Origin of the sequence: Dietzia sp. KRD202 (assembly GCF_017168155.1) — a bacterium.
Classification (GTDB): Bacteria; Actinomycetota; Actinomycetes; order Mycobacteriales; family Mycobacteriaceae; genus Dietzia; species Dietzia kunjamensis.
This window is the reverse complement of record NZ_JABFAN010000017.1, coordinates 217,096-271,801: the sequence shown is the minus strand read 5'-3', so window position 1 is coordinate 271,801 and position 54,706 is coordinate 217,096. Positions and strand designations below refer to the sequence as shown.

General features: G+C 71.6%; 55 protein-coding genes and 1 tRNA gene (1 of these 56 cut by a window edge). 37 read left to right on the top strand and 19 right to left on the bottom strand.

Annotated features, from left to right (window positions below; genetic code table 11):
• The coding region (locus J1M64_RS13865) for a LysE family transporter (protein ID WP_206474483.1) at nt 1-391 on the top strand (391 nt) is incomplete at its 5' end.
• 26 nt (nt 392-417) lie between these two features.
• The gene (locus tag J1M64_RS13860; protein ID WP_067715443.1) at nt 418-1,599 is read left to right on the top strand and encodes an MFS transporter; all 1,182 of its coding nucleotides are present in this window, start codon (nt 418-420) and stop codon (nt 1,597-1,599) included.
• A 15-nt stretch (nt 1,600-1,614) separates the two neighbouring features.
• On the opposite strand, the gene ppc is transcribed toward J1M64_RS13860, so the two are convergent.
• Nucleotides 1,615-4,476, bottom strand: a complete 2,862-nt coding sequence (gene ppc / locus J1M64_RS13855) for a phosphoenolpyruvate carboxylase (RefSeq protein ID WP_241261521.1) — start codon at nt 4,474-4,476, stop codon at nt 1,615-1,617.
• A gap of 95 nt (nt 4,477-4,571) precedes the next feature.
• Here ppc and J1M64_RS13850 point away from each other — a divergent pair, with 95 nt between their 5' ends.
• Entirely contained in the window at nt 4,572-5,021 is a 450-nt protein-coding gene (locus tag J1M64_RS13850) for a DUF4870 domain-containing protein (RefSeq protein ID WP_096906314.1), read from the top strand.
• A 12-nt stretch (nt 5,022-5,033) separates the two neighbouring features.
• Here the strand turns inward: J1M64_RS13850 and J1M64_RS13845 are convergent, their stop codons facing one another.
• Nucleotides 5,034-6,761 carry an AMP-binding protein gene (locus tag J1M64_RS13845; RefSeq protein ID WP_241261520.1) on the bottom strand — a complete coding sequence of 576 codons (1,728 nt, stop codon included), beginning with the start codon at nt 6,759-6,761 and terminating at the stop codon, nt 5,034-5,036.
• 174 nt (nt 6,762-6,935) lie between these two features.
• Here J1M64_RS13845 and J1M64_RS13840 point away from each other — a divergent pair, with 174 nt between their 5' ends.
• On the top strand, nt 6,936-7,790 hold the full coding sequence (locus tag J1M64_RS13840) for a tyrosine-protein phosphatase (protein ID WP_206474482.1): 855 nt from the start codon (nt 6,936-6,938) through the stop codon (nt 7,788-7,790).
• 61 nt (nt 7,791-7,851) lie between these two features.
• Here the strand turns inward: J1M64_RS13840 and J1M64_RS13835 are convergent, their stop codons facing one another.
• On the bottom strand, nt 7,852-8,205 hold the full coding sequence (locus tag J1M64_RS13835; RefSeq protein WP_206474481.1) for a hypothetical protein: 354 nt from the start codon (nt 8,203-8,205) through the stop codon (nt 7,852-7,854).
• 252 nt (nt 8,206-8,457) lie between these two features.
• On the opposite strand from J1M64_RS13835, the gene J1M64_RS13830 reads away from it, so the two are divergent.
• On the top strand, nt 8,458-9,600 hold the full coding sequence (locus tag J1M64_RS13830) for a DNA gyrase subunit A (RefSeq protein WP_206474480.1): 1,143 nt from the start codon (nt 8,458-8,460) through the stop codon (nt 9,598-9,600).
• Between the two features lie 50 nt (nt 9,601-9,650).
• Here J1M64_RS13830 and J1M64_RS13825 read toward each other — a convergent pair whose 3' ends face one another.
• Both J1M64_RS13825 and J1M64_RS20430 read right to left on the bottom strand, forming a co-directional pair.
• The gene (locus tag J1M64_RS13825; protein ID WP_206474479.1) at nt 9,651-13,091 is read right to left on the bottom strand and encodes an exodeoxyribonuclease V subunit beta; all 3,441 of its coding nucleotides are present in this window, start codon (nt 13,089-13,091) and stop codon (nt 9,651-9,653) included.
• Nucleotides 13,088-16,012 (bottom strand): PD-(D/E)XK nuclease family protein, encoded by a 2,925-nt coding sequence (locus J1M64_RS20430; RefSeq protein WP_307872448.1) that lies wholly within the window; start codon nt 16,010-16,012, stop codon nt 13,088-13,090. The genes J1M64_RS13825 and J1M64_RS20430 overlap by 4 nt, the downstream gene beginning before the upstream one ends.
• 235 nt (nt 16,013-16,247) lie before the next feature.
• Here J1M64_RS20430 and J1M64_RS13815 point away from each other — a divergent pair, with 235 nt between their 5' ends.
• Nucleotides 16,248-16,820, top strand: coding sequence for a hypothetical protein (locus tag J1M64_RS13815; RefSeq protein ID WP_240341205.1), 573 nt, complete (start codon nt 16,248-16,250; stop codon nt 16,818-16,820).
• A 60-nt stretch (nt 16,821-16,880) separates the two neighbouring features.
• Nucleotides 16,881-16,954: transfer RNA gene (locus J1M64_RS13810), tRNA-Asp, on the top strand.
• 57 nt (nt 16,955-17,011) lie between these two features.
• Here the strand turns inward: J1M64_RS13810 and J1M64_RS13805 are convergent.
• Together J1M64_RS13805 and J1M64_RS13800 are read right to left on the bottom strand one after the other, a co-directional pair.
• On the bottom strand, nt 17,012-17,869 hold the full coding sequence (locus J1M64_RS13805; RefSeq protein ID WP_206474477.1) for a hypothetical protein: 858 nt from the start codon (nt 17,867-17,869) through the stop codon (nt 17,012-17,014).
• Nucleotides 17,870-17,873: 4 nt separating this feature from the next.
• Entirely contained in the window at nt 17,874-18,551 is a 678-nt protein-coding gene (locus J1M64_RS13800; protein WP_307872447.1) for an HD domain-containing protein, read from the bottom strand.
• Nucleotides 18,552-18,675: 124 nt separating this feature from the next.
• Between J1M64_RS13800 and J1M64_RS13795 the strand changes: the two genes are divergently transcribed.
• Genes J1M64_RS13795 through J1M64_RS13785 form a run of 3 tightly spaced genes read left to right on the top strand, consistent with a single transcriptional unit; the run spans nt 18,676 to nt 20,193 of the window.
• Entirely contained in the window at nt 18,676-18,984 is a 309-nt protein-coding gene (locus J1M64_RS13795) for a hypothetical protein (protein ID WP_206474476.1), read from the top strand.
• A complete protein-coding gene (locus tag J1M64_RS13790) occupies nt 18,981-19,958 on the top strand; it encodes a WXG100 family type VII secretion target (RefSeq protein WP_256821402.1) in 978 nt (325 codons plus the stop codon). Before J1M64_RS13795 ends, J1M64_RS13790 begins: the two co-directional genes overlap by 4 nt.
• Before the next feature lie 7 nt (nt 19,959-19,965).
• Nucleotides 19,966-20,193, top strand: a complete 228-nt coding sequence (locus J1M64_RS13785; RefSeq protein WP_007626596.1) for a hypothetical protein — start codon at nt 19,966-19,968, stop codon at nt 20,191-20,193.
• A gap of 9 nt (nt 20,194-20,202) precedes the next feature.
• Here J1M64_RS13785 and J1M64_RS13780 read toward each other — a convergent pair whose 3' ends face one another.
• Nucleotides 20,203-21,261: an NAD(P)-dependent alcohol dehydrogenase gene (locus J1M64_RS13780; RefSeq protein WP_206474475.1), complete on the bottom strand. Its 1,059-nt coding sequence runs from the start codon at nt 21,259-21,261 to the stop codon at nt 20,203-20,205.
• Between the two features lie 192 nt (nt 21,262-21,453).
• On the opposite strand from J1M64_RS13780, the gene J1M64_RS13775 reads away from it, so the two are divergent.
• From J1M64_RS13775 to J1M64_RS13765, 3 genes are read left to right on the top strand one after another with little or no spacing between them, the layout of a single operon-like run.
• Nucleotides 21,454-23,112 (top strand): AMP-binding protein, encoded by a 1,659-nt coding sequence (locus tag J1M64_RS13775; RefSeq protein WP_206474474.1) that lies wholly within the window; start codon nt 21,454-21,456, stop codon nt 23,110-23,112.
• A 13-nt stretch (nt 23,113-23,125) separates the two neighbouring features.
• A complete protein-coding gene (locus tag J1M64_RS13770; protein WP_206474473.1) occupies nt 23,126-24,136 on the top strand; it encodes an LLM class flavin-dependent oxidoreductase in 1,011 nt (336 codons plus the stop codon).
• A gap of 30 nt (nt 24,137-24,166) precedes the next feature.
• Complete coding sequence (locus J1M64_RS13765; RefSeq protein ID WP_206474472.1) at nt 24,167-24,550, top strand: hypothetical protein; 384 nt, start codon at nt 24,167-24,169, stop codon at nt 24,548-24,550.
• Nucleotides 24,551-24,593: 43 nt separating this feature from the next.
• On the opposite strand, the gene add is transcribed toward J1M64_RS13765, so the two are convergent.
• Together add and J1M64_RS13755 are read right to left on the bottom strand one after the other, a co-directional pair.
• The gene (add, locus tag J1M64_RS13760) at nt 24,594-25,586 is read right to left on the bottom strand and encodes an adenosine deaminase (protein ID WP_206474471.1); all 993 of its coding nucleotides are present in this window, start codon (nt 25,584-25,586) and stop codon (nt 24,594-24,596) included.
• Nucleotides 25,583-27,052, bottom strand: coding sequence for an alanine/glycine:cation symporter family protein (locus tag J1M64_RS13755; protein WP_206474470.1), 1,470 nt, complete (start codon nt 27,050-27,052; stop codon nt 25,583-25,585). Before J1M64_RS13755 ends, add begins: the two co-directional genes overlap by 4 nt.
• A gap of 55 nt (nt 27,053-27,107) precedes the next feature.
• Here J1M64_RS13755 and J1M64_RS13750 point away from each other — a divergent pair, with 55 nt between their 5' ends.
• Nucleotides 27,108-27,998 carry a patatin family protein gene (locus J1M64_RS13750; RefSeq protein ID WP_244294182.1) on the top strand — a complete coding sequence of 297 codons (891 nt, stop codon included), beginning with the start codon at nt 27,108-27,110 and terminating at the stop codon, nt 27,996-27,998.
• 57 nt (nt 27,999-28,055) lie between these two features.
• Here the strand turns inward: J1M64_RS13750 and J1M64_RS13745 are convergent, their stop codons facing one another.
• The gene (locus J1M64_RS13745) at nt 28,056-28,205 is read right to left on the bottom strand and encodes a hypothetical protein (protein WP_172812132.1); all 150 of its coding nucleotides are present in this window, start codon (nt 28,203-28,205) and stop codon (nt 28,056-28,058) included.
• Nucleotides 28,206-28,442: 237 nt separating this feature from the next.
• On the opposite strand from J1M64_RS13745, the gene J1M64_RS13740 reads away from it, so the two are divergent.
• The 4 genes from J1M64_RS13740 to J1M64_RS13725 all read left to right on the top strand — a co-directional run bounded on the left by J1M64_RS13740 (nt 28,443) and on the right by J1M64_RS13725 (nt 32,051).
• On the top strand, nt 28,443-28,622 hold the full coding sequence (locus J1M64_RS13740; RefSeq protein ID WP_206474469.1) for a hypothetical protein: 180 nt from the start codon (nt 28,443-28,445) through the stop codon (nt 28,620-28,622).
• 92 nt (nt 28,623-28,714) lie between these two features.
• A complete protein-coding gene (locus J1M64_RS13735; protein WP_067715396.1) occupies nt 28,715-30,409 on the top strand; it encodes a nitrite/sulfite reductase in 1,695 nt (564 codons plus the stop codon).
• Nucleotides 30,406-31,188 (top strand): phosphoadenylyl-sulfate reductase, encoded by a 783-nt coding sequence (locus J1M64_RS13730; RefSeq protein WP_206474468.1) that lies wholly within the window; start codon nt 30,406-30,408, stop codon nt 31,186-31,188. Before J1M64_RS13735 ends, J1M64_RS13730 begins: the two co-directional genes overlap by 4 nt.
• Nucleotides 31,185-32,051 (top strand): NAD(P)-dependent oxidoreductase, encoded by an 867-nt coding sequence (locus tag J1M64_RS13725; RefSeq protein ID WP_206474467.1) that lies wholly within the window; start codon nt 31,185-31,187, stop codon nt 32,049-32,051. The genes J1M64_RS13730 and J1M64_RS13725 overlap by 4 nt, the downstream gene beginning before the upstream one ends.
• Nucleotides 32,052-32,078: 27 nt before the next feature.
• Here the strand turns inward: J1M64_RS13725 and J1M64_RS13720 are convergent, their stop codons facing one another.
• Nucleotides 32,079-32,864: a 1-acyl-sn-glycerol-3-phosphate acyltransferase gene (locus J1M64_RS13720; RefSeq protein ID WP_206474466.1), complete on the bottom strand. Its 786-nt coding sequence runs from the start codon at nt 32,862-32,864 to the stop codon at nt 32,079-32,081.
• Between the two features lie 81 nt (nt 32,865-32,945).
• Between J1M64_RS13720 and J1M64_RS13715 the strand changes: the two genes are divergently transcribed.
• Nucleotides 32,946-33,638, top strand: coding sequence for a sirohydrochlorin chelatase (locus J1M64_RS13715; protein WP_067715385.1), 693 nt, complete (start codon nt 32,946-32,948; stop codon nt 33,636-33,638).
• 142 nt (nt 33,639-33,780) lie between these two features.
• The gene (locus J1M64_RS13710) at nt 33,781-34,125 is read left to right on the top strand and encodes an Lsr2 family protein (protein ID WP_067715382.1); all 345 of its coding nucleotides are present in this window, start codon (nt 33,781-33,783) and stop codon (nt 34,123-34,125) included.
• Nucleotides 34,126-34,427: 302 nt separating this feature from the next.
• Here the strand turns inward: J1M64_RS13710 and J1M64_RS13705 are convergent, their stop codons facing one another.
• Nucleotides 34,428-34,619: a hypothetical protein gene (locus J1M64_RS13705; protein WP_206474506.1), complete on the bottom strand. Its 192-nt coding sequence runs from the start codon at nt 34,617-34,619 to the stop codon at nt 34,428-34,430.
• Here J1M64_RS13705 and J1M64_RS13700 point away from each other — a divergent pair.
• Genes J1M64_RS13700 through thpR form a run of 6 tightly spaced genes read left to right on the top strand, consistent with a single transcriptional unit; the run spans nt 34,591 to nt 38,501 of the window.
• Nucleotides 34,591-35,328 (top strand): TetR/AcrR family transcriptional regulator, encoded by a 738-nt coding sequence (locus J1M64_RS13700; protein WP_253701978.1) that lies wholly within the window; start codon nt 34,591-34,593, stop codon nt 35,326-35,328. The genes J1M64_RS13705 and J1M64_RS13700 overlap by 29 nt on opposite strands.
• Nucleotides 35,325-36,182 carry a thioesterase family protein gene (locus J1M64_RS13695; protein ID WP_067715376.1) on the top strand — a complete coding sequence of 286 codons (858 nt, stop codon included), beginning with the start codon at nt 35,325-35,327 and terminating at the stop codon, nt 36,180-36,182. Before J1M64_RS13700 ends, J1M64_RS13695 begins: the two co-directional genes overlap by 4 nt.
• Nucleotides 36,179-37,030, top strand: a complete 852-nt coding sequence (locus tag J1M64_RS13690; protein ID WP_206474465.1) for a maleylpyruvate isomerase family mycothiol-dependent enzyme — start codon at nt 36,179-36,181, stop codon at nt 37,028-37,030. Before J1M64_RS13695 ends, J1M64_RS13690 begins: the two co-directional genes overlap by 4 nt.
• A 13-nt stretch (nt 37,031-37,043) precedes the next feature.
• On the top strand, nt 37,044-37,469 hold the full coding sequence (locus J1M64_RS13685) for a CrcB family protein (protein WP_206474464.1): 426 nt from the start codon (nt 37,044-37,046) through the stop codon (nt 37,467-37,469).
• Nucleotides 37,466-37,891, top strand: coding sequence for a fluoride efflux transporter CrcB (gene crcB / locus J1M64_RS13680; RefSeq protein WP_253701975.1), 426 nt, complete (start codon nt 37,466-37,468; stop codon nt 37,889-37,891). The genes J1M64_RS13685 and crcB overlap by 4 nt, the downstream gene beginning before the upstream one ends.
• Before the next feature lie 19 nt (nt 37,892-37,910).
• Nucleotides 37,911-38,501 carry an RNA 2',3'-cyclic phosphodiesterase gene (thpR, locus tag J1M64_RS13675; protein WP_067715367.1) on the top strand — a complete coding sequence of 197 codons (591 nt, stop codon included), beginning with the start codon at nt 37,911-37,913 and terminating at the stop codon, nt 38,499-38,501.
• A gap of 13 nt (nt 38,502-38,514) precedes the next feature.
• On the opposite strand, the gene J1M64_RS13670 is transcribed toward thpR, so the two are convergent.
• Nucleotides 38,515-39,180: a hypothetical protein gene (locus J1M64_RS13670; RefSeq protein WP_067715364.1), complete on the bottom strand. Its 666-nt coding sequence runs from the start codon at nt 39,178-39,180 to the stop codon at nt 38,515-38,517.
• A gap of 91 nt (nt 39,181-39,271) precedes the next feature.
• Between J1M64_RS13670 and J1M64_RS13665 the strand changes: the two genes are divergently transcribed.
• Entirely contained in the window at nt 39,272-39,898 is a 627-nt protein-coding gene (locus J1M64_RS13665) for a nucleosidase (RefSeq protein ID WP_067715362.1), read from the top strand.
• An 88-nt stretch (nt 39,899-39,986) separates the two neighbouring features.
• Nucleotides 39,987-41,543, top strand: a complete 1,557-nt coding sequence (locus J1M64_RS13660) for an HNH endonuclease signature motif containing protein (protein WP_206474463.1) — start codon at nt 39,987-39,989, stop codon at nt 41,541-41,543.
• A gap of 5 nt (nt 41,544-41,548) precedes the next feature.
• Here J1M64_RS13660 and J1M64_RS13655 read toward each other — a convergent pair whose 3' ends face one another.
• Entirely contained in the window at nt 41,549-42,001 is a 453-nt protein-coding gene (locus J1M64_RS13655; protein ID WP_206474462.1) for a molybdenum cofactor biosynthesis protein MoaE, read from the bottom strand.
• Nucleotides 41,998-43,053, bottom strand: coding sequence for a bifunctional molybdenum cofactor biosynthesis protein MoaC/MoaB (gene moaCB / locus J1M64_RS13650; protein ID WP_241261519.1), 1,056 nt, complete (start codon nt 43,051-43,053; stop codon nt 41,998-42,000). Before moaCB ends, J1M64_RS13655 begins: the two co-directional genes overlap by 4 nt.
• An 85-nt stretch (nt 43,054-43,138) precedes the next feature.
• On the opposite strand from moaCB, the gene J1M64_RS13645 reads away from it, so the two are divergent.
• Nucleotides 43,139-44,224, top strand: a complete 1,086-nt coding sequence (locus tag J1M64_RS13645; protein WP_069388761.1) for an NADH:flavin oxidoreductase/NADH oxidase — start codon at nt 43,139-43,141, stop codon at nt 44,222-44,224.
• A 7-nt stretch (nt 44,225-44,231) separates the two neighbouring features.
• Here J1M64_RS13645 and J1M64_RS13640 read toward each other — a convergent pair whose 3' ends face one another.
• Nucleotides 44,232-46,550 (bottom strand): fatty acid desaturase, encoded by a 2,319-nt coding sequence (locus J1M64_RS13640; RefSeq protein ID WP_206474460.1) that lies wholly within the window; start codon nt 46,548-46,550, stop codon nt 44,232-44,234.
• Between the two features lie 102 nt (nt 46,551-46,652).
• Here J1M64_RS13640 and J1M64_RS13635 point away from each other — a divergent pair, with 102 nt between their 5' ends.
• The 4 genes from J1M64_RS13635 to J1M64_RS13620 all read left to right on the top strand — a co-directional run bounded on the left by J1M64_RS13635 (nt 46,653) and on the right by J1M64_RS13620 (nt 49,207).
• Nucleotides 46,653-47,681: an AraC family transcriptional regulator gene (locus J1M64_RS13635; RefSeq protein ID WP_067715039.1), complete on the top strand. Its 1,029-nt coding sequence runs from the start codon at nt 46,653-46,655 to the stop codon at nt 47,679-47,681.
• Nucleotides 47,678-48,298: a class I SAM-dependent methyltransferase gene (locus J1M64_RS13630; protein ID WP_067715036.1), complete on the top strand. Its 621-nt coding sequence runs from the start codon at nt 47,678-47,680 to the stop codon at nt 48,296-48,298. The genes J1M64_RS13635 and J1M64_RS13630 overlap by 4 nt, the downstream gene beginning before the upstream one ends.
• A complete protein-coding gene (locus tag J1M64_RS13625; RefSeq protein ID WP_067715033.1) occupies nt 48,295-48,957 on the top strand; it encodes a TenA family protein in 663 nt (220 codons plus the stop codon). The genes J1M64_RS13630 and J1M64_RS13625 overlap by 4 nt, the downstream gene beginning before the upstream one ends.
• Before the next feature lie 94 nt (nt 48,958-49,051).
• The gene (locus J1M64_RS13620) at nt 49,052-49,207 is read left to right on the top strand and encodes a DUF6131 family protein (protein ID WP_096906278.1); all 156 of its coding nucleotides are present in this window, start codon (nt 49,052-49,054) and stop codon (nt 49,205-49,207) included.
• A gap of 105 nt (nt 49,208-49,312) precedes the next feature.
• Here J1M64_RS13620 and J1M64_RS13615 read toward each other — a convergent pair whose 3' ends face one another.
• Entirely contained in the window at nt 49,313-49,789 is a 477-nt protein-coding gene (locus tag J1M64_RS13615; protein ID WP_067715030.1) for a BLUF domain-containing protein, read from the bottom strand.
• Nucleotides 49,790-49,872: 83 nt separating this feature from the next.
• Nucleotides 49,873-51,123 (bottom strand): gephyrin-like molybdotransferase Glp, encoded by a 1,251-nt coding sequence (glp, locus tag J1M64_RS13610; RefSeq protein ID WP_206474459.1) that lies wholly within the window; start codon nt 51,121-51,123, stop codon nt 49,873-49,875.
• Nucleotides 51,124-51,199: 76 nt separating this feature from the next.
• On the opposite strand from glp, the gene J1M64_RS13605 reads away from it, so the two are divergent.
• The 4 genes from J1M64_RS13605 to J1M64_RS13590 all read left to right on the top strand — a co-directional run.
• Nucleotides 51,200-52,627, top strand: a complete 1,428-nt coding sequence (locus J1M64_RS13605; RefSeq protein ID WP_256821310.1) for a uracil-xanthine permease family protein — start codon at nt 51,200-51,202, stop codon at nt 52,625-52,627.
• 71 nt (nt 52,628-52,698) lie between these two features.
• Complete coding sequence (gene moaA, locus J1M64_RS13600) at nt 52,699-53,754, top strand: GTP 3',8-cyclase MoaA (RefSeq protein WP_374220856.1); 1,056 nt, start codon at nt 52,699-52,701, stop codon at nt 53,752-53,754.
• Nucleotides 53,755-53,785: 31 nt separating this feature from the next.
• Nucleotides 53,786-54,049, top strand: a complete 264-nt coding sequence (locus J1M64_RS13595; RefSeq protein WP_227022118.1) for a MoaD/ThiS family protein — start codon at nt 53,786-53,788, stop codon at nt 54,047-54,049.
• Nucleotides 54,050-54,076: 27 nt separating this feature from the next.
• Nucleotides 54,077-54,706, top strand: partial view of a substrate-binding domain-containing protein gene (locus tag J1M64_RS13590; protein WP_307872446.1) — the 5' portion only. It continues 156 nt past the right edge of the window; the window shows 630 of its 786 coding nt (coding positions 1-630); its start codon is at nt 54,077-54,079; its stop codon lies off the right edge, out of view.

The following is a 54,706-nucleotide window of genomic DNA, read 5'->3' as shown; positions in this document are numbered from 1 at the left end:
CGCCACCGCCCCGCCCTCGGATCCGCTACTCGAAATCGGGATCCGCTACCCGGATTCGGATAGCGGATCCCGATTTCGAGTAGCGGATCTGGTGCCGCGGGGGGATTTCACCCGCGGTCTGGTCACCAACCTCGCCAACCCCAAGGCCCTGGTGTTCTTCGGCGCGGTGCTCACCCCGTTCCTGCGCGAGGAGGTCTCGCCGGCGTGGTCGGTGGCCCTGGTCGCGGGGATGATCGCGGTCGCGCTCGCCTGGTTCGGCGGGCTCGCGCTGGTGGCCTCGCACCGGGTGGTCAACGAGCGGGTCGGACGGCTGTTGCCGTGGGTCGACGTCGTGGCCAGCACACTGTTCGTGGTGGTGGGGGTGGCGTTCGTGGTCACCGCGCTCGCGTAGGACGCGCGCGGGCTAGGTTCTGCTCCATGGATTCTCAGGTCGACCGTCGCAGCTGGGTGCGCGTGGCCCTCGCGGTGTTCGCGGTGGGCTGGGGCGCCAACCAGTTCGCCCCGTTGCTGCATCTGTACCGCGCCGAGCTGGGGCTGTCGCAGTCCAGTGTCACCGCGATCTTCAGCGTCTACATCGTCGGCCTCCTGCCCACCCTGCTGGTGGCCGGCCGGTGGTCCGACCGCAACGGCCGCCGTGTGCTCATGCGGCCCGTCCTGGTCCTGTCGCTGCTGGCGACGCTGTTCATGCTGCTGGGGCCGCAGGATTCACTGTGGCTGTACCTGGGACGGTTCCTCGCCGGGCTGGCGTCCGGGGCGGCGTTCGGGGCCGGCAGCGCCTGGGTCCGCGAGCTCTCCGCCGGCGGGCCGCCCGGCACCGGTGCGCGGCGCGCGGCCATCGCGCTGACCGGCGGGTTCGGGCTCAGCGGCCTGGCGGCGGGCATGGTCGGGGAGTTCGCCCCCGCCCCACTGTTCTCGGCGTACCTTCCGCATCTGATCCTCGGCACGATCGCGCTGGTCGCGGCGTGGGGCGCCGCGGACCCGTACGAGCCGCACGGCGGGCCGGAGGTCGCCCCGCTCATCCCCGCCACGGCCGGCACCCGTCGGTTCCTCCTCGGGGTCGCGCCGTGGGCCCCGCTGGTGTTCGGCTGCGCCAGCATGTCGTTCGCGGTGCTCGCCGACCTGCTGGGCGGGGACGCCTTCGGCCGGCCCACCCTGTACGCCGGCGTCATGGTGGGGGTCACGCTGGGCGCCGGGGTGCTGGTCCAACCCGCCGTCCGCAGGATCGCGGCCGCGTCACCGCCGTCCCGGCCGCCGGTCATGGGACTCGCCGCCGCCTCGCTCGGGATGGCCGCCGGAGCGCTGCTGGCCGCCTCGCCCGCACTCCCCGGCCGCGCCCTGTGGCTGCTGCCCGTCGCGGTCCTGCTCGGCGTGGGATACGCCACGCTTCTGGTGGCGGGGCTGGTCGAGGTCGAGCTGCAGTCCGGACCGCGGGACCACGCCGGGCTCGTGGCCGTGTTCTACGTCCTGGCCTACCTCGGGATGGCCACGCCGTACGTGCTCGCCGAGCTCTCGCGCGCCGGCGGTCCGGTCCCGTGGATCGCCGGGCTGGCGGTGGTGTGCGCGCTGCTCATCCCGCTCACCCAGCGACAGCTACGCTAGCCGGCACGTCGAGGATCACCCCGAGTTGCGCAGGGCCGTGGCCAGGCCGTTCATGGTCAGCTGGATGCCGGTTCGCACCGCCGGGTCGGAGTCCCCGGCGCGGTAGCGGCGCAGCAACTCGACCTGCAGCACGTTGAGCGGTTCGAGGTAGGGGAAGCGGTTGCGCACCGAGCGGGCCAGCGCCGGGTTGTCGTCCAACAGCGTCTCCTGCCCCGTGATCTCCAGCAGCATCTCGCGGGTCAGCTCGAACTCGTCGGTGAGCACCCCGTGGATCCGCCGACCCACCTCGGCGTCCGGGACGAGTTCGGCGTAGCGGCCGGCCAGCCCCATGTCCGCCTTGGCCATCACCTGCGCCATGTTGGACAGGGTCGTGCGCAGGAACGGCCAGTCGTCGTTCAGCCGCCGGAGCGTGGCCAGTCTCTCCCCGGCCGCCGCCTCGCCCTCGGCGTCGACCCACTGCCGCAGTGCGGTGCCCACGCCGAACCAGCCGGGCAGCATCACCCGCGACTGCGACCACGACAGCACCCACGGGATCGCCCGCAGATCCTCGACGCTCGACGTCTGCTTGCGGGAGGACGGCCTGGACCCGATGTTGAGTTCCCCGATCTCGGCGACCGGGGTGGAGGTGGTGAAGTACTCGATGAACCCCGGGTCGTCGTGCACCAGGGACGCGTACGCCGCCCGCCCGAGCCGCGCGAGCTCGGCCATCACCCCGTACGCCTCCCCGGCCCGGTCGCCCAGACCCTCGACGTCGAGCAGCGAGGCCTCGAGCGTCGCCGCCACGAGCGCCTCGAGGTTGCGGCGCGCCCGCCGCGGCTCGGAGTACTTGGCCGAGATGACCTCGCCCTGCTCGGTGATCCGCAGCGCGCCCCGCACCGCGCCCGGTGGCTGCGCGAGGATCGCCTCGTAGGAGTTGCCGCCGCCCCGTCCGACGGCCCCGCCGCGCCCGTGGAAGTAGCGCAGGTGCACGCCCGCCCGCGTCGCGGCCTCGGCGAGATCGCGTTCGGCCTGGTAGAGCGCCCAGTTGGCGGCCAGGTACCCGCCGTCCTTGTTGGAGTCCGAGTAGCCGAGCATCACCTCCAGCACGTCGCCCTGCGCCCGGATGAGCGCCCGGAACTGCGGGATCGCGAGCGCCGTGTCGAGGATGTCCGGCCCCGCCGCCAGGTCGTCGATCGTCTCCAGCAGCGGGATGAGCCGAACGCTCGAGCGCGGCTCGGCGGGGTCGCCCGAGAACAATCCGACCTCGCGCAGCAGCACCGCCGGCTCGAGCAGGTCGGAGACCGTCCCGCACATGGACACGATGTAGTGCGGCACCACCTCCGGGCCGAGCAGGTCCACGGCCGCGGCGGCCGCCCGCATCACCCCGAGTTCCTTGGCCGCCAGCTCCGACAGCTCCGCGCGCGGCCCGAGCAGCGGCCGGTCGTGCGAGAGTTCGCGCAGCAGCAGCTCCACACGGGCGTCCTCGTCCAGCGCCGAGTAGTCCTCGCTCACCCCGGCCAGGGCGAACAGCTCGGTGAGCACCTCCTCGTGCGACTCCGAGTTCTGCCGCATGTCGAGTGCCTGCAGGTGGAACCCGAACGTCCGTACCGCCCACCGCAGGTCCCGCAGACGCGGCGACCGAGCCAGCTCGCCACCGCAGGCCCCGAGCGCGGCGTCGATGACATCCAGATCGGTCAGCATCTCCGCCGGGGAGGTGTAGGCCTCGTCGTCGTCGTGACCGATCGCGTCCGGCGACGATCCGGGTGACGACGACGAGGACCTCACCCGCGCGGCGAGCCGACGGCGGACCACCCGCACGGCGCGGCGGAACGGCACGTCCTCGCGCGCGGCGGCGAGCTCCCCGTCCGTCTCCACCAGCGAGTCCGCGAGGTCGCTGAGCCCGGGGGGCACGTCCACGACCCGCCGCGAGAGGGGCAGCTCCCGCTCGAGCAGCCGCAGTTCCTCCGTGTAGTGGCGGTGCAGTAGCGCGGCGGCCTGCTCGGTGGCGAAGCGCACCACGTCGCCGGTGACGTACGGGTTGCCGTCGCGGTCCCCGCCGATCCACGAGCCGGGGCGGACGACGGGGCGGTCGCCGGAGCCGAGACGGTCGGCGATCTCCGCGTTGAGCGGCGGGATCACGTCGATGAGCGTGGCCTCGTGGTACTGCAGGCCGCCCAGGACCTCGTCTTCGATCCGGGGGCGCTGGCTGCGGATGATCGCCGTCTGCCACAGCGTGAGCACCTGCCGGCGGATGTCCTGCTCCACCTGCTCGAGCTCGGCATCGGTGACGCGGTCCCGGTGCCCCGCCTCGTCCGACCCCGTGCGCAGGGCGTCGCGGCGGCGCATGAGGTCCAGCACCCGTCGGGTGATCTCGAAGACCGAGCGCCGGCGGGTCTCGGTGGGGTGCGCCGTGAGTACGGGCGCCACCCGGGCCGTCGCGCGCACCGCCTCCAGCCTCGCGGGCTCGGGTTCGTTCTCGGCCAGTCGCGCCCAGGTCGCCTCGAGATCCCCGTCCGGCGGCGGCTCGCCCGCAGCGGTGTGGATGCGGCGACGGCGCTCCTGGTGGAGGTCCTCGGCGACGTTGGCCAGCAGCGCGAACAGGGAGAACGCCCGGATGACGGGGATCATCTCGGTGGCGGGCACATCGGTGAACAGGGCCGCCACCTCGTCGCGGTCGGCCTCCGAGCGGCGGACGGCGAACGCGGTGCGCCGGGCGGTCTCCACCAGGTCGAAGATCTTCCCGCCCGCCTGGTCGCGCACCGTGTCGCCGAGGACGGCGCCGAGGAAACGCACGTCGTCGCGCAGGGGCCGCACGGCGTCGTCGAGCCGCTCGGAATCGTCCGGCTCGGTCACGCCCGAGGCGGTGGCGGGCACGTCGGATCTGATGGGATCGGCCATGGCTGCCACAGTAGGCGCGCCGTGTGACATCCGCGTGACCGAAGACCCGGGACATCCCCGATGCGCGGATCCCTTCCGGCGAGGACACTGGAGGCATGACCCAGCAGCCCGGCTACCACCAGTACGGCGACCACCAGTTCGGACAGGGCGGGTACGGCGACCCCCGGTACGGGAACCAGCCCCCGGCCGTCGGCCCGGACGACCGCACCCCCGCGGCACTGGCGCACGCGTCCAGCCTCATCGCGATGGCGCTCTCGGCCGGGTGGCTGTCGTTCGTCGGCCCGCTCGTGATGTGGCTGATCTACAAGGACCGCAGCCCGTTCGTCCGCCAGGCCGCCGCCGGGTCGTTCAACTTCAATCTCGGCCTGTGGATCATGAGCATCGTGGGCTGGATCTTCATCCTCACGGTGATCGGCCTGCCCATCGGCCTCATCCTGCTCGCGGTGTCCTTCCTCGCGCAGATCATCGGCCACGTCATCGGCACCGTTCGTGCGACCCAGGGGCGGACGATCAACTACCCGTTCCAGCTGCGCGTCCTGCGCTGAGCGCGCTCCTCGTCACACCCCCACGGGCCGGCGCCCGTGGAGCTCGTACTCGGTGAGCAGGGCCTCGCGGTCGGCGTCGGTGAGCGGCCGGTAGACGTCGTCGTCGCCCGCCGCGCCGCCACGCAGGTAGACCTCGCCGGGCTCGATCCAGGACTCGCGTCGCAGGCTGGGCTTGGAGATCTTCCGCGTGGCGGTGACCGGCATCTCGGTCATGACGCGCACGAACCGCGGCGCCCACTTGGTGCCCATGTCGGGCTGGGTGCGGCAGAACTCGGAGAACGCGTCGGCGTCGAACTCCACGCCGGGTTCGAGCTGGATGGCGGCCATGACCTGGTCGCCGGTGCGCGGGTCCGGGACCGGGTAGACGGCCACGACGAGCACGCCGGGGAACCGGTCGAGGATGCGCTCGACGGGCCCGGCGGAGAAGTTCTCGCTGTCCACGCGGATCCTGTCACCGGAGCGGCCGGCGAAGTAGAAGTACCCGTCCGCGTCGCGGTAGCCCAGGTCACCGGTGTGGAAGACCTCGCCGACGTTGCGTTCGGCGGTGGCCTCGGGGTTGCGGTAGTAGCCCTCGAACAGCTTTGCGCCGGTGACGTTGCAGATCTCGCCGATCGCCTCGCCGGCGTTGACCAGGCCGCCGTTGGCATCGAACTCGGCCCGGGGGCATTCGTTCTCATCCGCGTCGAGGATCGCGACGTCCATGTAGGCGCCGGCCACGCCGAGCGCGCCGGGCGGGGTGTCCTCGGTGTGGCTGATCACCACGCCGCCCTCGCTGCTGCCGTACGACTCGAGCGGGGTCACGCCGAAGCGACGCTCGAACTCGGTCCGGTCGTGGACGGAGGCCTCGGTGCCGAAGACGACCCGCAGGCGCGTCTGCTTCTCCTCGGGCACCTCGGGCTGGGCGAGGATGTACGACAGTGACCGGCCGACGTAGTTGAAGTAGCTGGCGTTGTACCGCAGCACGTCGGGCAGGAACCCCGAGGCGGAGAACTTGCGGCGCATCGCGAAGGTGCAGCCGACGTACGCGGACGGGGCGAACGCGGCGAAGAGGGCGTTGCCGTGGAACAGGGGCATCGCGCTGTAGGCCACGTCGTCGCGGACGAGGCCCCGGTAGTTGATGGTGCCCATCATGGCCATGCGGCCGGTCGAGCACATGACGGCCTTGGGGGCGCCGGTCGAGCCGGAGGTGAACAGCAGGGCCAGCAGGGTGTGGGGGTCGCGGGCGCTCTCCGGGTGCAGTCGGGGCTCGGCGCCGGCGTGATCGGCGAGCAGGCCGCGCCACTGCTCGGAGTCGATGTCGAACTGCGCGGCGACGCCGGTGTCGAGGTCCTCGAGCAGGGCGGTGCCGTCGGCGTCGGTGACGATCACGTCGCAGTCCACGCCCCGGATGTCGGAGGCGAGTTCGGCGCCGCGCCGGGTGGGGTTGATGCCGACGATGGTGACGCCCGCGAGCGCCGCCCCGCACAGGGTGAACAGGTACTCGGGCACGTTCTCCAGCAGGATGCCCACGTGGAGGTGCTTGTAGGGGTCGGGTCGGTCCGCGTACGAGTCGGAGTGCTCCTCCGCCCAGCCGCGCAGGATCTCCGCGCGGACGGCGGCCTCGGCCACGAACTCGCGCCAGGTCCACGCGGAGTCCTCGAACAGCAGTCCCGGGTGGTCGTCCGTGGAACGCTCCAGAAGGATGTCGCCGAACGTCTCGTGCTGCATGGCGTGGCCGGGATTGAAATCTGTTCTGCTCATGAGGTGTGAGATTAAGCCACCGCACGGCCTCGCACCAGAGAAACGCCCGGCAACTTTGACAGGTGTCAGCATCGGGGCCCTGGGACCACCCGTCGGTCGTGTTCGCAGCGCATCGGGTAGGAACGAGGTGACGGCGCGCCACATGGGCGCGCGGGGATCGAACAGGGGCGTGGGATGGTCGGCGAACACGGCGGGAACGTCGACGTGGACGAGGGTGTCGTCCGGGGATCCGACGACGACGAGGTCGGCCTCGACCGGGACGGGTTCGTCGTCAGCGATGTCCGACTCACCAGCGTCCACAATTTCCGGGACGTGGCCGGCCCGGGCTACGCACTCCGTCCGTCCGGGTCGATGGCCCGCGGTCTCGTCTACCGGTCCACGACCCTCGCGGTGGGCGACGACGACCTCGCGGTGCTCGAGAAACTCGGCGTCTCGACCGTCGTCGACCTGCGCACCGGCGCCGAGATCGACAAGCAGCCCGACGTCGTCCCCGCCGGGGCCGAGTACCTGCCGATCGACGTGTTGGGCGGGCACACCTCGGCGGCGACCCTCAGTGCGTCCGGCCTGGCCGGGGCCGAGGAGGCGCGGCGCGAGATGGCCGCGACCTACGAGCGGTTCGTGGTGGGTGATCACGAGCGGCGGGCGTTCGGTCGGGCCGTCCACGCCCTGGCCGTGTCGTCGGGCCCGGCGATCGTGCACTGCACGGCGGGCAAGGACCGCACCGGGTGGGTCTCGGCGCTGGTGCAGTTGGTCGCCGGTGTCCGGGAGGAGGATGTGATCGCGGACTACCTGCTCACGCGGGAGATGTCCGCGGACTTCGTCTCCTCCATCCGTACCTACGTGCAGGCGGAGATGCCCGACAAGCTCGAGGCGATAGAGGTGCTCATCGGCGTCGAGGAGTCCAACCTCCGCCGCTCCCTGGATGTGTTGGCCCGTGAGTTCGGTGACGCGCGGCGATACCTCGTGGAGGGCGCCGGGGTGGAGGAGGCGGCTGTCGACGAGTTGTCCGCGCGGTTCAGGCGGGGCTGACCAGGACGGCGATGGTTCAGGCGGGGCTGACCAGGACAGGGATGGCTCAGTCGGCGATGGTTCAGGCGGCGATGACCAGCGCGCCGACGACGCCGCCGAACCCGATCGCCTGGAGCGTGACCGCGATCGTCCGCCCGAGTTCGGTGCGGGCCGCCGCGTGGACCCGGGGGCCGGCCAGCGTGACCGCGAAGACCATGACGATGGCCGCGACCGCGGTGAGCGAGCCGGCCAGTCTGGACGCCACCCCGTAGACCGCAGCGATGCCGATCAGTCCGCCCGCCACCGCGGCGATGATCGTCGTCAGCGGCGCCGGGAGGACGGTGGCGTGGGTGACGTCGGGCATGGTGTCGACGTCCGAGTGCGCCGTGCCGGTGTCGTCCGGCTGACGTTCCTCGAGCATCAGGGTTTTGCGCATGCCTCGGACCCTACGCACTGATCCCGTCGTGGATTTCGGTCAATCCTGAGGGTTCGATTGTCCCGCCATCGGCACTGGTCAGAGCGCCGCCCGCGTGCGGAGAGATGGGTCACATGCGGCCTGCCGCAGGCGCTTCCGGAGGTCTCCGCATAGTGCTGGTCCTGGAACCGCCACGGGAGCGCGGGCGGGCGTAGGATTCCCGCGGATCTGAGGGGGCGAATGTGTGGTTCGTCGACGAGAAGGGGGGTTGTCGTGGGCGCTGCGCGTACCGTCGGAGGATGGTTCGAACCCGGTGACGACATCGGGAGGTCCTGGGACGAGGCGGAGGCGATCCTCCGGGCCTGCGAGGACCTCGACGGGGTGATGGCGGCCATCCGCGACGCGGAGTCGCCGGTCGAGGCGCGCCGGGCGCTCAAGCTGGGCTTCGGTTTCACCGGCCGTCAGGCCGCGCTGCTCCTCACCCTGCCGGTCATGGCGTTCACCCGCTCGGAGCGCTCGCGGATGGACGAGGGCCGACGCGCCCGGATGGACCTGTTGGCCGACGTCACCGGCTTCCTGCCCGCCATCCCCGACGAGCCGTCCCCGCCCCCACCGGCCCCGCTGCGGACCGTGCCTCCGGTCGCCGAGGAGGACTGGGTCGCCGGTGGCGAGTGGAGCGAGGAGTTCGACGGCGCTCTCGCGCGCATCAGTTCCGCGATGGGGGAGTCCCGGACCGCCCCCGATTCCGAGCCTCACCCGGACCCGCCGACGTCGGGTACCGGCGGCCGGTCGGCTGGTGGTCGCCGGTCGATGGCGGGGCAGGACGACGCCTCGGTGGTGCTCGACGAGCAGATCGGCGAACTGGCCGACGCCCTCGCGGAGCTCCTCCGGGTGGCCTCGGTCGTCGCCTGCGACGGCGCGCGCCCGGCCGACGATCCCCGGCAGTCCGAGAGTCCGTCGGGCGCTCTACTGGACAGGTGCGGCGTCGACGACACCACCGGTGTCCGCACCATGTTGTGGCACCTGCGCAGGACGGGCCTCGATTCGGTGGAGGGGTTGTTCCCGTTCGCGGAGCCGCTCACCGCGGCCCAGGGGTTCGAGGTGCAGGCGGCGAGGTTCGAGCAGGCGATGGGGGCCGGCACCCTCGGGTCTGAGCCGGGTGGTGACGCGACGTGGGCGGGTCGGTTGTGGCCGTTCGCCGAGCGCAGCGGGTTCGGCTACGCGGTGTCGTACCGCGCCGGTCGCGACGCCGGCTCGGTGTGGGCGTACGGCGGGGGCCAGCCCCTTCACCGGATGTGGGATTCGGTCGTGGATCTGCTGGTCGAGCTCTACCAGGCCTTCACGGTGGGCGCCCCGTGCGACTCGGCACTCGCCGCGGTCGCGGACGGCCGCGTGGTGTGGAGCAACCTGGGCTGACCTTGTCTGGGCTCCGCCCCCGCGGGGCCCCGCCCCGCAGGGCCGTGTCGTCAGCCCAGGTCGCGGGCCACCACCGTCGGGCGGGCCCCGCGGCAGAAGACCAGCTCGATCCTCCCCACCGTCTTTCCGGTGGTGCCACCGAGCAGCTCGGCGTAGGCGCACAACTGGAGCAGGTACTCGTCAACGGTGTCCACCGTGACGGCGACGTCGGTCTTGTAGTCGACGATCGTCAACGAGCCGTCGGCTTCCTCCATCACGAGATCGACGACCCCGTCCACCGCGACCGTCGTCCCATCCGCGGTGCTCAGCGGCCCCGCCACGGGTAGCTCGGCCCAGTGGGTGCGAGTCGCCGCCCGCCGGACGGGCTCGGAGGTCAGTGCGGTTCGCGCGACGGAAACCATCTCCGCGACGGCCTCCGGGTTCCGGCTCCCGCGCAGGGCGCCCCCCAACCCGAGGGCGACTAGTTGGTCCGCCGCCCATCGCTCCCAGTCCGCGATCGAGGAGTCGCGGTCGGCGGTCGGCCCGAGCAGGCGGCTCAGGTCCGTGTACTCGGCCAGGTAGTGCACGGCGGTACCGACGTCCGGCCCGGAGGCGAGCGGGGTGCCCCGCGGTGCGGGCGGCAACTCGTCCGGTCGCGTCGGGGCCGGGCTGAACCGGTCGCGCAACGCGGCAGCCAGCCGTTCGGGAAGTGGGCGCGGTTCTCGGGCCTCGTCGTCGCGTGCGTCGTCGCCGGTGCCGTCGGAGGCACTCTCGGCTTCCGGGTGCACGATCCGGGTCGCCGACCAGCCCGCGCGCTCGGCGGACCTGGCAGAGATCCGCCGGCTGCGTTCCACCCATTCCGCTTCGTCGGGCACGTCCACGGCGGGCGCGGCGGCAACCTCGAGCAGGTTCTCGCCGTACTCGACCAGATCGGGCGCATCGGCGTCTTCGATGACGGAGCCGAGGAGTGTCCCCCACAGGCCGGCCTTGGGTTTTCCGTCGGTGTTGAGGGCGTAGCCATGGCCGGAGACCGCGAGGCGGCTCTGCGCGCGGGTCGTGGCTACGTAGAGAAGCCGGATCCGTTCGGCGCGGGCGTGCTGTTTCTCCAGATCGGCGGCTGGTGTGTACCCGGGATCGCGGACGGCAGCGGAGAACGACACGGCCGGCCGGGGAGTCTCGTCGTCGGTCCACAGGAGCCGGCCCTGACCGTTCGGCCAGCCCCGACTCATCCCGGCCACGATGACCATCGGGTACTCCAGGCCTTTTGAGGCGTGGATGGTGTTGATGCGTACGGCGTCCACCCCGATCTCGGGGATGGCGGCTTCGGGGACGCGGGCGTCCTCCGCGGTCAGCGTCAATGCCCAGTCGGCGTAATCCCGCAGGTCGGCACGCGCGGGGTCGGTGGCGGACTCCTCCCATTGCCATGCGTGCTCGATCACGAACCGGATCCGCCGCCACAGGTCGCGCCGGCGCGGAGATTCGGCGACGGACTCGAAGACCATGCGGTTGTGAACGAGCCTCTCCAACAGCTCGCCGGGGCGCCGGGTGTCGCGGGACAGGGCCGAGAGGTAGCCCATCGCCTCGGCGACGGGCGACGCCTCGAAATCCGTGGGTGCCGGTGCGCCGGGAGCCCAGGTGCCACCGGCGGCGCGCCAACGCAGGAGGTCGTCGTCACCGCAGCCGAACAGCGGTGACCTCAGCGCGCCCACGAGGGAGGCCTCGTCGGCGGTGTTGGCCACGGCGCGAACGGCCAGGAGAAGGTCGCGGATCTCAGGTGTCCCGTAGACGATCGACGAGGCCTCGGTGCGGTAGTCGATCCCGGCGTGGTCGAGGCAGGTCTCGAGCATGGGCAGGGACCCGCGTGACGGCAGGAGGATCGCGATGTCGGCCAGTCGCAGCGGGGTCTGCCCACCTTCTTTGGACTCGTGGGTCCAGCTCTCCCGGATGGCGGTGGCGATCACCCTCGCCACATCGGAGGCCTCGGTCCAGTGGCGTTCGGTGGCTTCCTTCGAGTCGGGTGGGCAGTGCTCGGGAACGTCCTCCGTGCGGAAGATGAACGGTCGCGGCCCGTGGGCGGGGTCGTGCTCGGGCCGGCTCGGTGCGGGTTCGAGATCCCGGTACTCGGGTTGGATGCCGTCGGAGGCGGTGAGTACCTCTGAGAACACCTCGTTGACCCAGTTGAGGACCGGACGTGAACAACGGAAGTTCGTGCTGAGTCGCTCGATCTCGACCCCGCCCACGTTGTCGGCGCCACCCCGGGCGCGGAGATAGGTGGCGATGTCGGCACGCCGGAACCGGTAGATGGACTGCTTGGGGTCGCCGACGGTGAAGAGCCGGCCGGGTTCGGGTCCGGAGCCGTCGGTTGCGGTGGTCAGCAGTTCGGCGATGTCCAGCTGTATGGGGTCGGTGTCCTGGAACTCGTCGATGAGGATCCGTTGGTAGCGTGCCCGGACCCGCTCGCGGACCGTCGGGTTCTGCAGTAGTTCGCGCGCGAGGACGAGCTGATCGTGGAACTGCAGGGTGCCGTGGCGGCGGCGGTCGGCGGCGTGTCGTCGGACCACGGGGATGAGGGCGTCGAGCACCACCGCGATGCGTGGACGCCAGTGCTCGACGAGGATCGCCTCGCATACGGAGGAGAGCTGCTTGATCTCCTCTTTGATCTCCTTGACCACGTCGGTCCCGCCCCAGCTCGCGCCCTTGCCGCCGCGACCTGCCTTGACCGGATCTCCCAGGAGTTCCATCCAGGAGGGTGACGCGGTCGGGTCCGTGGCGGCGTCCTGCAGGTTCGCCAGCCAGGTCTCGTGGTCGTCGAGGACGGCGTAGAGCTTGTCCGTCTCGTCCTGGCAGGAGTCCCGCCACCCGACGATCGATCCGACGGCAGCGACCACCTCGGCCAGATCCGGCGACACGGGCAGGTCCGCGACGTCCGGGTACAGGGGATCGGTGGGCAGGCGGTCCCAGTCACGGTGCAGTGCCTCGACCACCTCGCGGAACGCGTGGGCATTCACGCCGGCGTCGAGCATGTCGTCGACTGCCTGCGCCAGATTGCCTGATCGAGTGGCGGTCGGGCCGCTGCCGAACAGGAGGGTGGCGGACTCCTGCCACAGGGCTTCGACGGCGGTGGCCTCTGCGGTGTCCTGTTGGACGGTGACCCTCGGCGGGATCCCCGCCTCGAGGGGATTCTCCGAGAGCAGCCGCAGGGCGAAGGAATGCAGCGTGCCGATCGCGGCGGTGTCGAGGCCCGCCAGTGCGGCATCAGCCCGGTGGTCGCCCTTGGCGCGCAGGTCGACCAGTGTCACGCGGAGCCGGTCGCGTAGCTCGGCGGCCGCCTTCTCGGTGAAGGTGATCGCTGCGATTCGGTCGACGGGCACGGCGTCGTCCAACAGGAGCGTGCTGAGCCGGCTGACCAGGGCATGGGTCTTTCCGGTCCCGGCGCCGGCCTCCACGAAGAGCGTGGCGGAGGTGTCTGTTTCCACGCGGAGACGGGCGGCCCGGTCGGGGAGGTGGCTCATGTGGTCGTCTCCGATTCGTTCTCGGTCGGGTCGGCGGCGACGAGGCCGGCGAATGCGGGATGGGACGCGATCGGTACCTGCTGGGACAGCTGCTCCCAGGCGCGGTCGAGCTCCGTGCCCCCGATGAGCTTGGCCAGGTCACGGGACGACCCTCGCCCGCCCTTGAGCGGGAACCAGCCCCGCTGGAGGGCGTCCACCAGATTGCCCACGTCCTCACGGACCTTGGCCATGACGTCGACGGTGATGTCGAGGGAGATCTGCTCGAACTCCCCGCGCTCGGTGCAGTACCAGTACCGCACCTCGCGAACCGGGAGGTCGTGGGATGCCTCGGCGGCCGCGGCGTAGAGCGGCAACTGGAATCGCGTGCCGGAGATGGTGGGATCATCCTCGGTCGGCCGGTCTTCTGACTCCGGTGGCTTCCCGGTCTTGTAGTCGGTGACCCGCTGGGCGTCTCCGCGCTCATCGAGCCGGTCGATGGACCCGGCGAGGAGGACCGATGTCGCGCCGCGGGAGGTGGTCACCTCGAACGGGATCTGGACCACCGAGCCGTCGGGGGCCTGTCGGCCGAACCCGAGCTCGGTAGCGGCTGGGGCCCACCCCGCCTCGAAGTCCACCTCATCCTCCGAGAACCACCGGTCCAGCTCGGCTCCGAGCAGGATCTCCCTTCGGCGCCACAACGAGGCCACGAGGCCCGGCGAGGTCGCGATGGCGGCCTCGCATTCGCTGCGAAGCGCTCTCATGAGCAGGTCGCGGTCCGGGCCGGACCCGGTCTCCACCCGATCGGAGATGTAGCGCTGGAGGATCGAATGGACCAGGTCGCCGTAGTCGCGCAGGTCCATTTCGATATCTGCAGCCGGGTCGTCGAGCGTTCGGACCCGCAACACCGTGGAGAGGAAGAACAGGTAGGGACTCTGTGCCCAATCCTCCAGCCTCGTGGGCGAGAGCGGATGGTCGAGGAAGGTGAGCAGGTCGGCAGCCGAAGAGACGTCGCCGGTGAACCGCGTGAACCGGCCACGCCGACGGTCCTGACGCATCTCGTGGGCGCGGACCAGCAGATCAGGGGCATCCGCCCGAGCCAGCCACCCGTGGGCGGAGAGGTCCCGGATCCGCAGTTCGGCGAGGGTGGCCGGGTCCGAACCGAGGGCGGTCGGCGGGGTGAGCACGCCGTCGACGAACGAGGGCACTGCGGTGACGGCCGGGCATCCGTCGACGTCCTGCTGCCACTTGGTGGCGCGAACGGACTTCCGGGCGAGTCGGGACAGGGTGGGCAGCAGCCAGCGGGACGGGATCCGGTCGCCGCCGCCTCGCATCGACCCACGGGGGAACGAACACATGCGGTGCTCGGAGCCGGCGGTCAGCGCCAGCTGGAGAACCCGGTACCGCTCGTCGAGTCGTTCGGAGGAGGGGGGCTCGACCGCGCCCTCGGGGACGAGCGGGTCGGGCTTGTGCAGGACCGGGAGCAATCCCTCCGCCATTCCCACGACGCAGACGGTGTCCAGATCGCGACCCACGGCGTCGTCGATCGGCCCCAGGGCGACCCCGGCGCCCTCCTCGCCGACACGGTCACCGATCGCGTCCAGTCGCGTGGCGACCGCACCCACGACGCGATCCCGGGTGATCGCCGGCGCGATCGTATCCAGATCGCCTAGGGAACCGAGCACCGCGAGCACGGCGGCCCGGTCGGGGGCCTGACGGAACAGTGAGGCGACGAGACCTGTCACAGCCCGTGTGGCCTCCGTCCAGGTACGCGCGGCGTCGACGGCAGCGAGTCCGGAACGGATGTTTCGGATCAGGCGCAGCAGCGCGGCAGCGGCGGCCCGTTCGGACTCGGCGAGGGCCTCAGGCTCGGCCTGCAGATACTCGGCCAGTCGCTCCCAGTCGCCGGCACCGATGACGGGGAAGCGCGTCCGGGTGAGGATCTCGAGCCGCCGGGACGAGACGGCGGCGCCGTCGTCGTCGAACGGGGCGATCGCACCTTCGGCGATGATCGAGAGGAGATCGGCGCGGGGCATCCGGTCGGCATCCAGGCCCAGCAGCCGCACGATCGTACGGCCGGCGGGGGAGCGGCCGAGTGCCGCGTCGGAGGGGCCGTAGACGGTGATCCCGGCTTCCGCGAAGGCTCGGTGGAGAAGCCGCAAGTAGGGGTCCGGTGAGGGGTAGTAGACACCGATTTGGTAGCCGGGGACCCCGTCTGCGAGACGCGAGCGGACGAATCGGACCACTGCGCGCACCTCGTCATCGGAATCCGACGCGTGGAGCACGTGGGTGCCGGTGACCGCCTTCCCGGTGCCGGGCTCGGCGGCGGAGGCGAGATGGTCCGATCCGGTGCCGGGAAGAGGGGAGATACCGCGCTGATCCAGCGCGGCCCGCAGCCTGCGCTCGGCCTGAGTCCCGCGCAACGGTGCGGCGAGCACGATCCGGCCCAGCTCGTCCAGACGCTTCAGCGCGATGCCCACGGCCTCGAACTGCGTGTAGTACGCGGCACCTGTCATCGCGTGGACCTCGTCGGCCAGCCGGAGGACCTCCGAGTGCAAGCGGGTCTGCGCGCCGACCGACCCCGGCTCGACGGTCCCGAGCCGCAGGCAGGCCTGGGCCACAGCCTGCCCCGTGACGGGCTCGGCGGCGACCGACTCGAGGTACCCCGGGTCGGCGTCCAACGCCTTCTCGACGGCGGCGGCTAGGAGCGGGAACGGGAGTGCGGCCCTCGGTGCCAGTGCGGGAGCCGAGAGCTCGCTGATCACCTGGGAGGCGGTCCGCACCGCCACGTTGACCGAGCCACCACTGAGCGCCAACGCCCGGACGAGGTCCCGGACCGCACCGAACGAGGGCACGAGGACGGTGATGCGGCCGAGGGGGTCGGTACCGCGGAGGCGGTGCACCTCGGCGGCGAGGGCGGTGGGATGAGCCTGGGATCCGGTCACACCGCCATGGTGCCCCACGGGTCCGACAACCCCGGGGTGGACGGTCTCTCATCACCGCTGACGGCGTCGGACCCTGCTGCTACCGTCCGGTCAGACCGGCCCACCCGGGGCAGCGGAAAGCGAGGGGGCACCGCCGATGTCGTACGGCTGGGACAATGGGGCGGCAGGATCGCGGACACCGCAGGGATGGCAGGGGTCCGGGTATCAGTCCGAACCACAGCGCGGGGGCTCCGGCGTGGCCATCGCCCTCATCGCGCTCCTGGCGATCCTGGCGCTGGCGCTGATCGGCGCGATCGCTTATCTCTTCCTGCGCCCGGGCGGCGTCTCCGGCGACGGGTCGGGTCAGGTGGTCGCTGTCTCCTCGTCGTCGTCCCCCACGGCTCCCTCACAGCCCCCGGTCACGGAGACCGCCTACACAACCGCGCCGGAGCGCGAGACCGTCACGGTCACCCGCGAGGCGCCCGCGACCCGCTCGTCGCCGACCGTCGGGTATCCCGCCGGCGCGGATTCCTCCGGCTGGGTCGACAACCGTCAGGCACGGTGCAATGCCGGTGATCCGGCGGCGATGATCGGCCGCACCACCCAGGCCTCGTTCTCCATCTGCGTCAATCCGGACAACGGCCGGTACTACTACCGCGGCTACGCCGACGGGGCCGGGGTGGAGATCGACGATCCCGCGGTCTCCGGTGGCTCGGCGATGGTCGCCAACAACGACGTCCTCTACTCGATCGACTCGTCGGGAATGTGGATCTACCAGGGTGGGGAGCTGATCTCGAGCCAGCCGATGGTGTCCTTCTGGGCGGAGTGACGGGGTGGTCGAGGGCGCGGTCGGGGGTTCCGCTAGTGTTTTGCCTCGTGCCACGAGCACGGCCCTGTGGCGCAGTTGGTTAGCGCGCCGCCCTGTCACGGCGGAGGTCGCGGGTTCGAGTCCCGTCAGGGTCGCCGGAGAGAGCCGGTGCATTCGGTCCACGCCGAACGCACCGGCTTTCGTCTGTCCGGCTACCGCGGCCCCAGCCTCGCCGCGATCGCGTCCCGCGTCGAGGAGAACGTGAACAGGAAGTGTTCGAGCGCTACCTGGGCGTGGTGGGGGAGCAGCGGGGCGACCGGCACGGTGGTCCGCTGCAGGACGTGCCGGCCGTCGAGGATCCACGACGTGCGTTCGTTGTCGAGATTGAGTCGAGCCAGCTCGAGCGCCGCGTCGGACCTGGAGCGCACTCCCCGCACGACCCACGCCCAGATGCGCGCGTACGGCTCGTCCTCGTCGAACGAGACGTGCATCCGGTGGCCGACGTGGTCGAAGACGATGGCTCCGCGGTCGTCGACCACGCAGGCCCGTCCCGTGACTCTCTCGACGATCGCCTCGAACCGTTCCCGGGCGTCCTCGTGGTCGGCCACCTCCACCGCCATGTCGATGGGGTTCGGGTGGTCGGCGGGGTCGTTGCCGATGGGGATCGAGTCGGTGCGGAGGAGACGCAGCGGTCCGGTGTGCCGCCCGACCGTGCCCTGGCAGCGCAGGGTCAGCAGCTGGGGGTGCGGTACCCCGAGCCGGTCGCGGCAGGCATCGGCGACCGCCCGGGCGATGGTGCCGGGCGCGGTGGGGGAGGTGTGGGCGATCATCTCCTCCACGAGGGGGTGACCGGCGAGGCGCACGGTCACCCAGGTGCGCTCGCCGCCGGGCGCGAGGTGGACGACGCACCGCCCCCGCGTTCCGGACGCGTCGGACGGCGCGGTGAACTCCATCGCGCCGACCGCCCCCGACCTGCGCAGATGGCCGGCCAGGGTGGTCTCGAAACCGTCCCAGGGGTCCTCCGCCGGACGCAGCGGCGCGCTGCCCGGGCCGGAGAGCTGGTCGCGCACGGCGTCATCCCACCGGGGCGAGGGCGGCCACGTCGTCGACCGCCCGGCGGAGTTCGCGCGAGGCGGTGCAGTCACCGAGCCGTTCGGCGACGGCGTCGGCGATCGCGCGGTAGAACCACAGTTTCTCCTCCGGCCCGGCGTTGAACAGGCCCCACATGTCACCGCCCAGCCGCTCGTGCGCGGTGACCATCGAGCGCAGGTTGTGGATCTTGTCGGCGGCCGAGATGAGCAGGCACTCGTGGGAGTCCTCGGCCAGTCGCGCGAGGTAGCCCTCCTTGCGCACCCGCCACGGCGGGGTCTGGACACCGGCGGTCTTGTCCTCCGACACGCCGCGGACGAGTTCCGTGACCCGCTCGCCGAACTCGGCGGTCATGTCGTCGGCCGAGTACACCGTTGGCGGCACGTCCTCCAGGACGTCGTGCAGCAGCGCCGCGACCGCCACGTCCTCGTCGGAGGTGAAGTCCGAGACGATCAGCGCCACCGCGACCGGGTGGGCGATGTAGGGCGTCGGGTCGTCCTTGCGGGTCTGGCCGGCGTGGCAACGGGCGGCGACCGCGAGCGCGCGGTCGAGGGTGGGGGTCCAGGTGAGCGACATGGTGCACTCCTCGAGGGGAGAGGTCCCGACGCCGGGCGACGCCGCCGGGTCGTGGGTGGAACCGGCGGTGACCGGTGTCCCTTCCACACTCCCGAGTACACACCACGGGTACGACACGGGGGAACCGATCGGCGTGGGGCGCGCGTCGTACATGGTGAGGACGCCACGGGGGCGTCCCGGTAGTAGACCGGAACGACGACGAGGAGGGCTCGTGCCCGACGGGACGATCAGGGCGGATGCCGGGAAGATCGCGAGCGCGGTCTCGGTGTTCCGCGACTGCGGGGAGGCGGCCGCGGAGGTGACATTTTCCGAGGTCACGGCACGTCTGGGCGGCGGTCTTCCGGGCGGGTCGGCGATCGAGCAGGCGGTGGACCGGGCGTGCGGTGCTGCCGCGGTGTGCGCCTTGAGAATCGCGGGTCGGCTCGGGGGCCTGGCCGACTTCGCTGCCCAGGCGCACCGGTTCCTCGAGGCCGAGGATGAGGACTTCGCGGCTCTCCTCGCAGCGGTGGCCCGGCGGTGAGCTGGACAGTCGCGGACATTCGTCGTTGGGACGTGTCCGCGTTGGCGGGGGCCGGCGGCGAGGTCGGCCGGCAGCACTCGGTGGCGCAGGGCATCCGGAGGGACCTGGTCGACGGTGCGGTGGAGCTGGATGATGGCTGGGACGGGGCGGCCGCTGACGCCGTCCTCGACACCGTGGAACGTGAGAAGTCGCACGTCAGCACGCTGGCTGACGGACTCGAGGATCTGGCTGATGCTCTCCGGAGCTCGCACGCTGCTCTGGGGCCGGCAGTTCAGACGGTTCGAGATCGGATCGCCGATGCCGGGGCAGCCGGACTCGAGGTGAGCGAATCGTCGGTGCGTCCGTTGTCGGGTCGCGACGACATCGATCAATCGACGGTCGATGAGCATGCGGAGGCGATCAGCTCCGCGGTCGACACCGTTCGCTCCCTCGATGAGCACTACGGGCGCGAGATCGACCAGATCGCCGCTCGGCTGCACGCCGCGATCCCACCCGAGGTCGATCGGTCGCCGATCCCGGGCCCGGACGACCCGTGGCCGGGTCGCGGTGTGGACGCGATGACGGGGGCCGCGTCACGGGGTTACCCGGACGTCGCCGATGAACTCGATCCACTGACGCGGGGGAGACACACGCTCAACCCGGCCCCGGATGACTTCGGCAGAGCCGCGGCGACAGGACTGCGGGGGCTCGGTAGGGTCGCCGGTCCGGTCGGTGGCGGGCTTACGGTGTACGACGGCGTGAAGGCCCACGCCCAGGGGAAGACGTCGACCGGCGAGGCCGTCGCGGAGACCCTCGGGGCTCTGGGTGGCGGCGCGCTCGGAGGCGCCGCAGCCGGCGCCGTCGCAGGAACGATGTTCGGTCCCCTCGGCACGTTCATCGGCGCCGGCATCGGTGCGGCCGTCGGGACGTACCTGGGACAGCAGGCGGGCGATATGGCTCACGACCGGTACCGGGCCCACACGGCAGAGAGGTGACACGACCATGAGGTATGGGCAGAGATGGGACGACCCGTCGGAACGCGACCCGCACCCCTACGAACACCCCGCCCTGGAACCGGAACCCGGATTCTGGGACGGCAAGTGGGAAGAGTTCAAGCGGCGGTTCATCCAGATGGCCTGGGAGGATCACTACAGCCGGACCGTCCTCATCCTCTCGACGGTGGGATTCGTGGCGACATTCATCTGGATGTGGTTCACCGGTGAAACCTGACGCCCACCCCTAGAACGTCTTGGCGTCGATCACGAACCGGTACCGGACGTCCGAGCTCACGACGCGGTCGTACGCCTCGTTGATCTTGTCCGCCGAGATGAGCTCGATGTCGGCCGTGATCCCGTGCTCGGCGCAGAAGTCGAGCATCTCCTGGGTCTCGGGGATTCCCCCGATCATGGACCCGGTCAGGATCCTGCGCCCGGCGGCGACGGACCCGGCCCGCACCGACATCGGCTCGGTCGGGATGCCGATGTTGACCAGCGCTCCGCGCGGCTTGAGCGTGGCGAGGAACCGGTCCATCGGCAGGCTCGCGGAGACGGTGTTGAGAATGATGTCGAAGGTGCCGCGGAGCTCGCGGAGTGTGGCCTTGCCCTCGTCGCCTGCGGTCGCGTAGTGCTCCACGGCGCCGTACTTCAGCGAGTCGTCCCGCTTGGAGGTGGTCTGCGACAGGACCGTCACCTCGGCGCCCATCGCCACGGCGAGCTTCACCCCGACGTGTCCGAGTCCGCCCATGCCGATCACCGCGACCTTGGTGCCCGGGCCGACGTTCCACTGCTTCAGCGGCGAGAACATCGTGATCCCCGCGCACAGCAGCGGCGCCGCCGCGGCCGGGTCGAGCCCGTCCGGTACGGACACCACCATGGGCTCCTCGACCACGATGTGGGTCGAGTAGCCGCCGTTCGTCACCGGGCCCTCGGGGTTGCCCTCGGGCAGCGGGGAGCCGTAGGTCGCGACCGACCCGCGCTCACACTCCTGTTCCTGGCCGGCCTGGCAGGAGGCGCACTCGTGGCAGGCGCCGACCAGGCACCCGACGCCCACGCGATCGCCGACCGCGTGCCGCGTGACCTCCGAACCGACCTCGCGGACGATGCCGATGATCTCGTGCCCGGGTGCCACGGGATAGGTGGTCTGCCCCCACTCGCCGCGCACGTGGTGGATGTCGGAGTGGCAGATGCCGGCGAACTCGATCTCGATGAGCACGTCGTCCGGGCCGGTGTCCCGACGTCGGATCGTGGTCTTCTCCAGGGGTGCGTCCGGTGCGGTGGCGGCGACGGCGGCGACGTCCATGTGTGGTCTCCCGTTGATCGAGTCGGATTCGTGGTGCGAACTGTCCAGTCGGAGTGCCCGCCACAGTAGAGGCGCGCGCGTCCCGCTGCAGAAAGCCGAGCGTCGGCGCGGTTCCCGTCCGCGATTCCCTGACGCATGTCAGCGCCATGGCTATGATCCAGATCACACCGCCTCCCGTGAAGGAATTCCCACATGGCCGACACCGTCCGCGAACAACTCCGCCGCCACGCCGACTCCGATTCCGTCGCGATCCGCTACGACGACACCTCGATCACCTGGCGTGACTACCTCGCGGGCGCCGACGCCCGGGCCGGCGCCGTCACGGGGATGCTGGATCCCGCACGGCCGCTCCACGTGGCGACGCTGCTGGAGAACACCCCGGAGATGCTCTACGCGTTGGCGGCCGGCGCGGCGGGCGGGTACGTCACCGTCGGGCTCAACGCGACCCGCCGCGGGGAGGGGCTGGCCCGTGACATCCGCAAGTCCGAGTGCCAGGTCATCCTGACGGACCGCGAGCTCAAGCTGCTGCTGGACGGCCTCGACCTGGGTGAGGTCAGCGTGATCGACACCGACTCCAACGAGTGGGCGGCGCTGGTGGCGTCGTCGTCCGCCCCCCAGGACCCGCCGCCGGTGGAGGCCATGGACCCGTTCATGCTCATCTTCACCTCGGGCACGTCGGGTGATCCGAAGGCGGTGCAGGTCGGCAACTTCACGGTGACGATGTCCGGGGAGAACCTCGCGCCGTCCTTTGGCCTGACCTCCGATGACGTGCTGTACCTGTCCATGCCGCTGTTCCATTCCAACGCCATCATGAGCGGCTTCTCTCCGGCGATCGCGGCGGGCGCCACCATGGCGCTGGCCCGCCGGTTCAGTGCGACCCGGTTCGGGGACGACATCCGCCGCTACGGCGTGACGTACATGAACTACGTGGGCAAGCCGCTGGCCTACATCCTCGACACCCCGGCCCGCCCCGACGACGCCCAGACCACGCTCCGCGCCGCGTTCGGCAACGAGGCCGCGGCCAAGGACATCCCCGCCTTCGCGCAGCGGTTCGGGTGCGAGGTCCGCGACGCCTACGGCTCCACCGAACTCGCGGTGATCATCGTGCGGACCGAGAACTCGCCGCTGGCGTCGATCGGGGAACCGTTCCCGGGGGTCGCCGTGTATGACCCCGCGACCGTTCAGGAGTGTCCCCGCGCGGTGTTCGACGACGACGGCGCCGTGACCAACCTCGACGAGTGTGTGGGCGAACTCGTCAACACCGAGGGGGCGGGGTTCTTCGCCGGCTACTACAACGACGACACGTCGACCTCCGACCGCATGAGGGACGGGATGTACTGGTCGGGCGATCTGGCCTACCGCGACGCGGACGGCTTCGTCTACCTGGCCGGGCGCAGCGGGGACTGGCTGCGCGTCGACGGCGAGAACATGGCCACCGGCATCGTCGAGGAGATCCTGCTGCGCAACCCGGCGGTCTCGCGGGTCGCCGTCTACGGTCTGCCCGATCCACGCGGGGTGGGTGACCAGCTCGCCGCGGCGATCGTCCCCCGCCACGACTCGGAGCTGGAGCCGGCCGCGTTCGAGCAGTTCCTCGCCTCGCAGCCGGACCTGTCGCCCAAGGCGTGGCCGCGCTGGGTCCGGATCTCCGTGGACCTGCCCACCACGGCGACCAACAAGATCCTCAAGCGGGAACTCATCAGGCAGGGCGTGGGGGCCGCCGGCGCAGGCGGCCCGGGGACAGGCGACACCGGGGCAGGCGGCACAGGGGCAGGCGGTGCGCCGGCGGACACCTGGTGGGAGCGCGACGAGCGGGGCACCGCGTACACCGAGCTGGCCGGGGCGCGGGTGTAGTGGTCGCGGTCTGATGGTCTACGTCGTCACGCGGTTCGACTTCCGCGCGCCGGGCGCCGGGCCGGAGGAGCGCCGGGACCGCTACCGCGCGGCCCTCGACATGGCCCGCTACGCCGAGGAGACCGGCCACGACGCGGTCAACCTCTCCGAACACCACGCCTCGGAGGACGGCTATCTGCCGTCCCCGCTCATCGCGGCGTCGGCGGTCGCGGCCGTGACCAGCCGCGTCCCCATCACGGTGTGGGCGCTCATCGCGCCGCTGTACGACCCGGTCCGTCTCGCCGAGGACATCTCGGTCCTCGACCACCTCGCCTCGGGCCGGGTCAGCTTCACCTTCGGGCTGGGCTACCGCCCGGTCGAGTACGCGCTGCACTCACGCGAGTGGAGAACCCGGGGCGCTCGTCTCGACGCCCAGCTGGAGACCATCCTGGCCGCCTGGCGAGGCGAGCCGGTCGGCGACGACCCGGCGGACGGCTCCCCGCGGTCCTCGCCCACGCCGAGGCCGTTCTCCGACCCCCACCCCCTCATCTTCCTCGGCGGTGGCAGGGCGGCCGCCCGGCGGGCCGGGCGACTCGGCATGCACTTCCAGCCGCAGGTCGACGATCCCGAGCTCACCGCGCTGTACCGGGCGGAATGCCTCGCCCACGGGCATCGGCCCGGCCTCGTCGTCGAACCCGTTCCCGGCCCCGCGACGGTGTTCTGCGCCGAGGACCCCGACCAGTTCTGGGCGCGGTACGGCCACCACCTCCTCGCCGACGCCCTCGGGTACCGCGCCTGGCAGACCGGCGCCGGCGACGCCGGCGGCACCCGCAACTCCTTCGTGCACTCCGACGCCCGCACGGTCGACGACCTGCGCGACGAGGGTGTCTACGTGGTGGCGACCCCCGACCAGCTGGTACGACTCGTGCGTGCCGGCGACCTGGGGCTCATCACCAACCACCCACTGTGTGGCGGGATCCCGGTCGAGGCGGGCTGGGAGTCGCTCCGCCTGCTCGGCGAGCGGGTCCTACCCGAGGTCCGGTGAGGGGCCCGCCGCCCCCGTAGTCTCGGGCGAATGAGCAACGCGACCACCCGCGGCACCGTCCGCTACTGGGCCATGCCCGCCGCCCTCGGCACGATGGGGGCGCTGCACTTCGTGGCGCCCCGGCCGTTCGACGGACTCGTCCCGCCGGAGCTGCCGGGCAGTCGGCGCGCGTGGACCTACGGCTCGGGCGTCGTGGAGGTGGCGGTCGCCGGGCTGCTGGCCGCGCCCGCCACCCGGAGGCTGGGCGGCGCGGTCGCGACCGCACTGTTCATCGGCGTCTTCCCGGGAAACCTGCAGATGGTCCGCGCCTGGCGTCGCAAGCCCGTGTGGCCGTATCAGGTGATCGCGTGGGGCCGGCTCCCGCTCCAGGTGCCGATGATCCTCGCCGCCGACAGCATCCGCCGCGGCGCCTGACCCCGAGGCGGGTGCCTGACCCCACCCGGGGCGCGCCCCGCGCTCAGTCGAGGCGCCAGGCCTCGATCCGGGCGAGCGCGTCCCGCTTGACGTCGTTCGGCGCGAACGACGACTCGATCGACGCCCGCGCCACCCCGACCAGCCGCGCCACCGACACGCCCATCCGTTCGTGGGCGGCCACGTACTCGTCCACGACATCCACACCGAACAGCAGTGGGTCGTCGGCACCCAGAGAGCAGCGCACCCCGGCCTCGAGCAGCCGCGGCAGCGGGTGCTTCTCCAGCGAGGGGTACACGTCCAGCACGACGTTCGAGGTGGGGCACACGTCGAGGCAGGTCCCGCGCTCGGCCAGCAGTTCCACCACCCTGGGGTCCTCCACCGCCCGGACGCCGTGCTGGATCCGGTCCACGCCCAGCTCGATCGCGGAGCGCACCTCGGCCGGGCCGGCCAGTTCGCCGGCATGGGGCACCACCCCGAGGCCGGCGTCCCGCGCGATCGCGAACGCCCCGGCCGCGTCGGCCACAGGGTTGCCGCGCTCGTCGGCGACTAGGCCCACCGCGACCACGCCACGGTCGGCGAACCGCGCGGCCAGCCGGGCGGCCTCCAATGCGTGCTCGCGGCCGGCGCCGCGGTCGATGCTCACGATGGACCCGGTCCACACGCCGTGACGGCGCCCGGCGTCGGCCGCGGCCGGGAGGATGAACTCGAGCGCCTCCTCCGCCGAGCCGAACGCGACCGCCTTCTCGGGGATCGACGCGAACTCCAGCGCCACGACGCCCTGCGCGGCGGCGTCGGCGACCACCTCGTCCAGTAGCCGTCCGACCCGCTCCGGGGTGTGCAGCAGGTCGATGAGCAGGCCGTACGCGCCGAGGAACGCGGTGAAGTCCGCATACTCCACGAGGGGCGGGACCTCGATGCCGTCCTCCGCGCACCACTGCCTCAGGGTGGCCTCTCGCATCGCTGCCTCGAGGTGCACGTGCAGGTGCGCCTTGGGCAGCGCGGTGAAGCGGTCGTGGGCGCTCGTGCGGGGGGTCATTCCTCGGCCTTGACCTCGCGGGCCTCGTCGGCGACGTGCTGGTGGGTCATGGGGTCGGTGCCGTCCCACGAGGAGACGTTCCGCGCCTTGGGCAGGTCGTCGCGGTGGAACACCGGGTTGTGGCCCTTGGCCCGCTGCTTCAGGTAGTGCTGCAGGAGCGCCACCGCGAGACCGCCGAGCGGGATGATCGCGATGAGGTTGATGGTGGCCATGACGCCCATGAACAGGTCGGCGAGGTTCCAGATGAGGTCGACCGAGCCCAGGCTGCCACCGAGGACGGCGAGCACCACGAGGATGCGGAAGGTCCGCAGTGCGGCGGGGTTGCCGCGCAGGAAGGTGATGTTGGCCTCGCCGTAGTACGAGTTGCCCAGGATGGAGGAGAACGCGAGGAAGAAGATGACCACCATGAGGAAGGGCACGCCCCAGTCGCCGACCGAGGCGGCCAGCGAGTCCTGGGTGAGCGTGATGCCCTCGCGGTCACCGCCGAACTCCGGGTTGGCCAGAAGGATGATGAATGCGGTGGCCGAACACACGATGATGGTGTCGAAGTAGACACCGAGCGCCTGGACGAGGCCCTGCTTGACCGGGTGGGAGACCGATGCGGTGGCGGCGGCGTTGGGCACGGAGCCCATGCCGGCCTCGTTGGAGAACAGTCCTCGGCGCATGCCCTGCATGATGGCCGCGCCGACGGCGGCGCCGGCGACCTCGCGGAGCCCGAGCGCGTGGCCGACGATGAGGGAGATCATCGCCGGGACCTCGGTGATGTTGATCGCGACGACGAAGAGGGCGACGACGATGTACGCCACCGCCATCACGGGGACCAGGATCTCGGTGACCGCGGACAACCGGCGGACGCCACCGAAGATGACGGCGCCCACGACGAGGGCCAGGGCGATGCCGATGATCAGGCCCGGGGTGAAGCCCTCGAGGGAGAACTGGTTGCGGACGGACTGGGCGATCGAGTTGGCCTGGACGGCGTTGAACACGAACCCGTAGGTGACGGTGATGATCACGGCGAAGGCGATGGCCAGCGGCTTCCAGCCCAGCCCGTCGCGGATGTAGTAGGCCGGCCCGCCCACGTAGGAGTCCTTGCCCTTGACCTTGTACAGCTGCGCCAGGGTGGACTCGACGAACGCGGTGGCGCCGCCGATGATCGCGAGCAGCCACATCCAGAACACCGCGCCCGGCCCGCCGACCGTGATCGCGATCGCGACGCCGGCGACGTTCCCGGTACCCACGCGGGAGGCGGCGGAGATGGTGAAGGCCCGGAAGGCGGAGATGCCCTTCTTGTTCTCCTCGATGTCCGACGGCTTCTCGAAGATCGCCCTGATCATCTCCGGGAACATCCGGATCTGGACGATGAGGGTGGTGACGGAGAAGTAGAGACCGGCGACGACGAGTAGCGCGATCACCGCGTACCAGTAGACGTCGTTGATGGACACGATGAAGTCGGTGACAGCGCTCACACGGTGACGGTATCGGATCACGGCCGCGGAGGCGATCCGACCTACCCTGGTAACCGTGACCGACTTCGCACCGACTGCCCCGGACGTCGCCCTGCTCTTCGAGGGCGGCGGTATGCGGGCGGTGCACACCGCCGGAGTCGTGGAGACGTTGATCGAGGCGGGCATCCACACCGGGTTGGTCGCGGGGATCTCGGCGGGTGCCTCCCACCTGGCGAACTACGTGTCGCGCGACGCGGTCCGGGCCCGCAAGAGTTTCGTGGAGATGGCCGCGGACCCGAACTTCGGCGACTGGCGCAGCTTCGCCCGCGGCAAGGGTCTGTTCAACGCCGAGTACATCTACGAGCAGGCCGGACTGCCTGACGAGGTGCTCCCGTACGACTTCGAGACGTTCGACGCCAGCGGTACCGAGGCACGGATAGGAACGTTCCGCTGCTCCGACGGAGAGACCGTCTTCTGGGGCGAGGACGACATCACGTCGATGAGCGACCTCATGAGGATGGTCCGGTCGTCGTCGACGATGCCGGTGTGGATGCCGCCCGTGCTCATCGACGGCGAGTACTACGTCGACGGGGCGCTGGGCCACGACGGCGGGATACCGCTGTCGGCGGCTCGCGACGCGGGGTACGACAAATTCCTGGTGGTGCTGACCCAGCCGCACGGCTACCGGAAGATCCCGCCACGACGGCTGACGCCGTTCTACCGCTCCTACTTCCGCCGGTTCCCGGCGGTGGGGGAGGCGCTGATGCACCGCTGGGCCCTCTACAACGAGACCCTCGACGAGATCGAGGCGCTGGAGGAATCCGGTGACGCGCTGGTCTTCCGGCCGCACCGGGTGATGATCCGCAGTTATGAGCGGCGCGTGGACCGCCTCGCCGAGGCGTATGTCCTCGGGCGGGAGCAGGCCAGGCGTGAGGTCGACACCTGGCTCGACTTCTGCGGGATGTAAAACGTCCGAAATCGCGAAACGCCCCGGTGGCGAACCACCGGGGCGTGTCGAGTCAGATCAGGAGCCGAACAGCTCCGCGCCACCACTGAGGGTGCCGAGTACGTAGGCCGGGAGGCGCAGCAGGCCGTCGATGGCCGCCGAACCGAACGGCGCGGGGATGAGCTCGGCCGAGCCCGCTGCAAGTCCTGCCCAGAAATCAGAGAACATGGTGTGTCCTTTCGATGTGGTACCCACCAGCTGTGGGCTATGTCTCAGACACTACGGTCGGCCGCGGGGCCGACGCCACCGCCGAATCGTGACCTTTCCGCTCCTTAACTAATTGCCTAACCGTTATGCTGCATGGTTCCCACTTTATGAGGAAATGCCTAGGCTTACGGCGGGGCGTCTGGGGTGCAGATCCGCCACGGTGACGGGTCGTCAGACCAGCTCCGGAAGGAGTGCATCATGGGAAGTCTCGTAGAGCTCGCCGGGTCGTCGATGGCGGCGGCCGGCAGCCTCGTCCAGGACTCCGGCTCGACGCTCGTCGATTCGGCAACGTTCCTCCCGTTCCACATCGTCCAGATCCTCTGGGGGACCCTGTTCGGCATCGCCGGGGATCTCGGCTCGACCTTGCCGGTGGCGTGAACTCGACGTCACCTGAGTGACGACGGGCGGGCGGGGGTCGGTTAGGTCACCCTGGATAGACAGACCAGTCTGTTCTGACTATTGTCGCGGGCATGACCGATACTGCAGCCGCCCCCCGCCCTGCTCGTCCCGCGCGGGCGCCCAAGCCGCAGGGGCAGTGGAAGATCGACGGCAAGCTGACGCTGAACCACAACGAGGAGTTCAAGCTCACCGACGACGCGCTCAACGTGCGCCAGCGGATCCTGGACACGTACTCCAAGGAGGGCTTCGCCTCGATCCCGTCGGACGACCTCTCCGGCCGTATGCGCTGGTGGGGCCTGTACACCCAGCGTAGGCAGGGTCTCGACGGCTCCCGCACCTCCAAGCTGGAGGCCGACGAGCTGCAGGACGAGTACTTCATGATGCGCGTCCGTACCGACGGCGGCGCGGTCACCACCGACCAGCTGCGCGTACTCGCGGGGATCTCGACCGACTTCGCCCGCGGCACCGCCGACATCTCCGACCGGCAGAACATCCAATACCACTGGATCGCCATCGAGGACGTCCCCACCGTCTGGCAGCGGCTCGAGGACGTGGGGATCGACACCGTCGAGGCCTGCGGCGACTGCCCGCGCGTCATCCTCGGCAGCCCGGTGGCGGGCGTCGCCGAGAACGAGATCCTCGACCCCACCCCGGTGATCGCCGAGATCAAGGCCAAGTACATCGGCACCCCCGAGTTCTCCAACCTCCCGCGCAAGTTCAAGTCCGCCATCACCGGCCACCCGAGCCTGGACGTGGTCCACGAGATCAACGACATCTCGCTGGTGGGCGTCGAGCATCCCGAGCTCGGACCCGGTTACGACCTGTGGGTGGGCGGCGGCCTGTCCACGAACCCGCAGCTCGCGACCCGCATCGGCGTGTTCGTCCGCCAGGAGGAGGCCGCCGAGGTGTGGGCCGCCGTCGTGGGCATCTTCCGCGACTACGGCTACCGCCGCATGCGCACGCGCGCCCGGCTCAAGTTCCTCATCAAGGACTGGGGCGCCGAGAAGTTCCGCCAGGTCATGCAGGACGAGTACCTGGGCCGCGAGCTGCCGGACGGCCCGGCACCCCGCCGCGGTGTCGGCTCGGGTGACCACGTGGGCGTCTTCGAGCAGAAGGACGGCCGCTACTACGTGGGCGCCGCCCCGACGGTCGGCCGCGTGGGCGGCGAGAAGCTGGCGCAGGTCGCCGACCTCGCCGAGGCCGCGGGATCCAAGCGCGTCCGCTTCACCCCGCACCAGAAGCTGCTCGTGCTGGACGTCGAGCCGGACAAGGTCGACCAGCTGGTCGACGGACTGGCCGAGATCGGCATGTACGCCCGCCCGAGCTCGTTCCGCCGCGCCACCATGGCGTGCACCGGCATCGAGTTCTGCAAGCTCGCCTTCGTCGACACCAAGGACACCGCCACCGCGCTGGTCGACGAGCTGGAGCGGCGCTTCGCCGACGACGCGCCCCTGCGCACGCCGCTGTCGATCCACCTCAACGGCTGCCCCAACAGCTGCGCCCGGATCCAGACCGCCGACATCGGGCTCAAGGGTCAGCTGCTCGACGGCGACACCCCCGGATTCCAGGTCCACCTGGGTGGCGGGCTGGCCTCCCAGGACCAGGAGTCGGGTGGGCTCGGGCGCACGGTCCGCGGCCTCCGCGTGCCGTCGGCCGAACTGCCCAACTACGTCGAGCGCGTGATCCGCAAGTACATGGACACCGGTGCCGGCGGCGAGACCTTCGCCGAGTGGGCGCACCGGGTGGACGAGGAGGCCCTCGTATGACGGCTGTAGCTCTGGACCTGCTGCCCCGCAGCACGGTCCTCACCCCCGGCCCCGGTCGGAAGCGCACCGCCGCCGAGCTCAAGGCGATCGCCGAGGAGGCCGGTCGTCGCTTCGACGACCGCGGCCTCTACGGCAACCACTCCGAGATCGACCCCGCCGAGGTCCTGGCGTGGGCGGGCGAGACCTTCGGTGACGCGCTCGCGGTGGCCTGCTCCATGGCCAACACGGTCGTGCCGGAGATGACCGCACCCCACGCCCCCGGCGTGGACGTGCTGTTCCTCGACACGAGCTACCACTTCTCCGAGACCGTCGGCGTCCGCGACGCGCTCGCGGCCACGCCCGGCCTCAACGTGGTGGACGTCCGCAGCCCGGCGACCCGCGAAGAGCACGAGGCCGCCCTCGGCCCGCGCCCCTTCGAGACCGACCCCGAGCTGTGCTGCCGCCTGCGCAAGGTGGAGCCGCTGGACGCCGCCCTGTCCGGCTACGAGGCGTGGATCACCGGCCTGCGCCGCGTGGACACCGACCACCGGGCCGGCGCGGCCATGGTCGAGTGGGACGAGAAGCACTCCATGGTCAAGATCAACCCGCTGGTCGCGTGGACCCTCGAGCGGGTCCACGACTACGCGGCCGAGCACGGCTGCCTGCTCAACCCGCTGCTCGACGACGGCTTCCCGTCGATCGGCTGCGAGCCGTGCACCCGCCGCGTCGAGGCCGGAGCGGATCCCCGCTCGGGCCGCTGGGCGGGGTCGTCCAAGACCGAGTGCGGCATCCACCTGTGACCAGCGCGCTCTCGGCGCCGCCCGCCGGCCCGGCACCGACGCCGGCGCTGGACGGGCTCCCGCTCACCGTCGGCCTCGCAGGTCGCGAGGTGCTGCTCGTCGGGGCCGGGCCCGTCTCGGCCCGCCGGGCGGAGACCTTCCTCGAGGCCGGCGCGATCCTGCGCGTGGTGGCCCCGCGCGTCGACCCGGCCATGGCCGACCTCGCGGAGCGGGCATCCGACCGCCTCGTCGTCGTCACCAGGTCGTTCACCCCATCCGACCTGGACAGTCCCTGGATGGTGCACGTCGCCACCGGCGACCCCCTTGTCGACGCGGAGATCGCCGCCCTGTGCGAGCAGCGCCGCATCTGGTGTGTCACCGCGGGGGACGCCGGGCTCGGCTCGGCGCGGGTACCCGCGCGGACGGCCGTCGCGACGCCCGCCGGCCTCGTGCGCATCGCGGTCGACTCCGGCGACCCCCGGCGGTCGGTGCGCGTGGGACGCCACGTGGCGCGCTCGCTGGCCACCGCGCCGGCCGGCCTCCGCGCCCGGCGCCGCCCGGCCACCGGGTGGGTCGCGCTCGTGGGTGGCTCCGGCGACGGTGACCTGCTCACCGTGCGCGCCCGACGCCTCGTCCACGCCGCGGACGTCCTGGTCACCGACGGCGCGGCCGACGCCGCGCTGCTGACGGAACTCGACGACGACGTCGAGGTGCTCGAGACCGGACCCGGCCTGCCCGCCGCCCGCGTCGCCGAACTGGTGGCGACGCGGTTCGCCGCGGGACACGGGGTCGTGCGGATCGCGGCGGCGGCCAGCCTGGCCGCGCGGGCCCGCGAACTCGACGCCGTCGGGGTGGAGTTCGAGGTCGTCCCCGGCGTGGTCTGAGCAGGGCAGTCCGGGCAGGGCGGCCGTCTACTCCCAGGCGGCGGTGAGGGCGTCGTCGATCCCGTCGCGCACCGCGCTTCGCACCTCGTCGATCGCCGGCGGGGCCCCCGGGTCCTCCCACACGATGGGCCGGCCCGCGGCCAGCACGGGGCGTCGCGGAGGTGTCCTGGCGTGCTCCCGCCCGTGGTAGACGATCCCGACCGGCAGGACCGCCACCCGGCCGCCCTCCTCGCGGACCCCGCGGACCATCTGGCCCACCCCCTTCTTGACCGAGTCGAGACGGAGCGTGTGCAGGTCGTCGGCCGAGGAGTTGGTCCCCTCGACGAACGTCAGGACCACGCCGCCCGCGGTGAGACGATCCACGCAGATACCGATGAGCCGGGCCGCCGCCGCGTCGTGCACCTCCCGAGCCGTGCCCTGGTAGTTCTTGGCCCGGAACACCGGGACCGTCCCCGTGTACTCGAACACCGGACGCAGCGGGCCCCGGAAGAGCGGGTCCTTGGTCAGGCCGGTGCCGCTCGACAGGAACCGGACCCGCTTGTCGAACACGCCCGAGGCCAGGACGAACGGGTCGTGCTTGGACGGGTGGTTGGCGGCGACGACGATCCCCACCCCGGCGTCGTGGAGACGGTCCAGCTCGGACACGGTCTCCGGCGCGATCCGCAGCTCGGGGGCATAAACGGCCCCGACGAGGGCCAGCAGCGGGTGGGTGAAGCCGTCGCGCCGCCGACCGGGGCCGTAGAAGTCGTACACGGCCTCCCAGTTGGCCACGGTCACCTCTGGCCGCGCACCCCGCCTGCCGCCTGCGTTCATCCCCCCAGTGTCGCCGAGCAGCTGCCGCCCCGCACCCGGATTGCGGCATGCTCGAAGGGTGAACGCTCCCGGGATGACGTCATGAGCCCCCGCCTCCTGCTGGTCGCCCACGGCACCCGGGCGGCGGCCGGCCGCCGCGTGCTGGGTCGGGTCCTGCTGGAAGCGCGTAAGCAGCTGGCCGGCGTGGACTGCCGACTCTCCTGGGTGGACGTCCAGTCACCCGGCCCGGGCCGGATCCTCACCGACGGCGCACCGACGGTCGTGGTCCCGGCCTTCCTTGCCCGCGGTTACCACGTCACCCACGACGTCGGGCAGGCCTGCCGCGACGCCCCCGGCCCGGTCGTCCAGACGCCGCACCTCGGTGCGGAACCGGAGGTCGTGCGGGCATTGATGCAGCGGCTCGCCGAGGCCGGCGCGGTGGGCGCGTTCGGCGCGGACGCCGTGGTCCTGGGCGCGGCGGGGAGTAAGAACGCGTCGTCGATCGCGGAGACGAGGGCGCTCGCCGACAGGCTCTCCGACCTCATGGGCGTGCCGGTGACCTCGGGTTTCGCCTCCGCGGCGGTCCCGACCGTCGCCGAGGCGGTCGAACAGTTCCGCACCGGGGGGCGACGTCGGGTGGCGGTCGCGACCCACCTTCTCGCCCCCGGTTTCTTCGCCGATCGAATGGCCGCGGCAGGCGGGGATATCGTCTCTCCGCCACTCGGCGCACACCCGGAGATCGTCGATCTCATCGTGCGGAGATATCGCGAGAATTCCGACTCTTTCGGCCACTGAACAACTGTGGAATGTCCCCGAAAAGTTCAGCACTGAAAACATTGTCGAGAAGCGTTATCCAAAACATACGTGTGCGTATGTCGACTTCCCTGTGCATAATGTCTTCATATAGAGAACAGAGTCGGCCAAGGGAGAAGAACACATGGCACAGCAGTTCCAGGTGCAGTACATCGACGACCTCGACGGAACGGATCTCGGCAGCGACGCCAATACGATCACGTTCGCATTTGACGGTAAGGAATACACGATCGACCTCAGCGACGAGAATGCTGAGAAATTCCGCGAGGTAATGGCTCCGTACGTGGAGAACGGCCATCGTGTCTCGTCCAGTGGCAAGGCCAAGCCTGCACGCCGGGCCGCGGCCAAGTCGTCGTCGTCGGGCGATACCAAGGCGATTCGCGAATGGGCCCGCAGCAACGGTTACGAGGTCTCCGACCGCGGCCGAATTCCGTCCGACATCATGGACGCCTACGCCGCGGCCAACTGATACGGACACCGGTCTGTACGACCAACACACGGACGCGGACTAACCCTGTCGCCACTCGACGAGGCGGCGAGCTGGAATCGCGCACAAAGTAAGGCCCGTAGTCCCCGCGAGGGGCTGCGGGCCTTTCTTTTCGCACGCTGACCTTTTCGCACGCTGACCTTTTCGCACGCTGACCGCTCGGGGCCCGCCGACTCTCTCGAGTTGCCCGGCCCGGCGCCGAATTCCCTTGTCCTGGTTCAGCCGGGTCGTGCGTCCGGAACGGACCGAAGACGGCGCGCAGCCATGCGTGGATCGGAACACCGTCACAGCAGGTGGGACACCGTTGCCACGGCGTGCTCGGCGGCGCCGTTCCGGCGCAGGACGTGGGCGTGATGGCGGTGCCACGACGTCGGCATCACGGCGTCCGCCGCGACACGCCACGCCGCTATGACGCCGATGTCGTCGTCGTCGTCGTACCCTGCCGGGGTGACCCCTTCCTCGCCGCGCGCGGCCACCCGCGCCTCGACCCAGGCCGCGACCCGCGCCCCACACCACGCCCAGTACGACGAGGCGCTGCGCCGGGGGATCCTCGACGAGGCCACGCGACGGCTCCGGGACGCGGCGCCGGAGACGCTGGGACTGCGGCCGCTCGCCGCCTCCCAGGGCACCTCCACCACGGCGATCTACACGATGTTCGGCGGCAAGTCCGGCCTGCTCGCGGCCGTCGCGCACGAGGCCGACCGGCAACTGGCGGCCGCCCTGCGCGAGTCGCTGCGGCACGACAGCGTCGAGGGCGACATGCGGTCGCTGTGCCGCGCGTACCGGCGATGGGCACTGGAGAACCAGGGCCTGTACGGGCTGGTCGTGGGCGAGCCGGTGCGGTCGCCGCGAGCCGGGATCGCCGGGGCCGGGGACGGCAGGGGTGGGGACAGTGCCGTCGACGCGCTGTGGCGCGAACCGCTGCTCGAGGTGGTCGACGCGGCCGTCGACGAGGGCGTGTTCCGGTCGGCCGACGTGCACGAGACCGCCACCGCGATCTGGGCGTCGCTGCACGGGGTCGTGTCGCTGGAGCTGAGTGTGTGGCGGTCCTCGCCCAGCGCCGAGCAGTACTTCGAGACGCAGCTCGCGGCGATCCTGCGGTCGTGGGCGGCGGGGTCGGCGGGCGGCTCGGCCGGGTTCGGCGCGTACGCCGGCGCCACCGGCACGGACGGGGTGGCCCGATGAGCGAACGCGCCTTCTTCACCCTGGACGACAGCGGGGCGTACCTGCCCACCCGGTACGCCCGCAGCGCCTGGTCGGACAGTATGGTCAACGGCCCGGCCGTCGTGGTGGCGGCCGCCCGGTCGCTCGAGCACGAGTTCGGTGCCGAGGAGTTCCAACCCGCCCGCCTCACGGTGGACCTGTTCGCGCCGGTGCGCAACGAACCCCTGGTCGTCCAGACCGAGGAGATCCGCAGCGGCAACCGCATCCGCGTGGCCGACGCGCGGCTGATCCAGGGGGGCAAGGCCGTCGCCCGCGCCACGTTCGTCCAGCTGCGCCGCGGTGAACAGCCACCGGGGACGGTGTGGCGGTCCGGCCGGGAGCTCGCGGCGCCGGCCGACGCGGATCCGGGGGAGACCGGGCCGGGGACCAACGTGTTCTTCGGCAGCGGCCAGCCCGGCCCCTCGTGGGACCGCGACATGGGCGTGCACCAGAACGACCAGCGGAAGCGCTTCTGGATCCACCCGCTGGACGTGGTGGAGGGCGAGCCGGCCTCCCCGTTCCAGCGGGCCGTGATCGTGTCCGAGTCCACGAGCCTCATGACGCACTGGGGCGACGAGGGGATCGGCTTCATCAACGCCGACCTCACCGTGGCGCTGGCCCGGCTGCCCCGGTCGGGGGACATCGGGATCGAGGCCGACGAGCACGTCAGCGCGGACGGCGTGGCCGTGGGCACCGCCTCGCTGTTCGACCGCGACGGGATCTTCGGCACCGGCACCGTGGTGGCGGTGTCGAACGCGGGGCGACAGATCGACTTCACCCGCCGCCGGGCGGACGGCAACGACCGCCCCGGGTCCGACGAGGCGACCCGCGTATGACCTCCCGGCTCGCCTACTCCAGGATGCTCGACGCGCTCGAGGCGCAGGTCGGGCTGGTGCGGTACGCCCTGGCCGGGGACGGGCTCGGGACCGGTGCGGACGTCACCGCCCCGGTGGCCTCGTGCCCGGGCTGGTCCGTGCACGACCTGGTGGTCCACCTGGGCGCGGTCAACTGGTGGGGCGCCGCCACGGTCCGCGAGGCCACGCCCGACACCCGGACCGGGGGAAGGGGAGCGGTCATGGAGTCCGCGCCGCCGGTGACCGAGGGCGCCGCCGCGCTCGCCGACTGGTACTCCGGTCTCACCGCCGAGATGATGACGACGTTCACCGACACGGCCCCCGACGCCCTGGTCTGGACCTTCTCCGGCCCGGGCCGCGCCGACTTCTGGCCGCGGCGCCAGCTCCACGAGACCCTCGTCCACCGCTGGGACGTCGAGAACGCCCTGCACGGTGCCACCGCGACGACGCCCGTGCCGGAGGACGTCGCCGTCGACACGGTCGACGAGTTCTGTACCGTCATGCGCCCGCACATGGCCGCCCACGTCCCGCCGCTCGCGGTGACGATCCGCCTCCGCGGCGTCCCCCACGCCCCGGAGGGCCCGGCCGCGGTGGGCCTCGCCGCGGGCGCCGAGCCGGTCGGGGCGAGCGCCCTCGGCGCGCTGGAGTGGGAGCTGCCCGGTACGGACGGTGCGGGCCCCGACTCCACGGGCGTGGTCGAGGTGGCGGGGCCGCCGGAGACGCTCGCCTTGCTGCTGTGGGGCCGCGTCGGCCCCGATGCCGCGGGCCTGGAGATCACCGGTGATCGCAACGGCCTCGACGCCGCCCTGGAGGCCGGACTGTCCACGTGAGCGGACCGACGCAGTGAGGTTCCCCGCCGCGGTGGCACTGGTCGCGCTCGGTGGCGCGGCCGGGACCTACGCGCGCGTCGTGGTGTCACTGGCGGTCCCCGATCCGGCGCTGGTGGCGACCCTCGCCGTGAACCTGGTGGGCGCGTTCGCGCTCGGGTACCTGGCGACCCGGCTCGCCGACGGTGCTGACCGGGATGGTGCTCGCCCCGGCCGGGAACGACGACGAGGTGTGCGACTACTGCTCGGGACCGGCTTTTGCGGGGGATTCACCACCTACTCCCTCATCGCCCTGCAGGCCGCGAGGCTCATGGACCGGGGCGATGTCCCCGTGGCCGTCCTCTACGGCGCCACCACGCTGGCGCTGGGCGCGGTGGCGACGATGCTCGGGATCGTGCTGGCGTCCCGGGGGCGACAAGACCGGGCGCGGGCGACCTCGTGAACATCACCGTGGTGCCCATGACGTGGGACGACGCCGTCCTGGCCGGGTGGCTCGCGCTGGGAGGGGGCGCCGGCGCGGCACTGCGGTACGTGCTGGACGTGGCGGTGTCGTCGCGCTGGCGGCGCCCGTTCCCGCTGGCGACGTTCCTCATCAACGTGTCGGGTTCACTGGCCCTCGGCCTGCTCGTGGGGTGGTTCTACGCCGGCGCCGCGAAGCCGGGGTGGTCACTGGCCGTCTCCGTGATCGGCACAGGTCTCCTCGGCGGGTACACGACGTTCTCCACCGCGAGCTACGACACGCTCCGCCTCGGCCGCGAGGGGCGGGTCGTCATGGCGCTGGCCTACGCGGTGGGCACGATGGCCGCGACGATCGCCGCGGCCGCGTCGGGCTTGTGGCTGGGCGAGTGGTGGGCCACTGTGTAGTGATGGGCACGGTGTAGTGATGGGGCATCGGATGTTCGTCGCGGTCGCGCCGCCCGACGAGGTTCGCGAGGAACTGGAACGGTTCCTCGAACCGCGGCCGGGTCTGGCGTGGACCAACCCCGCCCAGTGGCACCTCACCCTGACGTTCTGTCCCGACGTCGACGACTGGCGCCTCGACGAGCTGACCGAGCGTGTGGAGGCGGTCGCCCGGAAGCACGAGCCGTTCACGCTACGCCTGGCCGGCGCGGGGGCGTTCCCGTCCGTCGAGCGGGCCAAGGTGTTGTGGGCGGGGATCGACCAGCCCGAGGGGCGGCCGCTCCACGCGCTCGCCGCGGGCGCCCGTTCGGCCGTCAACGCGGCGGGCTGCGCCCCGGACGGCGCCCGGTTCCGTCCCCACCTCACGCTCGCCCGGCTCGGCGGCCGTGACGATGCGACCGCCTGGCTGCGGGTGCTCGACACCTTCACGAGCAGCCGGTGGGAGGTCTCCGAGATCGCACTCGTCGACTCGTTCCTCGGCGAGGGGCCGCGGGGCCGGGCCCGCCACGAGGTCGTCGCCCGATTGCCGCTGGGTGCGGGCGAGCGACGCTGGTGGGACCCGCCCGTGGGGTGAATCGGGCAGCCGGTCAGAGCATCGCGCACTGGCCTTCGCGCCCGCCGCCGACCTGGTTCGCGCCACCTGTCGGGGTCTGGGCGTTGGCCTCGCACTCGAGATCGCCGCCGATCGTGTTGCCCTCGAACCGCTGCGAATCGGTGTTCTCCTCCGACTCCAGGTCGCCACCGATGCGGACGTTCTCCACGATCGCCTCGCCACCGCGGTCCAGCTCGATCGACCCGGCTACCTCGCCGCCGGATACCAGGACGAAGGCGTGCCCCTCGGCCTCGATGTCCCCGGTGACGCGGATGGTGGTCGCCTCGAGTCGACCGCCGCCGAGGACGTCGATGTCGCCGGTGACGGTGAGGTCGGACAGTACGCACGTCTGCCCGTCGCGGACGGTGACATCGCCGGTGACGTCCTGCCCGGAGACTTCGGTGTCGCAGTTGGCGCGGTCGAAGTCGGTGGCCTGGTCCCGGCGGTCGCCGGCGGGTTGCTCGGTGGCCGGGGAGCTGACCTCGACGGGGGCACTGACCGTGGCCGTGACGGTCTCGGGCGCCTGCGCGTCCTCGGTGCCGTTCGAGCAGCCGGCGGCGGCGAGCAGTGCCGCGGCGGGCAGGGCGAGCAGGGCGCGGCGCCGGTCGGCGGTCGCTGTAGTGACGGGTGCTGTGGTGACGGGCGCGGCATGGACGGACATCGCGGACGACCTCTTCCCTCGGGGTGGTTCGACTCCACCGTAGGCCCGGCGGCGGACTCGGGTGGGCCCCGCGACGGCTACCGTATGGCGCGTGGAACTCATCGGGACCGTCGATCCGGCTCACCCTCTCGTCGTCGTCGCGCTGGAGCAGGAGGCACGGCACTTCGTCACCGACTTCCCAGTGCTCGTCACCGGCGTCGGCAAGGTGCGCGCGGCCGTGGCCGTCGCGCACGCGCTCGGTGGCGGGGCACGGCCGCGTGAGCTGGTCAACGTGGGCACCGCGGGCGGGTTGCACCCGGGCATGGAGGGCACGCACGAGATCGCGACCGTGTTCCAGCACGACTTCGACGACCCCGCCCTGCACGCCGTCACCGGCCGGCACGACGGCCCGCCGCTGGCGCTGTCCGCCCTGCGTGCGGTGACCCCCGAGCACGCCGCCGCGCCGTCGGGGCCCGGGGGATCGGCAGCGCCATTGCTCGCGACCGGCGACAGTTTCGTCGCGGGCGGCCCGGTGCGGGACCGCCTGGCCGGGATCGCCGACCTGGTGGACATGGAGGGGTATGCGGTGGCCGCGGCGGGCGCGATGGTGGGCGTGCCCACGCGGCTGGTCAAGCACGTCTCGGATGCCGCCGACGAGTCCGCGGGCACCACGTGGGTCGAGGGCGTCGACGCCTGCGCGCGGATCCTGGCGCAGTGGGTGGGTTACAGGTTGGGGTGAATGATCGAACGTGATCGAACCCTTGTGCTAGTGCGCCGGCGCGGGTATTGTCGAATGTAGGTTCGATGTCGGTGGCGGAGGGGGTGGAATGGTGACGACGACGACGAGTGCGCTGTTCGCCGTACCCGAGCCCCTCGGCATGGTCGACAGGGAGGCCGTCAGCGAGGCGGCCCGTGCCGCGACGCTGGCGCAGAACCGCGCCGGGGCCACGCGGCTGGAGGCGGCGCATGTCCTGGTCGAACAGTTCGCCCGGGCCGAGCAGGCACAGGCGGAGCAGGCCGACGAGGCCGGCGCCGGTTCGCGCCGACCCGCGTACGCCCGGCTGGATCCGGAGGCGCGGGCCCGCGATCACCTCGTGGCGGCGTGTCAGCTCACGTGTTGGCACGCCGCGCGGTTGGTGACGGCCGGGACGCAGATCCACCGGCGGCTGCCCCGTCTGCGGTCCACGGTCGACCGCGGGCTGCTGCCCGAGCAGTTGGCGGTCGATATCGCGTGTCGCCTGGCGGAGGTGTCCGACGCGATCGTGTCGGTCGTGGAGGACGAGGTGGTCGCGCGCTTCACAGGCGATCTCGACGGTGGCGACCGGCCGACCCGCAACGCGGTTGACTCGGCGATCGATGACGCCGTGGAGCGACACGACCCGGCTGCCGCGCAGGACGCCGCCGCAGCGGCGGCCGCCACCCGCTCGGTCCGATTCCGCGGCGACCGGAACGGCATGGCCACGATGTGGGCCAAGCTCACCGCCGCCGATGCCGAACTCCTCCGGCGTCGCATCGAGACCGATGCGTCGGCCGCCTCGGCGGACGGACTGGACGGTTCCCTGGATCAGCTCCGCGCCGACGCCCTCGCCGCGCTCGCCGTCTATCCGCCTGCTGGTGGCCCGGCCGCAACCAGCCCCGGCCCCGGCTCCGGCCCCGGCTCCGGCTCCGGCCCGGCCCCTGCGTCCGAGCACGACGGCATCGAGCTCGGCGACGTCAGGCTCGGGGCGGACCTCCCCCGGCCCACACTGGGCAACGCCGCGCGGGCCGGTCAGCCGATCCGCATCAGCGTGATCGCCTCCGCGGCCCGGGGCCTACCCAACCGCGTCGAGTTCGTCCACGGCACCTACAGCAGCGTCGAATGGCTCTGCACGGAACTGCTCGAGGGCGACGACGCGAGCGTGCGGTTCGAGCTCATCGACCCCGCCCCCGGCGTGCTCGACTCCCCCGAGCACGCCCTGCGCTACGTGATCACCCCCGCGATGGCCGAGCGCATCCGCATGCGCGACGGCACCTGCCGCCACCCCGGGTGCTCGGTTCCCGCCGAGGCCTGCGACGTGGACCATGTGATCGCGTTCAACAAGAAGGACCCTGAACTCGGCGGGCCGACCACCGAGTGGAACCTCGTCTGCCTGTGCCGCAAACACCACCGGGAGAAAACGTTCGGGACCAACGCCTACCGGTCCGGGCCGTTGGGTGAACTCGTCATCATCACCGACACCGGACACGAACACCGCACCAGACCCAAGGGCCCCCTGGCCCGTGCCCGTGACGCCATCTGGGAACGCGAGTGGAACGCCTACGCGGATCGCATCGTCGCCGACGACGGCACACTCATCAATCCGCCGGGTCAGGACAGGTACGGACCCCGCAGACGGCCGGCCTGACCAACTCAGCAGTCGCCGACGCCCACCCATTCGGAGACGCCGTCGGTGAAGCGCTGCCGCTTCCAGATGGGCACCCCGTGCTTGAGACGCTCGATGAGCTCCGAACACGCCGCGAACGCCTCGGCCCGATGCGGAGCCACGGCGACCACCACCACCGCGACCTCGCCCACCGGCAGCACGCCCACGCGGTGGACGGCGGAGACGCGGACCGTGCGCCCGGAATCGGTTGGCGAGGTGTGCTCGGCCGCGACCTCGTCGCAGAGCCGGGCGAGCGTCTCGCGGGCCGTTGGGTGGGCCGAATACTCGATGTCGTGGACCTCGCGGCCCCCGTCGTGGTCGCGCACGACGCCGGAGAACGTCACCATCGCTCCGTCGGCGCTGGTCCACACGGCCTTCTCGACCTCGCGCGGATTGATCTCCCGGTCGGTGATGTCCACCAGCGGACTGGAGACGCTCATCGGTGTCCTCCTCCGTGGGCGTGGACGTCGAGCAGATGCTCGAGCAGGTCGTCGAGTACCGCCAACCCGTCGCGGACCCCGCCCGTCGAACCCGGCAGGTTCGCCACCAGGGTACGTCCGGCGAAGCCCGCGAGCCCGCGGCTCATCGCCGCCGTCGGCGTGGCCGCCAGGCCGCGGGCCCGCATCGCCTCGGCGACCCCCGGCAGCTCCAGCTCCAGGTGCGGCGCGGTGGCCTCCGGCGTGCGGTCGTCCGGGGCGACCCCCGTGCCGCCGGTGGTGAACAGGACCGCGGGGGAGCGGCGGACGTGCTCGGTGACGGCCGTGGCGATGTCGGCGTCGGCTACCACGTGCACCTCGACCGGCGAGAAACCGCGCTCGAGGAGCCAACCCTCGATGGCGGGGCCGGTGGTGTCCTCGCGGTGGCCGTGCGCGGCGGCGGTGGAGGAGACGACGACGACACCACTTCGGCCGGAATCGAGCGCGGCGGGCCCGGTGTTCGCGCGCGTCACCTCGTCGTCGTCGTTCCCGGTCGCCTTCTCGGATTCTCGCGTCCAGTCACCGCGTTTGCCGCCCGTCTTGGCGGCGAGGCGGACCCCGTCCATGGTGGCGAGCGGGTCGACGGCCTTGACCATGTCGTGCAGCGTCAGCCCGGCCACGGAGACGGCGGTCAGGGCTTCCATCTCGACACCCGTCCTGCCCGTCGTCTTGGCGGTGGCCTTCACGTGGATCTCGCCGGCCTCGTCGTCGAGGTCGAAGTGCACCTTGACCGAGTTCAGCGGGATCTGATGGCACAGCGGGATGAGCTCGGAGGTCTTCTTGGCCGCGCCGATCCCGGCCAGGCGGGCGGTGGCCAGGACGTCGGCTTTGCCCAGCGAGTCTCCTGCGACCATGGTCACGACGTCGGGGCGGGTGCGGAAGATCCCCTCGGCCGTGGCGGTGCGGGTGGTGACCGCCTTGTCGCCGACGTCGACCATGCGCACGCGGCCCTCGGCGTCGAGGTGGGTGAGCTTCGGCTCGGGTGATGAGCCCTGTCCGGTCGGCGCGTCAGTCATGCCGTTCACGGTAGTCGGCCGGGTGCGGCGGGCTCCGGGGGTGCGGCGAGGCGGCGCGTCACGGGGTGCGGGTTTAATCGCGGACATGGCGATGCTCTTCGAACCGATCCGTATCCGCGACCTCGAGATCCGGAACCGGGTGTGGCTCTCGCCGATGTGCCAGTACTCGTGCGAGGACCGTGACGGGGTGCCCACGCCGTGGCATCTCGTGCACCTGGGCGCGCGGGCGCAGGGCGGGTTCGGCCTGATCCTCGCGGAGGCCTCGGCGGTGGTGCCGGAGGGGCGGATCAGTCCCGAGGACGCCGGGCTGTGGAACGACACGCAGCGCGATGCGTGGGCGCCCATCGTGGACTTCGTGCACTCCCAGGGGGCGGCGATCGGCATCCAGCTGGCGCACGCCGGGCGGAAGGCGTCGGCGTACCGGGCGTGGCCCGGATACCCGGTCGGCTCACTTCCGCCCGAGGAGGGTGCGTGGACGACGGTCGCGCCCTCGGCGATCGGGTTCGGTGACATGACCACACCCGAGGCGCTGGACGTCGACGGGATCCGCGCGGTGGTGACCGCGTTCGCCGACGCCGCCCGCCGCGCCGACCACGCCGGGTTCGACGTCGTGGAGATCCACGCCGCCCACGGGTACCTCATCCACGAGTTCCTCTCGCCGCTGTCCAACGAGCGGGACGACTCCTACGGCGGTTCGCGCGACAACCGGGCCCGGCTGCTGCTGGAGATCTGCGACGCGGTGCGGCAGGTGTGGCCGGAAGGTAAGCCACTGTTCGTCCGGATCTCGGCCACGGATTGGGTGCCCGGCGGCTGGACCCCGGAGGATTCGCGCTGGTTGGCGGGCCGGCTCGCCGAGCACGGGGTCGACCTGGTGGACGTCTCCTCGGCCGCCAACACCCCCGATCGGCCGCCGGTCGAACTGGAGCAGGGCTACCAGGTGCCGCTGACCGAGGAGGTGCGCGCGTCGGGTGCAGTCCTGGCGGGCGCCGTGGGGCTCATCAGTGACCCGGAGTACGCCGAACAGCTGCTGGTCGACGAGCGCGCTGACGTGGTGTTCCTCGGGCGCGCCGCACTGCGCGAGCCCGCCTGGCCACAGCGCGCGGCTGCCGAACTCGGCCTGGACTGGCGGCGGGCCCCGTACCCGCCGCAGTACACGCGCGGGAAGTGGTGACGGCCGACTAGAGATCCAGCTCGACGTCCGAGCAGGCCAGCGCGGTGCAGACGGTGACGCGCTCCTGCGCGACGGCGCCGGGTGCACGGTCGGCGGCCTCCGCGCGGATGGTGCCGCTGAGCTTGGGCGTCACACACGCTTTGCACAGCCCGCGCTGGCAGCCGGTGGGCACGGCGATCCCGGCGCGGCCGGCCGCCTCGAGCAGGGTGGTGGCACCGTCGATCTCCACCGCCGTGCCGGTGCGGCGGAAACGGACGGTGTAGCGACTGCCGTCGTCGTCGGGCCGGTCCAGTTCGGGCGCGGTGAACGATTCGGCGTGGAACCGCCCGGCCGGCTGGCCCAGGTCACGCAGCCACCCGCGCGTCAGGTCGATGAGCGCGGCCGGGGCACACACGTAGGTCTCGCGATCGGCGGCGTCGGGGACCACGCGCTGCAGGAGCTCTGGGCCGAGTCGGCAGGTGGAGAGGTCCTCGCGCGCGGACGGTGCATCGGTGAACAGGTGCAGGGTGATGCCGGAGTCGCGGGCGAGCTCGCGTAGTTCGGACTCGAAGATGATCGAGCGGTCGTCGCGGTTGACGTACAGCAGCGTCGCGTCGGGGCGGGTACCGGTGGCTCCGTCGGGCTGGCCGCGGCGCGCGTCGCGGGCGATGCGGCGCAACAGACTGATGATCGGGGTGATCCCCACCCCGCCGGCGATGTGCAGGGATTTCGCACCCGGCGAGGGCGTCGGGAAGTCGCCCGAGGACTGCGGCACGCCGACCAGTGTCACGTGGTCGCCCGCGCGCAACGAGTCGTTGAGCCGGGTGGACACCCGCCCGCCCTCGACGCGCTTGACGCAGATCTCCATGGCGCCCCCGGCATCCGCCTCCGCGTCCGAACTGTCGCGGACCAGGCTGTACTGGCGGACCGACTCCTCGCCGCCCTGACCATCGCCGGCGCGATCGCCTCCGCCGGCGACCCGGAGCGACACGTACGCTCCGGCATCCCACCCGATGTCCTCCCAGCCGCGCGGGCGGGCCAACCGCACCGACACGGCCTGGCCGTCGGCGACGGGCGTCGCGGACAGGACCCTGACCGGCACGTTGTGGAAGCGCGGCTTGTCCAGGTACGGCGACTCGGGCAGGGGCCTGTAGGACAGCCCGGCGCGCACGCGGCGTACGAGTGAGGCGGGGTCGCGCAACAGTGTCGAGGGGCGGCCGAACTCGCGCTCGCCGAACGGGACCGACAGCCCGGTGAGCGTCTTGGCGATCAGCGGCACCGTCTCGAGTAGCGGCGTCTCGTGGTACGGCAGTCCGTACTTCGCGGCGATCGCCCGGACCTCCGGGGCGATCCTGCGCTGCATCGACGGTGGCAGATCGGGAAACAGGTGGTGCTCGACGTGGGTGTCGAGGCCGCCGTAGAAGATCCGCAGGTCGGGGCGATCGGCGAACGGCACCTCCTCCTCCAGGACCCGCGCGAGGGCGTCGTCCATCTGCGTGCTGGGCAGGAAGTTGCGGGTCGCCCGGATCTGCCGCTCGTAGTACTGGTCGGCGGTCTCATCGGGGCCGGGGTCGGTGAACAGCTCCAGCTCGCCGGCGTGGTGCTCGATGAACACCAGGAACAGCACCGCCATGTAACCGGTGACGCCGCCGAGGTAGTTGGACAGCAGGGTGGGCAGCGGCTTCCACCCCGAGCGGAACGGCTCGTCGACGAAGCGACGTCGGAGGTCGCGTCCGGCGATCCGGGCGGGCGAGCGCAGGGTGTAGGCGCTGAAGAACGGGTCGCCGGAAACCTTGCGGGCGATGTTGGCCAGGAAGAACGGAGCCGCTGCCGGGGCCGCGGCCGCCAGCGCCGAGATGAGCGCCACCTGACCGAGGTGGTGGCCGTACCAGTCCTGTCCGGCGCTGCCGCGGAAGATGCTGTAGCCGAGGTCGTGGTCCTTGCCGACGATGTTCGTGTTGGGGTGGTGGCCCACGTGATGCATCGTCTTCCAGTGGTCGACGTCCACGTTGAAGTCCCACTCGTAACGGTCGGAGTGATAGTCGCCGTTGCCGGGCAGGTGGTCGTAGCTGCCGTGGACGATGTTGTGCCCGAGCTCGGAGAACTGCATGAGCCGGTACATCATCTCCAGCGCCGTGGCCCGCCGGATCGCCCGCGGCCCGCCCTCGCGCAGCAACTCGCGGCGACGGGCGTCGATCGCCCGGCCGTAGGCGGTGACGTTGCGGATGTGCGCCAGGTCGTCCTCGCCGACGGCGGCCTTGGCCCGCGCGTACAGCGCCCGGATCTCGTCGGCGAGGCCGGTGGGGCCGGCTGACTGGGCGGTTCCTGCGCGTGCGGCGAGAGTCATGACTGTGACGCTAGCCACCCGACGCGGGCGCGGGAAGGTCGCAAACGGGCGCAGAGTTGGCATTTTCGGACATCCGCCGCCCGGTGTTGCTACGGTCGGCCGATGGACTCCTCGCCGGTATGGGCGGTGCCGCGGGGCACCGAGGGCGTCCGCATCATGGTGGAGGGCGGGCTGGCCCACGGGATGACGACGACGGAGTGCCTGGCCGGCACGGGCCTCGATCCCGGCGACCTCCACGACGAGACCGCGCAGATCTGGGCGCACCAGGAGTTCACGGTGATCCGCACCCTGCTCGCGCGCCTCGGAGACCGGCCCGGGCTGGGGGCGGGCGTCGGTGCCCACTCCACCATCGGGCGGACCGGCGTCATCGGCTTCATGATGCTCGCGGGCCCCACCGTGCGGGCGGCGATCGATCGCGCGATCCCCTATCTCGCCTTGTCCCCGACCCACGTGCAGTTCTCTCTCGAGGTGGACGGCCCGGACGGCGGGGCGGTCCTGGTCGCCGCCGACGACCAGATCCCCGCCGACGTGCGCACCTTCGTCGTGGAGCGGGACCTGGCAGGGTTGGCCGCGGCGTTCCGCGGTGCCCGGATCGACCTGGGGCCGGTCTCGCTCGAGACGACCCTCGGCCCGGAGAGCGCGGCGCTGGTCGGGCACGCGTGGGGCCTGGCGCCGGACACGGTCACGCCGCACGCCGCGCGCAACCGGCTGACCGTCTCGCGACAGGCCCTCGAGGCCGAGCTGCCGCAGGGCGACGAGAACACGGCGCGAGTGTTCGAGCGGCAGTGCCGCGAGCTCCTCGCCGACAGGCTCGCGCGGGTCGGCGTGGCCGGCCAGGTGCGCAGCCGGCTCCGGCACGAGCGCGGAACCTGGCCGTCGATGGCGGACGTGGCGGCGGAACTGCACGTCGATGTCCGCACCCTGCGACGCCACCTCGGAGCGGAAGGGACCTCGTATCGGACGCTGGTCGACGAGGTGCGGCATCAGCGGGCGCTCGAGCTGCTGGTGCACGACGTCCCGGTGGCCGAGGTGGCCGCCGAGCTGGGCTACTCCGAGACCGCGACCTTCTCCCGCAGTTTCCGCCGGTGGGAGGGTGTACAGCCGAGTCGCCGACGGGGGAGGTCGTCGTGACCGGGGAGGTCGGAGCGGCGTACTCGAGCCGCGCACAGGAGTACATCGACCACCTCGGTTCCATCGCGTCGGTCCACCCCTCGGACCTCGAGCTGGTCGCGCGCTGGGCGGATCAGCTCGACGGGCCGCTGATCGATGCAGGCTGCGGCCCAGGGCACTGGACGGGCCACCTGGCGGCCCGGGGCGTCGACGTGCGCGGAGTCGACCAGGTACCGGAGTTCGTGAGTCACGCCCGCCGAGCTCATCCCGGGTGTCGATTCGAGGTGGGTGACCTCGACGCGTTACCCCGGTCGCCCGGCGAGGTCGCCGGGATTCTCGCCTGGTACTCGCTCATCCACCACGAGCCGGCCACCGTGCGACCGACGCTCGTGCGGATGGCGCGGTGTTTGCGCCCCGGTGGCGGACTACTGCTCGGGTTCTTCCACGGCGCGGAGGTCGAACGGTTCGATCACGCCGTGGCCGGGGCCTACCGCTGGCCGGTTGAGGCCCTGTCGGAGGAGTTGCGGATGGCAGACTTCGAGGTGATCGAGACCTACACGCGGACCGGGCCGGGAGCTCGACCTCACGGCGCGATCGTCGCCCGCCTGATGTCCGCCCACGACGGGAGAGCCGAGTGACCCTGTTCGAGACCCTGAAATACCGCTGCCGTCCAGAGTGGGAGGCCTATACCGAACACGAGTTCGTCACCGAGCTCGGGCAGGGCACCCTGCCGCTCGCGGTGTTCCAGGACTACCTGGTGCAGGACTTCCACTTCCTGGTGCAGTTCGCCCGCGCCAACGCGCTGGCCGCCTACAAGAGCCGCACCCTCGCCGACATCACCGCCGCCCACCGGGCGACAGGGGCGATCCTCGCGGAGACCGAGCTACACCTGCGGCTCACCGAACGCTGGGGGATCCCGCGCGCCGAACTCGAGGCCGCCGCCGAGAAGCAGGCCACCGTCGCCTACACCCGGTACGTGCTGGATTCCGGCATGGCGGGGGACCTGCTCGACCTGCATGTGGCGCTGGCCCCGTGCACGATCGGCTACGCCGAGATCGGCGCACACCTGGCGCCCCGGCTCGCCGAGTACGGCGGCGAGCATCCCTACGGCGAATGGATCTCCGAGTACTCGGGGGCGGAGTTCACCGCCGCCGCCGGCGCCGCGATCGAGCAGCTCGACGTGCTGTCCGACGGCGGGCTCACCGACCGCCGCCTCGACGAGCTCACCGCGGTGTTCCGCACGGCCACCCGGTTGGAGATCGACTTCTGGCAGCAGGCGCTCGACAGCACGGGATGAGGCGCGGGCGTGACCGGGCGCGATCGGTCGCGGACTCTGTGGGACGTGGGTACGCTCAGTCGTTCCTGAAAAATTACGGTGAAAGGACGACTACATGATCATTCTTGGCGCAATTCTCTTGATCCTCGGATTCCTCTTGGACATCCCCATCCTCTGGACGATCGGTCTCGTGCTCATCGCGATCGGCGTCATCCTCGTCATCCTCGGTGCGGCAGGCCGCGCGGTCGGTGGACGTAAACACTGGTTCTGACACGCCGGGTCACATCTGACCCGGGGTGAGCACGAGCGTCCGGCGCACAGTCCGCTTGTAGCGGGTGCGTCGGACGCTCGTCATTTACACGTCTGCTGTGCCGGGTCAGGACGCGGCGGAGTGTTCCTTCGCCTTGAACCAGGTCGACACGACGTCGGCCGCCCGTCGCACCGTGCCCCCGTCCGCACCGGCGGCGAGGTCGTTGAAACTGTCGCGCTCGTCGGGCAGGCCGGCTGGCTCGTGGGCCCCGGGCGTCCCGAATCCCATCCGCCAATCGGGGAAGCTGCGGTCGACGGTCGTCTCGGTGAGGATCACGCGGAGGTGGTGGTGCCGCTCATCGGCGATGATGTCGTCCAGGAGGGCATCGATCTCGGCCGGTGGGCCCTCGAGGAACTGGATGAAGCAGTTGTCCCGGAAGAGCAGGATGCCGGTGATTCCCACGCGACGATTGCGGTGCCTGGCAGTGCGCAGGATCGACTCGAAGTCCTCGGGCACCATCTGCCTGGTCGGCGTACTCGTGTACACGAGGTACTTGAGAAGGCCCTCGTCCGGCACCGCGGTCGGCTCGGCGTCGGAACGCATCGGGACCCCCGTTCTCGCCCGCGGCGAAGTACGACGTGCGCAGGCTGGTCAACGCACCTTCCCCCGGACTGTACGGCGTGCCCCTACAGCGGCAGGACGTCGACCTCGGCGCCGGACTCCAGTGAGGTGACGTCGGCGGGGATCTCGATCAACACGTCCGCCCGGGCCATCGAGGCCACGAGGTGCGAGCCGGGGCCCGAGACCGGATCGGCAGTGGGCCGGCCGTCGCCGTCCGCGGCCAGCGCCGCCCGCAGGTACTGCATCCGCCCGGCAGGCGAGGTGACGTCGCGGGACAGGCGGGCGCGGACGGGGCGGATCGGCGCGCGGCCGACGGCCTCGAGGATGACCGGCCGCAGGAGCACGACGAACGACACCATCGCGCTCACGGGGTTGCCCGGCAGGCACACCACGGGAGTGCCACGCCAGCTCGAGAGCCCCTGCGGGCCGCCGGGCTGCATGGCGATCGGGGCGAAACGAGCGCCCTCCCGGTCGGCGAGCACCTGGCGCACGACCTCGGCGTCGCCCATCGACACCGCGCCGACGGTCACCACGAGGTCGGCGTGCCCGGCGGCCGCGTCGAGAGTCGAGGTGAACGCCGCGCGGTCATCGCCGCTGATGAGCGTCGTGGTGACCTCGCAGCCGCACGCCTTGAGCGCGGCGGCCAGGGTGATCGAGTTGGACTCCCAGATCTGCCCGGGCGCGAGCGGCCGCCCCGGCGCCACCAGCTCGGAGCCGGTGGCCACCACCCCGACCCGCGGCCGCGGCCGCACGTCGAGTCCCGACTCCCCGAGCGAGGCCGCCGCCGCCAGGTGCCGCGCCTGTAGCCGCACCCCGGCGTCGATCACCACGTCTCCGGCCCGGACATCGTCCCCCGGGCGACGGATGAACTCGCCCCGCGACCGCGGCGCATGCACCAGGACGACAGTGGGGTCGGTCTCGCTCACGGTCGTGTCCTCGATGGGCACCACACAATCGGCACCCCGGGGGACGGGCGCTCCGGTCATGATCTTGCAGGCCTCGTCGTCGTCGACATCGGGTCCCGGCCCGTCACCGGCGTGCACCGCCCCGACCACCGTCAGCCGCGCCGGCGAGTCGGGTCCCGCCCCCGCGACGTCAGCGGAGCGCACCGCGTACCCGTCCATCTGCGAGTTCACGAACAACGGCAGGTCGACCGACGCCCGCAACGCCGCCGAGAGCACCGAGTCCGCGCACGCCGCGAGCGGCAGGTGCGTACTGCGGGCGGCCCGCTCGAGGACCGGCTCCAGGTGCGAACGCAGGAGCTCGCGGTACTCGGCGGGGGACGGGCGGCTAGGCCTGTCTGGCAGGGAGGTCATGTCACCACCGTAACCGCGTTGTACTGTGCCTACGGTCCGCGCGAGTGCGGCCGGACGCAGCGAGAGTGGGGAAGAAGTGGGTCTCTGGTCGGTACACGGCGACGGCAAGAACATCAGACCCGGCGAGGTGGTCGCCCCCATGGAGCGGCTGAGCTGGCCGCGGACCATCGGGATCGGCGCCCAGCACGTGGTGTCGATGTTCGGCGCGACGTTCGTCTTCCCCATCATCATGGGGCTCAACCCGCAGCTGGCGATCCTCTTCTCCGGCGTGTGCACCCTCCTGTTCCTCGCGGTGGTCAAGGGGCAGGTCCCCAGCTACCTCGGCACCTCGGTGGCGTTCGTCGGCGCGGTCGCCGCGATCCGCGCGCAGGGCGGCACCAGCGCCGAGGTGACCGGCGCCATGCTCGTCGCCGGCGCGACGCTGCTGGTGGTGGGCCTGATCGTGCACGTCGTGGGCGGCCGCGTGGTCACCGCGATCCTGCCGCCCGTGGTGACCGGCGCCGTGGTGATGCTGCTCGGCTTCAACCTGGCGCCGGTGGTGGCGGACACGTACTGGCCGCAGGACCAGTGGGTCGCACTGGCGGTGATGATCGTGCTGATCGGAATGACCGTGGGGCTCAAGGGCTTCGCCGGGCGGATCGCGATCTTCCTGTCCCTGGTCTTCGGGTACGTCCTGTCCTGGGTGCTCGACCTGGTCACCGGGCCCGAGAGCCCGCGCGTGGACTGGTCGGCGGTGTGGGACGCGCCGTGGATCGGGCTGCCGCCGATGACCGACGAGGCCGCCGGCGTGGTGGGAATCCACGCGCCCGACTTCTCGCTGGCGTTCGTGCTGCTCGTGGTGCCGGGCGTCATCGCGCTCATCGCCGAGAACGCCGGGCACGTCAAGGCGATCGGCGAGATCACCCGCACCGAGACCGACGGCCTGATGGGCCGCGCGCTGGCCGCGGACGGCGCGGGAACCGTGCTGGCCACGTCCTTCGGTGGATCGGCGACGACGACGTACGCCGAGAACATCGGCGTGATGGCCGCGACCAAGGTGTACTCGACGGCCGCCTACGTGGTGGCCGCGCTGACCGCGATCGTGCTGGGGTGTTCCCCCAAGCTGGGGGCCGTGATCTCCGCGACCCCGGGCGGCGTGCTCGGCGGCATCACGGTGGTGCTCTACGGCATGATCGGCCTGCTCGGCGCCAAGATCTGGAAGGAGAACCGGGTCGACTTCGGCAACCCGCTCAACCTGGTGCCGGTGGCGGCGGGTGTGGTGATCGCGGTCGGCGACACGACCCTGCTCATCACCGACGACTTCCAGCTCGGCGGCATCGCGCTGGGCACCCTCGTGGTGGTCCTGGGCTACCACCTGGGGCGGGCGATCGCGCCCCAGCTGCGCGACCAGGCCGAGCGCGACGAGATCCACGAGCTCACGCTGCTGGGGCCGAACCCGGACGTCCCCGCCCCGGACGTCCCCGCCCCGCCAGGGGCGCGCCGCGGACGGGGACACAGCGGATAGGTGACCGGACGGGGGTCGCACGCCGCCGGACGGTGCCCCCTACACTTGGAGTCACGCGACCGCGGAGGGAGGTGGGCGCCGTGACCGAACCGGACACCCGCAGCCCCTCCACGCGCCCCGCCACCCCGCTGCTCGTCGACTCCTTCGGCCGCGTCGCCCGCGACCTCCGCGTCTCGCTGACCGAGAAGTGCTCGCTGCGCTGCACGTACTGCATGCCCGAGGAAGGGCTGCCGCCCATCCCGGACGCCGCGCGGATGACCGCTGACGAGGTGATCCGGCTGGTCGCCCTGGCGCACCGCGAGCTGGGCGTGCACGAGGTCCGCTTCACCGGGGGCGAACCCCTCATGCGGGCCGACCTCGAGCGCATCATCGCCGGCACGCGGGCCGAGTGCCCCGACCTGCCGATCGCGATGACCTCCAACGGCGTGGGGCTCGAACACCGGGTCGGCGCGCTGGTCGAGGCCGGTCTGGACCGGATCAACATCTCCCTGGACACCGTCAACCGCCTCGAGTTCGCCCAACTCACCCGCCGGGACCGGCTGCCGTCCGTCCTGCGGGGCGTCCGGGCCGCGGTCGAGGCCGGCCTGGACCCGGTGAAGGTCAACGCGGTGCCCCTGCGGGCGACCCTGCCCGGAGCGCCCGACCTGCTGGAGTGGGCCCTGGCGGAGGGCGTGCAACTGCGCTTCATCGAGGAGATGCCGCTCGACGCCGACAACACGTGGTCGCGCGCCGAGATGGTGACCGCGCAGGACGTACTGGACTCCCTCGGCACCCGCTTCGACCTCGTTCCCGCCGGGCGCGAGGACCCGTCTGCGCCGGCCGAGATGTGGCGGGTCGCCGGACGCACCGTGGGAGATGCTCCCGCGACGGTCGGGGTGATCGCGACCGTCACCCGCAACTTCTGCGCCGCCTGCGACCGGACCCGCCTCACCGCCGAGGGGACCGTGCGGTCGTGCCTGTTCAGCGACGACGAGACGGACGTCCTCGGGGTGCTGAGGTCGGGCGCGCCCGACCACGAGATCGCCGAGGTCTGGCGCGGCGCGATGTGGGGCAAGCAGGCAGGACACGGCATCGGCGGCACCGCCTTCCACAGGCCGCGACGGTCGATGGGCGCCATAGGTGGTTGACGTGTCAGTGCCGGAGGATAGGGTTGACGTCGTGAGCAGGACACCGAGAGTGATCACCGTGGGGTACTACGCGGCCGCCGAGGACGCCGCGGGTACCGCCCGCGAACGGCTGCACACACAGGCCACGACCGTCGGGGAGTTGGCGCGAGAGGTCTGCGAGCGACACGGTGAGCCGCTGGCCAGCATCGTGACGGTGTCGTCGTTCCTCGTGGGTGAGGAGACGACCCGCGACCCCCACGCCTCTATCGACGGCGTCTCCGAGGTGGACGTGCTGCCTCCCTTCGCCGGAGGCTGATCGGTGAACCGGGGCCGGGCTGTCAGCGTGTTCGCCCTCGCCCTGGCGTGCTCGGGAATCGTCGCGTGCGCCGAGCCGGAGCCCGACTCCCCCGGCATGACCCTCGGGGTCGCCGCCGCGCCGTCCCTGTCCGAGGCGTTCACCGAGATGATCGACCTCTTCGAGGACGAGCACCCCGGTGTCCGGGTGAGTCTGGAACTGGGCCGCTCCGACACGATCGCCGAGGGGATGCCCGACCGCGACGACATCAACGTCTTCGCCTCCGCGGACGAGGACTCCATGCAGTGGCTCGTCGATGAGGGAGTCGCGGTCGAACCGACGGTGTTCGCCCGCAACCACGTCGTCGTCGCGGTCCCGTCCGGCAATCCGCGCCAGGTCACGGGCCTCCGTGACCTGGAACGGCCCGACCTGAGGGTGGGGCTGTGTGCACTGGACGTCCCCTGCGGCCGCGCAGCGGAGTCGCTGTTGGCCGTGGCCGGCGTGGCGACCCCGGCGGACGTCGCCCGTGATCCGGGGTCGCGTGCTCTCGCGGCCCGCCTGGCGGACCACGAACTCGACGTGGGCATCGTCTACCGCACCGATGTCGCCGCGTCCCACGGCTGGGTGGCGCTGGCCGAGGTCGACCAGCGCGACAGGGAACTGGCGCAGGCCGCCGGT

What these genes read in the sequence shown, in the direction of transcription:
- J1M64_RS13860 (WP_067715443.1), top strand. Translation starts at nt 418, where the DNA reads ATGGATTCTCAGGTCGACCGTCGCAGCTGGGTGCGCGTGGCCCTCGCG.
- ppc (WP_241261521.1), bottom strand. Translation starts at nt 4,476, where the DNA reads ATGGCCGATCCCATCAGATCCGACGTGCCCGCCACCGCCTCGGGCGTG.
- J1M64_RS13850 (WP_096906314.1), top strand. Translation starts at nt 4,572, where the DNA reads ATGACCCAGCAGCCCGGCTACCACCAGTACGGCGACCACCAGTTCGGA.
- J1M64_RS13845 (WP_241261520.1), bottom strand. Translation starts at nt 6,761, where the DNA reads ATGAGCAGAACAGATTTCAATCCCGGCCACGCCATGCAGCACGAGACG.
- J1M64_RS13840 (WP_206474482.1), top strand. Translation starts at nt 6,936, where the DNA reads ATGGTCGGCGAACACGGCGGGAACGTCGACGTGGACGAGGGTGTCGTC.
- J1M64_RS13835 (WP_206474481.1), bottom strand. Translation starts at nt 8,205, where the DNA reads ATGCGCAAAACCCTGATGCTCGAGGAACGTCAGCCGGACGACACCGGC.
- J1M64_RS13825 (WP_206474479.1), bottom strand. Translation starts at nt 13,091, where the DNA reads ATGAGCCACCTCCCCGACCGGGCCGCCCGTCTCCGCGTGGAAACAGAC.
- J1M64_RS13785 (WP_007626596.1), top strand. Translation starts at nt 19,966, where the DNA reads ATGAGGTATGGGCAGAGATGGGACGACCCGTCGGAACGCGACCCGCAC.
- J1M64_RS13780 (WP_206474475.1), bottom strand. Translation starts at nt 21,261, where the DNA reads ATGGACGTCGCCGCCGTCGCCGCCACCGCACCGGACGCACCCCTGGAG.
- J1M64_RS13775 (WP_206474474.1), top strand. Translation starts at nt 21,454, where the DNA reads ATGGCCGACACCGTCCGCGAACAACTCCGCCGCCACGCCGACTCCGAT.
- J1M64_RS13770 (WP_206474473.1), top strand. Translation starts at nt 23,126, where the DNA reads ATGGTCTACGTCGTCACGCGGTTCGACTTCCGCGCGCCGGGCGCCGGG.
- J1M64_RS13765 (WP_206474472.1), top strand. Translation starts at nt 24,167, where the DNA reads ATGAGCAACGCGACCACCCGCGGCACCGTCCGCTACTGGGCCATGCCC.
- add (WP_206474471.1), bottom strand. Translation starts at nt 25,586, where the DNA reads ATGACCCCCCGCACGAGCGCCCACGACCGCTTCACCGCGCTGCCCAAG.
- J1M64_RS13745 (WP_172812132.1), bottom strand. Translation starts at nt 28,205, where the DNA reads ATGTTCTCTGATTTCTGGGCAGGACTTGCAGCGGGCTCGGCCGAGCTC.
- J1M64_RS13740 (WP_206474469.1), top strand. Translation starts at nt 28,443, where the DNA reads ATGGGAAGTCTCGTAGAGCTCGCCGGGTCGTCGATGGCGGCGGCCGGC.
- J1M64_RS13735 (WP_067715396.1), top strand. Translation starts at nt 28,715, where the DNA reads ATGACCGATACTGCAGCCGCCCCCCGCCCTGCTCGTCCCGCGCGGGCG.
- J1M64_RS13730 (WP_206474468.1), top strand. Translation starts at nt 30,406, where the DNA reads ATGACGGCTGTAGCTCTGGACCTGCTGCCCCGCAGCACGGTCCTCACC.
- J1M64_RS13720 (WP_206474466.1), bottom strand. Translation starts at nt 32,864, where the DNA reads ATGAACGCAGGCGGCAGGCGGGGTGCGCGGCCAGAGGTGACCGTGGCC.
- J1M64_RS13715 (WP_067715385.1), top strand. Translation starts at nt 32,946, where the DNA reads ATGAGCCCCCGCCTCCTGCTGGTCGCCCACGGCACCCGGGCGGCGGCC.
- J1M64_RS13710 (WP_067715382.1), top strand. Translation starts at nt 33,781, where the DNA reads ATGGCACAGCAGTTCCAGGTGCAGTACATCGACGACCTCGACGGAACG.
- J1M64_RS13695 (WP_067715376.1), top strand. Translation starts at nt 35,325, where the DNA reads ATGAGCGAACGCGCCTTCTTCACCCTGGACGACAGCGGGGCGTACCTG.
- J1M64_RS13690 (WP_206474465.1), top strand. Translation starts at nt 36,179, where the DNA reads ATGACCTCCCGGCTCGCCTACTCCAGGATGCTCGACGCGCTCGAGGCG.
- thpR (WP_067715367.1), top strand. Translation starts at nt 37,911, where the DNA reads ATGGGGCATCGGATGTTCGTCGCGGTCGCGCCGCCCGACGAGGTTCGC.
- J1M64_RS13670 (WP_067715364.1), bottom strand. Translation starts at nt 39,180, where the DNA reads ATGTCCGTCCATGCCGCGCCCGTCACCACAGCACCCGTCACTACAGCG.
- J1M64_RS13660 (WP_206474463.1), top strand. Translation starts at nt 39,987, where the DNA reads ATGGTGACGACGACGACGAGTGCGCTGTTCGCCGTACCCGAGCCCCTC.
- J1M64_RS13655 (WP_206474462.1), bottom strand. Translation starts at nt 42,001, where the DNA reads ATGAGCGTCTCCAGTCCGCTGGTGGACATCACCGACCGGGAGATCAAT.
- moaCB (WP_241261519.1), bottom strand. Translation starts at nt 43,053, where the DNA reads ATGACTGACGCGCCGACCGGACAGGGCTCATCACCCGAGCCGAAGCTC.
- J1M64_RS13645 (WP_069388761.1), top strand. Translation starts at nt 43,139, where the DNA reads ATGGCGATGCTCTTCGAACCGATCCGTATCCGCGACCTCGAGATCCGG.
- J1M64_RS13640 (WP_206474460.1), bottom strand. Translation starts at nt 46,550, where the DNA reads ATGACTCTCGCCGCACGCGCAGGAACCGCCCAGTCAGCCGGCCCCACC.
- J1M64_RS13635 (WP_067715039.1), top strand. Translation starts at nt 46,653, where the DNA reads ATGGACTCCTCGCCGGTATGGGCGGTGCCGCGGGGCACCGAGGGCGTC.
- J1M64_RS13620 (WP_096906278.1), top strand. Translation starts at nt 49,052, where the DNA reads ATGATCATTCTTGGCGCAATTCTCTTGATCCTCGGATTCCTCTTGGAC.
- J1M64_RS13615 (WP_067715030.1), bottom strand. Translation starts at nt 49,789, where the DNA reads ATGCGTTCCGACGCCGAGCCGACCGCGGTGCCGGACGAGGGCCTTCTC.
- glp (WP_206474459.1), bottom strand. Translation starts at nt 51,123, where the DNA reads ATGACCTCCCTGCCAGACAGGCCTAGCCGCCCGTCCCCCGCCGAGTAC.